53 protein-coding genes and 8 pseudogenes are annotated in these 57,671 nt (G+C 42.5%); 29 read left to right on the top strand and 32 right to left on the bottom strand.

Annotated elements, in window-relative coordinates; genetic code table 11:
* The first annotated feature begins 542 nt into the window (after positions 1 to 542).
* The gene (locus tag AC1DVJ_RS18460) at positions 543 to 728 is read left to right on the top strand and encodes a hypothetical protein (protein ID WP_477592696.1); all 186 of its coding nucleotides are present in this window, start codon (positions 543 to 545) and stop codon (positions 726 to 728) included.
* Between the two features lie 3 nt (positions 729 to 731).
* Positions 732 to 1,004, top strand: a complete 273-nt coding sequence (locus AC1DVJ_RS18455) for a DNA-3-methyladenine glycosylase (protein WP_477592695.1) — start codon at positions 732 to 734, stop codon at positions 1,002 to 1,004.
* Between the two features lie 139 nt (positions 1,005 to 1,143).
* On the opposite strand, the pseudogene AC1DVJ_RS18450 reads toward AC1DVJ_RS18455, so the two are convergent.
* Positions 1,144 to 1,565, bottom strand: a pseudogene (locus AC1DVJ_RS18450) (IS66 family transposase); the annotation flags it as partial.
* On the opposite strand from AC1DVJ_RS18450, the pseudogene AC1DVJ_RS18445 reads away from it, so the two are divergent.
* Together AC1DVJ_RS18445 and AC1DVJ_RS18440 are read left to right on the top strand one after the other, a co-directional pair.
* Positions 1,566 to 1,670, top strand: a pseudogene (locus AC1DVJ_RS18445) (IS66 family transposase zinc-finger binding domain-containing protein); the annotation flags it as partial.
* Positions 1,671 to 2,199: 529 nt separating this feature from the next.
* Positions 2,200 to 2,973 (top strand): DUF2935 domain-containing protein, encoded by a 774-nt coding sequence (locus tag AC1DVJ_RS18440; RefSeq protein WP_477592694.1) that lies wholly within the window; start codon positions 2,200 to 2,202, stop codon positions 2,971 to 2,973.
* A 947-nt stretch (positions 2,974 to 3,920) separates the two neighbouring features.
* Here the strand turns inward: AC1DVJ_RS18440 and AC1DVJ_RS18435 are convergent.
* Positions 3,921 to 4,342: pseudogene (locus AC1DVJ_RS18435) on the bottom strand (DNA-3-methyladenine glycosylase).
* A gap of 92 nt (positions 4,343 to 4,434) precedes the next feature.
* Positions 4,435 to 4,884, bottom strand: a complete 450-nt coding sequence (locus tag AC1DVJ_RS18430) for a hypothetical protein (RefSeq protein ID WP_477592693.1) — start codon at positions 4,882 to 4,884, stop codon at positions 4,435 to 4,437.
* A 349-nt stretch (positions 4,885 to 5,233) separates the two neighbouring features.
* On the opposite strand from AC1DVJ_RS18430, the gene AC1DVJ_RS18425 reads away from it, so the two are divergent.
* Positions 5,234 to 5,818: a hypothetical protein gene (locus AC1DVJ_RS18425; RefSeq protein WP_477592692.1), complete on the top strand. Its 585-nt coding sequence runs from the start codon at positions 5,234 to 5,236 to the stop codon at positions 5,816 to 5,818.
* A 99-nt stretch (positions 5,819 to 5,917) separates the two neighbouring features.
* Positions 5,918 to 6,145, top strand: a complete 228-nt coding sequence (locus AC1DVJ_RS18420) for a hypothetical protein (protein ID WP_477592691.1) — start codon at positions 5,918 to 5,920, stop codon at positions 6,143 to 6,145.
* A 660-nt stretch (positions 6,146 to 6,805) separates the two neighbouring features.
* On the opposite strand, the gene AC1DVJ_RS18415 is transcribed toward AC1DVJ_RS18420, so the two are convergent.
* A complete protein-coding gene (locus tag AC1DVJ_RS18415) occupies positions 6,806 to 7,363 on the bottom strand; it encodes a hypothetical protein (RefSeq protein WP_477592690.1) in 558 nt (185 codons plus the stop codon).
* 352 nt (positions 7,364 to 7,715) lie between these two features.
* Between AC1DVJ_RS18415 and AC1DVJ_RS18410 the strand changes: the two genes are divergently transcribed.
* A complete protein-coding gene (locus AC1DVJ_RS18410; protein WP_477592689.1) occupies positions 7,716 to 7,916 on the top strand; it encodes a hypothetical protein in 201 nt (66 codons plus the stop codon).
* 538 nt (positions 7,917 to 8,454) lie between these two features.
* Here the strand turns inward: AC1DVJ_RS18410 and AC1DVJ_RS18405 are convergent.
* On the bottom strand, positions 8,455 to 8,661 hold the full coding sequence (locus AC1DVJ_RS18405; RefSeq protein WP_477592688.1) for a hypothetical protein: 207 nt from the start codon (positions 8,659 to 8,661) through the stop codon (positions 8,455 to 8,457).
* A 558-nt stretch (positions 8,662 to 9,219) separates the two neighbouring features.
* Between AC1DVJ_RS18405 and AC1DVJ_RS18400 the strand changes: the two genes are divergently transcribed.
* The 6 genes and pseudogenes from AC1DVJ_RS18400 to AC1DVJ_RS18375 form a co-directional block, all read left to right on the top strand.
* A complete protein-coding gene (locus AC1DVJ_RS18400) occupies positions 9,220 to 9,399 on the top strand; it encodes a hypothetical protein (RefSeq protein ID WP_477592687.1) in 180 nt (59 codons plus the stop codon).
* A 714-nt stretch (positions 9,400 to 10,113) separates the two neighbouring features.
* A complete protein-coding gene (locus AC1DVJ_RS18395) occupies positions 10,114 to 11,517 on the top strand; it encodes a cation:proton antiporter (RefSeq protein ID WP_477592686.1) in 1,404 nt (467 codons plus the stop codon).
* A 255-nt stretch (positions 11,518 to 11,772) separates the two neighbouring features.
* Positions 11,773 to 12,054 carry a hypothetical protein gene (locus tag AC1DVJ_RS18390; RefSeq protein ID WP_477592685.1) on the top strand — a complete coding sequence of 94 codons (282 nt, stop codon included), beginning with the start codon at positions 11,773 to 11,775 and terminating at the stop codon, positions 12,052 to 12,054.
* 34 nt (positions 12,055 to 12,088) lie between these two features.
* Positions 12,089 to 12,253, top strand: coding sequence for a hypothetical protein (locus AC1DVJ_RS18385; RefSeq protein ID WP_477592684.1), 165 nt, complete (start codon positions 12,089 to 12,091; stop codon positions 12,251 to 12,253).
* A 27-nt stretch (positions 12,254 to 12,280) separates the two neighbouring features.
* The gene (locus tag AC1DVJ_RS18380; protein ID WP_477592683.1) at positions 12,281 to 12,436 is read left to right on the top strand and encodes a hypothetical protein; all 156 of its coding nucleotides are present in this window, start codon (positions 12,281 to 12,283) and stop codon (positions 12,434 to 12,436) included.
* A gap of 19 nt (positions 12,437 to 12,455) precedes the next feature.
* Positions 12,456 to 12,680, top strand: a pseudogene (locus AC1DVJ_RS18375) (transposase); the annotation flags it as partial.
* 89 nt (positions 12,681 to 12,769) lie between these two features.
* Here AC1DVJ_RS18375 and AC1DVJ_RS18370 read toward each other — a convergent pair.
* The 4 genes from AC1DVJ_RS18370 to AC1DVJ_RS18355 form a co-directional block, all read right to left on the bottom strand.
* Complete coding sequence (locus AC1DVJ_RS18370) at positions 12,770 to 12,958, bottom strand: hypothetical protein (protein ID WP_477592682.1); 189 nt, start codon at positions 12,956 to 12,958, stop codon at positions 12,770 to 12,772.
* Positions 12,959 to 13,334: 376 nt separating this feature from the next.
* Positions 13,335 to 13,928: an acetylglutamate kinase gene (locus AC1DVJ_RS18365; RefSeq protein ID WP_477592708.1), complete on the bottom strand. Its 594-nt coding sequence runs from the start codon at positions 13,926 to 13,928 to the stop codon at positions 13,335 to 13,337.
* Positions 13,929 to 14,780: 852 nt separating this feature from the next.
* Positions 14,781 to 15,269 (bottom strand): gluconate 2-dehydrogenase subunit 3 family protein, encoded by a 489-nt coding sequence (locus AC1DVJ_RS18360; RefSeq protein WP_477592681.1) that lies wholly within the window; start codon positions 15,267 to 15,269, stop codon positions 14,781 to 14,783.
* Positions 15,235 to 15,549, bottom strand: a complete 315-nt coding sequence (locus AC1DVJ_RS18355) for a hypothetical protein (protein ID WP_477592680.1) — start codon at positions 15,547 to 15,549, stop codon at positions 15,235 to 15,237. Before AC1DVJ_RS18355 ends, AC1DVJ_RS18360 begins: the two co-directional genes overlap by 35 nt.
* Before the next feature lie 222 nt (positions 15,550 to 15,771).
* On the opposite strand from AC1DVJ_RS18355, the gene AC1DVJ_RS18350 reads away from it, so the two are divergent.
* The 4 genes and pseudogenes from AC1DVJ_RS18350 to AC1DVJ_RS18335 all read left to right on the top strand — a co-directional run bounded on the left by AC1DVJ_RS18350 (position 15,772) and on the right by AC1DVJ_RS18335 (position 18,519).
* Positions 15,772 to 16,410 (top strand): DNA-3-methyladenine glycosylase, encoded by a 639-nt coding sequence (locus AC1DVJ_RS18350; RefSeq protein ID WP_477592679.1) that lies wholly within the window; start codon positions 15,772 to 15,774, stop codon positions 16,408 to 16,410.
* A 126-nt stretch (positions 16,411 to 16,536) separates the two neighbouring features.
* Complete coding sequence (locus AC1DVJ_RS18345) at positions 16,537 to 16,746, top strand: thiamine pyrophosphate-binding protein (protein WP_477592678.1); 210 nt, start codon at positions 16,537 to 16,539, stop codon at positions 16,744 to 16,746.
* 224 nt (positions 16,747 to 16,970) lie between these two features.
* Positions 16,971 to 17,276 (top strand): annotated as a pseudogene (locus AC1DVJ_RS18340) (SDR family NAD(P)-dependent oxidoreductase); the annotation flags it as partial.
* A gap of 117 nt (positions 17,277 to 17,393) precedes the next feature.
* A pseudogene (locus AC1DVJ_RS18335) lies at positions 17,394 to 18,519 on the top strand (mandelate racemase/muconate lactonizing enzyme family protein).
* Positions 18,520 to 19,144: 625 nt separating this feature from the next.
* Here the strand turns inward: AC1DVJ_RS18335 and AC1DVJ_RS18330 are convergent.
* Positions 19,145 to 19,480 (bottom strand): polysaccharide deacetylase family protein, encoded by a 336-nt coding sequence (locus AC1DVJ_RS18330; RefSeq protein WP_477592677.1) that lies wholly within the window; start codon positions 19,478 to 19,480, stop codon positions 19,145 to 19,147.
* A 152-nt stretch (positions 19,481 to 19,632) separates the two neighbouring features.
* On the opposite strand from AC1DVJ_RS18330, the gene AC1DVJ_RS18325 reads away from it, so the two are divergent.
* Together AC1DVJ_RS18325 and AC1DVJ_RS18320 are read left to right on the top strand one after the other, a co-directional pair.
* On the top strand, positions 19,633 to 19,848 hold the full coding sequence (locus AC1DVJ_RS18325; RefSeq protein ID WP_477592676.1) for a hypothetical protein: 216 nt from the start codon (positions 19,633 to 19,635) through the stop codon (positions 19,846 to 19,848).
* A 155-nt stretch (positions 19,849 to 20,003) separates the two neighbouring features.
* Positions 20,004 to 20,153, top strand: a complete 150-nt coding sequence (locus AC1DVJ_RS18320) for a hypothetical protein (protein WP_477592709.1) — start codon at positions 20,004 to 20,006, stop codon at positions 20,151 to 20,153.
* A gap of 18 nt (positions 20,154 to 20,171) precedes the next feature.
* On the opposite strand, the pseudogene AC1DVJ_RS18315 reads toward AC1DVJ_RS18320, so the two are convergent.
* The 3 genes and pseudogenes from AC1DVJ_RS18315 to AC1DVJ_RS18305 all read right to left on the bottom strand — a co-directional run.
* Positions 20,172 to 20,364 (bottom strand): annotated as a pseudogene (locus tag AC1DVJ_RS18315) (DNA-3-methyladenine glycosylase); the annotation flags it as partial.
* A complete protein-coding gene (locus AC1DVJ_RS18310) occupies positions 20,361 to 20,948 on the bottom strand; it encodes a uracil-DNA glycosylase (RefSeq protein WP_477592675.1) in 588 nt (195 codons plus the stop codon). The pseudogene AC1DVJ_RS18315 and the gene AC1DVJ_RS18310, both read right to left, overlap by 4 nt.
* 385 nt (positions 20,949 to 21,333) lie before the next feature.
* On the bottom strand, positions 21,334 to 21,621 hold the full coding sequence (locus AC1DVJ_RS18305) for a hypothetical protein (protein WP_477592674.1): 288 nt from the start codon (positions 21,619 to 21,621) through the stop codon (positions 21,334 to 21,336).
* Between the two features lie 164 nt (positions 21,622 to 21,785).
* Here AC1DVJ_RS18305 and AC1DVJ_RS18300 point away from each other — a divergent pair, with 164 nt between their 5' ends.
* On the top strand, positions 21,786 to 22,394 hold the full coding sequence (locus AC1DVJ_RS18300) for an acetylglutamate kinase (RefSeq protein ID WP_477592673.1): 609 nt from the start codon (positions 21,786 to 21,788) through the stop codon (positions 22,392 to 22,394).
* Positions 22,395 to 23,077: 683 nt separating this feature from the next.
* Here the strand turns inward: AC1DVJ_RS18300 and AC1DVJ_RS18295 are convergent.
* Positions 23,078 to 23,275 carry a hypothetical protein gene (locus tag AC1DVJ_RS18295; RefSeq protein ID WP_477592672.1) on the bottom strand — a complete coding sequence of 66 codons (198 nt, stop codon included), beginning with the start codon at positions 23,273 to 23,275 and terminating at the stop codon, positions 23,078 to 23,080.
* Between the two features lie 482 nt (positions 23,276 to 23,757).
* Here AC1DVJ_RS18295 and AC1DVJ_RS18290 point away from each other — a divergent pair, with 482 nt between their 5' ends.
* The 7 genes and pseudogenes from AC1DVJ_RS18290 to AC1DVJ_RS18260 form a co-directional block, all read left to right on the top strand.
* Positions 23,758 to 24,264, top strand: coding sequence for a reverse transcriptase domain-containing protein (locus AC1DVJ_RS18290; RefSeq protein WP_477592671.1), 507 nt, complete (start codon positions 23,758 to 23,760; stop codon positions 24,262 to 24,264).
* 509 nt (positions 24,265 to 24,773) lie between these two features.
* Complete coding sequence (locus AC1DVJ_RS18285) at positions 24,774 to 24,974, top strand: hypothetical protein (RefSeq protein ID WP_477592670.1); 201 nt, start codon at positions 24,774 to 24,776, stop codon at positions 24,972 to 24,974.
* A gap of 481 nt (positions 24,975 to 25,455) precedes the next feature.
* Positions 25,456 to 26,007 (top strand): cupin domain-containing protein, encoded by a 552-nt coding sequence (locus tag AC1DVJ_RS18280; protein WP_477592669.1) that lies wholly within the window; start codon positions 25,456 to 25,458, stop codon positions 26,005 to 26,007.
* Positions 26,008 to 26,587: 580 nt separating this feature from the next.
* Entirely contained in the window at positions 26,588 to 27,685 is a 1,098-nt protein-coding gene (locus tag AC1DVJ_RS18275) for a YheC/YheD family endospore coat-associated protein (protein ID WP_477592668.1), read from the top strand.
* A 119-nt stretch (positions 27,686 to 27,804) separates the two neighbouring features.
* Positions 27,805 to 28,038 carry a hypothetical protein gene (locus AC1DVJ_RS18270; protein ID WP_477592667.1) on the top strand — a complete coding sequence of 78 codons (234 nt, stop codon included), beginning with the start codon at positions 27,805 to 27,807 and terminating at the stop codon, positions 28,036 to 28,038.
* A 455-nt stretch (positions 28,039 to 28,493) separates the two neighbouring features.
* A complete protein-coding gene (locus AC1DVJ_RS18265) occupies positions 28,494 to 28,604 on the top strand; it encodes a YjcZ family sporulation protein (RefSeq protein ID WP_477592666.1) in 111 nt (36 codons plus the stop codon).
* Positions 28,605 to 29,210: 606 nt separating this feature from the next.
* Positions 29,211 to 29,267, top strand: a pseudogene (locus AC1DVJ_RS18260) (hypothetical protein); the annotation flags it as partial.
* A gap of 288 nt (positions 29,268 to 29,555) precedes the next feature.
* On the opposite strand, the gene AC1DVJ_RS18255 reads toward AC1DVJ_RS18260, so the two are convergent.
* Positions 29,556 to 29,789, bottom strand: a complete 234-nt coding sequence (locus AC1DVJ_RS18255; RefSeq protein ID WP_477592665.1) for a hypothetical protein — start codon at positions 29,787 to 29,789, stop codon at positions 29,556 to 29,558.
* Between the two features lie 231 nt (positions 29,790 to 30,020).
* Here AC1DVJ_RS18255 and xerS point away from each other — a divergent pair, with 231 nt between their 5' ends.
* Complete coding sequence (xerS, locus tag AC1DVJ_RS18250; RefSeq protein WP_477592664.1) at positions 30,021 to 31,088, top strand: tyrosine recombinase XerS; 1,068 nt, start codon at positions 30,021 to 30,023, stop codon at positions 31,086 to 31,088.
* Positions 31,089 to 31,607: 519 nt separating this feature from the next.
* On the opposite strand, the gene AC1DVJ_RS18245 is transcribed toward xerS, so the two are convergent.
* Together AC1DVJ_RS18245 and AC1DVJ_RS18240 are read right to left on the bottom strand one after the other, a co-directional pair.
* Positions 31,608 to 32,432 carry a helix-turn-helix transcriptional regulator gene (locus tag AC1DVJ_RS18245; RefSeq protein ID WP_477592663.1) on the bottom strand — a complete coding sequence of 275 codons (825 nt, stop codon included), beginning with the start codon at positions 32,430 to 32,432 and terminating at the stop codon, positions 31,608 to 31,610.
* A 245-nt stretch (positions 32,433 to 32,677) separates the two neighbouring features.
* Positions 32,678 to 33,511, bottom strand: a complete 834-nt coding sequence (locus tag AC1DVJ_RS18240; protein WP_477592662.1) for a helix-turn-helix domain-containing protein — start codon at positions 33,509 to 33,511, stop codon at positions 32,678 to 32,680.
* Between the two features lie 169 nt (positions 33,512 to 33,680).
* On the opposite strand from AC1DVJ_RS18240, the gene AC1DVJ_RS18235 reads away from it, so the two are divergent.
* Entirely contained in the window at positions 33,681 to 35,090 is a 1,410-nt protein-coding gene (locus tag AC1DVJ_RS18235) for a family 4 glycosyl hydrolase (RefSeq protein ID WP_477592661.1), read from the top strand.
* 431 nt (positions 35,091 to 35,521) lie between these two features.
* On the opposite strand, the gene AC1DVJ_RS18230 is transcribed toward AC1DVJ_RS18235, so the two are convergent.
* The 15 genes from AC1DVJ_RS18230 to AC1DVJ_RS18160 all read right to left on the bottom strand — a co-directional run.
* A complete protein-coding gene (locus tag AC1DVJ_RS18230; RefSeq protein WP_477592660.1) occupies positions 35,522 to 37,009 on the bottom strand; it encodes a DUF4832 domain-containing protein in 1,488 nt (495 codons plus the stop codon).
* 25 nt (positions 37,010 to 37,034) lie between these two features.
* Complete coding sequence (locus tag AC1DVJ_RS18225; RefSeq protein WP_477592659.1) at positions 37,035 to 37,919, bottom strand: carbohydrate ABC transporter permease; 885 nt, start codon at positions 37,917 to 37,919, stop codon at positions 37,035 to 37,037.
* 17 nt (positions 37,920 to 37,936) lie between these two features.
* Positions 37,937 to 38,848, bottom strand: a complete 912-nt coding sequence (locus AC1DVJ_RS18220; protein WP_477592658.1) for an ABC transporter permease — start codon at positions 38,846 to 38,848, stop codon at positions 37,937 to 37,939.
* Positions 38,849 to 38,916: 68 nt separating this feature from the next.
* Positions 38,917 to 40,605 (bottom strand): extracellular solute-binding protein, encoded by a 1,689-nt coding sequence (locus tag AC1DVJ_RS18215; protein WP_477592657.1) that lies wholly within the window; start codon positions 40,603 to 40,605, stop codon positions 38,917 to 38,919.
* A gap of 112 nt (positions 40,606 to 40,717) precedes the next feature.
* Positions 40,718 to 42,367: a response regulator gene (locus tag AC1DVJ_RS18210; RefSeq protein WP_477592656.1), complete on the bottom strand. Its 1,650-nt coding sequence runs from the start codon at positions 42,365 to 42,367 to the stop codon at positions 40,718 to 40,720.
* 16 nt (positions 42,368 to 42,383) lie between these two features.
* Positions 42,384 to 43,994 carry a sensor histidine kinase gene (locus AC1DVJ_RS18205; protein WP_477592655.1) on the bottom strand — a complete coding sequence of 537 codons (1,611 nt, stop codon included), beginning with the start codon at positions 43,992 to 43,994 and terminating at the stop codon, positions 42,384 to 42,386.
* 104 nt (positions 43,995 to 44,098) lie between these two features.
* A complete protein-coding gene (locus AC1DVJ_RS18200; protein ID WP_477592654.1) occupies positions 44,099 to 45,592 on the bottom strand; it encodes a cellulase family glycosylhydrolase in 1,494 nt (497 codons plus the stop codon).
* The gene (locus tag AC1DVJ_RS18195; RefSeq protein WP_477592653.1) at positions 45,589 to 47,277 is read right to left on the bottom strand and encodes a DUF4091 domain-containing protein; all 1,689 of its coding nucleotides are present in this window, start codon (positions 47,275 to 47,277) and stop codon (positions 45,589 to 45,591) included. Before AC1DVJ_RS18195 ends, AC1DVJ_RS18200 begins: the two co-directional genes overlap by 4 nt.
* Positions 47,278 to 47,850: 573 nt before the next feature.
* Complete coding sequence (locus AC1DVJ_RS18190; RefSeq protein ID WP_477592652.1) at positions 47,851 to 48,816, bottom strand: aldo/keto reductase family protein; 966 nt, start codon at positions 48,814 to 48,816, stop codon at positions 47,851 to 47,853.
* Between the two features lie 61 nt (positions 48,817 to 48,877).
* Positions 48,878 to 50,047, bottom strand: coding sequence for an MFS transporter (locus AC1DVJ_RS18185; protein WP_477592651.1), 1,170 nt, complete (start codon positions 50,045 to 50,047; stop codon positions 48,878 to 48,880).
* 102 nt (positions 50,048 to 50,149) lie between these two features.
* On the bottom strand, positions 50,150 to 51,613 hold the full coding sequence (locus AC1DVJ_RS18180; protein ID WP_477592650.1) for an arylsulfatase: 1,464 nt from the start codon (positions 51,611 to 51,613) through the stop codon (positions 50,150 to 50,152).
* A complete protein-coding gene (locus AC1DVJ_RS18175; protein ID WP_477592649.1) occupies positions 51,613 to 54,639 on the bottom strand; it encodes a glycoside hydrolase family 2 TIM barrel-domain containing protein in 3,027 nt (1,008 codons plus the stop codon). Before AC1DVJ_RS18175 ends, AC1DVJ_RS18180 begins: the two co-directional genes overlap by 1 nt.
* A 28-nt stretch (positions 54,640 to 54,667) precedes the next feature.
* Positions 54,668 to 55,555, bottom strand: coding sequence for a carbohydrate ABC transporter permease (locus AC1DVJ_RS18170; RefSeq protein ID WP_477592648.1), 888 nt, complete (start codon positions 55,553 to 55,555; stop codon positions 54,668 to 54,670).
* 14 nt (positions 55,556 to 55,569) lie between these two features.
* Complete coding sequence (locus AC1DVJ_RS18165) at positions 55,570 to 56,517, bottom strand: carbohydrate ABC transporter permease (RefSeq protein ID WP_477592647.1); 948 nt, start codon at positions 56,515 to 56,517, stop codon at positions 55,570 to 55,572.
* A 66-nt stretch (positions 56,518 to 56,583) separates the two neighbouring features.
* Positions 56,584 to 57,671, bottom strand: a 1,088-nt coding sequence (locus AC1DVJ_RS18160) for an ABC transporter substrate-binding protein (protein WP_477592646.1), incomplete at its 5' end; no start/stop codon positions are given.

Raw genomic sequence — 57,671 nt, 5'->3', positions numbered from 1 at the left:
TCTTTACCAAATGTCGATTTGTTTGATATCCAAGAATTCGAAAATTCCACCGTTGTTCAAGCCGAAGCAGGGTTATGGCTTCGATCTATTTTTGGCTTTGCGGATAGGACAACCGTTTTGTTGGAGTTCCAAAACGGTTATTTTCTACGAATTCCGATATCCCAAGTGCAAGTGAAGGATTTTGAGACGTTTTCTTAATGTTGGATCCTTCCTACCCGCCCGTACTATTTATTTATAATGAAAATTGGTACAAACGTTATCTCGTTTTTCTTATAATGTACTTCCCTTTTTGAAAAAGTTAGTTATATTTGGAAATAGCAAAATTTCATTTCCTGCAACCTACGAAAGCTCAATTGCTTCACAAATAACTAACTAATGGGGTAAATCCCAAAGGACACCAGTGGTAATAGGAGATAGAAAATACAAGGTCCTCGAACAAGATAAGCTTTGGGTGGCTGAACAATTGATTGGCTGCAAACCGAGAAAGGCATTATTCGTGTGCAAATTACCGAAACGGAAGCATACAAAGGTGGTGAAGATCCTTGCTTTGCGACATCGAGCGTTTCCTTCAAGCAAGCCATGCCTACCGCGGGATTACCCGCGGACCCAAATCATGTTTGGAGAGGTGGGTCAGTTATATGTTTATTTTATCTACGGTTGTATTCGTAGTAGCCCATCGGCCTGGAACTGTTGGGGCGGTGATGCTACGCGGTGCTAAACCAATGTAAGGTATGGAGTTGATCCGCGCCAATCGGCCAGGCAAACCTGATAATACGCTTTTAAATGGTCCAGCAAAGCTAACACAGGGGCTTAATATCACTAAAGACTTTTATGGATATGCCCTAATTAACGATCCAGATAATCATTTTGTACTGCTACAAAAGGATCAAACGCTATTAACCAAGAAAACACCACGTATCGGTATTTCCACGGGCACCGACTTGCTTTGGCGGTTCGTAGTCGTTGACCAAAATTCAAAATTGCTCCATCATACCGATACATAAAGGTTGTACAAGTTCAAATAAATTGTATATTTAATAAGCATGCACCTTTGGGGATTGTTCACTCATAGATTATGTTTTAAAAGTAAGCGTCAAACAGCCCCCACCACGCATTCATGTTGAGGACTGCCGTATACTGTAGCTATTGTTGTTTAAATACTCGGCAAGCAAGCGGTAGCAGCGGCGACCACGGAAGCAGCTTGTCTAGTGCTTCGGGATCATCATTTGGATCTGTCAGTTGAGGCAGTTGCTCGAAGAATATTGTAAATACTGAAATGGATTCAGTCCATTTTCCATTGCTGTTTCCATAACACTGTAGATCGTCGCGCTGCCTTTTGCTCCCCGAGTTGTATTGACGAATGCCAGTTCTTGCGTCGGATGACGAACGGCTTAATCGCACGCTCATGACGATTGTTATCAATTTCCAGCTACCCGTCCTACATAAACCCGATTAATTTGTCCCATTGGTTTAAGCAGTAAGATGGCTTCGCCAATTGCACTTTTGGGTAGCGTACGACCTCGCTATTGCTTAAGCCATGCCAAAAAAGCATCCAATACAGGACGATGAGTACCGAGACGCGTACTGAGCTTAAGTTCATTCCAGCGGAAGTCAAAGTTGTGCGGCATGTCAGGCAAGCCTATGGCTGCCGCCACTGTGAACGTGGAGAGCAGTTCATAATGGATCGTCTCCACTGGGAACTGCTCTAGTTTGGATTCACGGCTCGCAGACTTTTTGCGGCTGTATTTGACCGTATCCATTGTAGGTTCTTCCGATGTTGGCGTCGCCAGCACCTCGGCTTCATTAAACAGGTTTCGCCGTTAGTTCAGCAATCTGCGCGTCTTGCTTTGCAATTTTCGATTCATAATTTTCAGTTTGGGTTTGAATGTCCGCTCGATTTTCCATCCGAAACAACATCAATGTGCTAACCTATTATTCCTGCCGGCAGGTATGGCGAAACGGCGAACTTATATGACCGTTGTGGGACCTTGGTATGCCGGCTGCCGCTGGCTGAGCGACAGACCGAGCAGCCAGCGTAGTTCCCTCGAAGAAATGGCTGTGGTGCCCACACTGCCAGTCGGCCACTGAAATTGGATGGTATCTTTATGAACAGAGGGCGTAGGAATACAGACAAGTTAAAACCCATAACATATTGTTGAGTAGTTAATTTTCGAAAAATAACACGAACGAGGTGAGGTCATGTCTTATACGGATAATTATGAAAGGGATATCTATGGGATAATAGCCTTTTGGGTGCAGAATAATTATGATCACGGTCGATTTTTTGACAGAGAAATAAGCCATCATGAAATGGAACTAGCCCGAGCAAACCAGCATATGATTCTGCGCCTGGGAACAATATTTGAGAAAACAAAAACAAAAACAGCAGATCCCGGAACTTTGATTAGTGAAGCGCAGCATGCAACACATGAATTCCAAGGTTTACTCGTCTATACGCTGGATAAAGCTTTACGCTGTGAAACCATTATTTCAACTCCACAATCCCTTCTCGATCACATGATACGGGAAGCAGAAGAGACAGTATCGGTGTTTAAACTTTTACAATCTGGTGGGAAGGTTTTACCTGCGGACGCAATGATCCATGAAAATTATTTTTGGTTAAGACAAATGGCAGATCACCTTAGCTATATAAGACATTATTTAGACGCATCAAATTATGAACTTCATGATCAAGTAAGAAACATGACAAAAAAATTCGAGAATTTATTCCTTCAAGCCAATGCACTCCGAACAATGATACGCCCACCACGTAAAGAGGTATTACCAGCTTTAAACGGCTTCAGCCAAATGGTTATTAAAGAAGCCAAAGCCCTTGAAGCGTTTAAATTGGAACTAGATGATCTGATCAAACAATGCGCCGCAGTTACAACTTCACCACCAGATTTGTTGGAACATATCGCTAGGGAAGCACATCACTTGTGGAGAAATTTGGAGGATCGGGTTGTATTATAAGGTGCAAATTCATATTAGGGGTTTCAGTAACTACTTTAACTATTTTAACATGGTGTCGGAACCCATTAGATCTCTTGATGTTTCATTCATTCGACGATATAGCCTGCGGTGCGAGCGGCAAGCGCCATTACGGTATTGAACGGGTTTCCACCCCTGATGTCACAAAAAGGCTGGCAAATAATTAACTAGGTTGGGAATATCATGAATCTGCCCGAAACTGTTCGTCACTGAGGTTTCTGGGTTATTTCTCATGCTGCATCGCTGTATCATGGTAACAAATCAGGATTGCTTCCTACCGCTTGAATAATCTCCTTCATCTTGGAAACGACATGAGCAATTAACTGCCTGTTTGTCATTGGCTCTGTAAGAGAAGGAGACATGCGGGAGCGGCATTGCTATTCCTACGCCGTCTAAGCATAAAGAAACCATCGACCTTATGAGATCGATGGTTTCTTTATGCTTTAATTTTATTTTTTGAAAATGCCTTCAGCCGTAATTTACCCACAGAGGTTAGTAAGAAAAGAAATTATTATACGGTAACAACTATGGGGAACAACATTTGATTCTATTGCCGTGCAAACTTCCTCATAAATTAATTCCAGTGGGGTTTCTTCCGACGCAATATGCAAAAGGAGAAAGTGATACCAGAATCGGTTGAATGATACGTCTTTCACATCTCCTTCGCAAGATTTTTGGATCGTTATAAAACAATCCCACAATTTTGAACGGAATACTTCCAATTCATAAAATGGCTTCATGTTAGCGGTATCAGTACAAGCTGCGAAGTTATAATTTCGCTTTTTATCAGCTCGCACCATTCCCTTCACCAACTTTCGTAACCCGCAATAGGCTGCATGGTACAGGCTCCCCTTTTTTTTCTTAATCATAGTCTATGGGCGAACAAACCTTATTGGTGCATGGATATTTTAAAAAGTGATTTATTGGACTTAACTTGAACAACCATCTTTATGTATCGGTATGAAGGGGGTTTTTTGAACGTCAGTCGATGCCAAAGCAGGTCGGTGCCAGTGGAAATACCGGTTCGCGGTGTTTTCTTCGTTAGTAAAGTCTAATCCTTTTGTCGGGTGCGAAGTGGTTATCCGGATCGTTAATGAGGTCATATTAAGTCCCTGCGTTAGCTTTGCGGGACCATTTAACAGCATTCTATCAGGTTTTCCTGGCTGATTGGCGCGGATCAGCTTAATTCCTTTTATGGGTTTAGCACCACGTAGCAGCCCCCCCTCAACGGCTCCAGGGCGATGGGCTACCATGTTCATGCAAAAATAATACCAATGTATGCTTCCGTTTCGGTAATTTGTATACGAATAATGCCCTTCTCTGTTCGCCTAACGAGATAGCAGCCAATCAATTGTTCCAGCCACCCAAAGTGTATCTTATTCAAGAAGGAATGTTCTATTCATGGGTTCACTATTCTCCTTGCATTTGCTATCACTGAGCACTTTAATCGGTTGGTGGAAACGAAGACTTTACTGTTTCCCAAATACCTAACTCCTTCAAAAAGGGCCGTACGTCATGGGAAAAATGTACGAGATAACGTTTAGGCCAATCTTCATCAAAAATAAGAAGAACGGGTTTGTAGTTAGGATCCAACATTAAGAAAACGTCCCGAATCGACGCGTCAATCCATTTATTATTCACTTGCTTAGGGTATATCGGAATTCGAAGGCAATAACCATCTTGGAATTCCAGAATGTTTGTCCTATCCGCCAAGCCAGAGATAGATTGAAGCCATAACTTTACCTCGTCTTGTATCGCAGCGGAATTCTCAAAGTCAAGGATAGCCTTGCCTTCTTTAATCTCAAACAAATCAGCCTTAGGCAAAGCGGAAGCCTGAATATTACTAGCTGAGAGCAATCCAAACAACAATATGGTCATTAAGGCTTTCTTCATTCATGTTAGCCTCCCAAGCACTTCTTAATCTCCTTTATAATGGCGAGTTCCCACCACATATATTCAGTTTGAAAATAATAGATGATCTTAAAATCTGTATAATTTATTTGCAATAACACAATCTACACCATAGGAAAAACAAAATACGAAAACGTGGATTATGTTGCATCCGGGGCATTTCATTTTACAAATCTCTGTTGAGAGGGATGAGGGTTTATCCCGGAACGGGAAATGCCTTGCCAATAACTATCAATAAGCTTAGAAGGGATGAGGTCAAGATAATAACACTTGTGGAGTTTCTGGATATATTCTGGGGTATTTGGTTTCAACAGAAAGGACAAAGATCCACATGCAGTATTTGTTAATTAAGTACACAGCCATCTTACTCTGTTCTGCTCCCACCATTTGTGTCCATTCTCCTATTGCCTTCGCCGAAAATGGAATCGATTTAAATCAGCAGGTTGTGTTTTTGGCTTTTGAAAGTACGATCTTCGACCTTCTCGATTCCGGTATGGAACCATTGAATAGACTGCAAGGGGCCCCCCTGGATGAGGAATTGGATGCGAAAAGACTACATAATATTGTTGTATCAGCAAGGCAAACATTTGGCGAAGCTTCCCTAGCTTTCGTTAAACTAAAGGTGCCTGCCGCGCTGCCAGACGATATAAAAGAATCGTTGGGGCTAATCAAAGTAAACTTTTCTACAGGCTTCGGAGAGTTAGAGGATAGCATGAACTATTACAAGCGATACATGGATAGCCGTAGTCCCTTATTCTTTGAGAAATTCATTGAACAACGCGACAAGGGAGTCACCCAAATTGACGGTGCATTAACTTCGTTAAGTACGGTAAGAATGCAATTAAATCCTCCAAAACTAAAACATAATGCATGGACAGTGGCAAAAAAACATCTTTACGAATTTACAAAGCATTGACGCTTTTGAACTTGTAACACGTGTAGATTTTCGTGGTATTTAACTGGGCAAGGACTGTGTATTCAGCAACAATGAGCAAGGACTCAGAAAGCTTGTAACGTGTATGAAGGAGCTCTAATAATCTGGAAGAAGGATGTTAAACGCGGAGTTGGCATCAAGCGTGCTGAACAGCTTTTTGTTGCAGCAGAGATTTCAATAGGACTTAAAGAAGGTGTCGTCGCTGCGCTAGTTCAGCTTCGTATGTTGCTTCAAGAATACGATCTTTACACACAACAAGAAGAACAGATCGTGAATGACGTTTTAGAGATTTTAGGAAACAAGGCGTAGGAGTTGTTACCATTGCCGGTTTCTTCGCAGAAATTGGGGATATCCATAGTTACGATCGCGGATAAAATGAAGACGCATTGCAATATCTACGCCAACAACGACGTTTTTTCGGTAATTCTTGTAATACGTTGATTTTGTTTCTATTTCATCTTATGCTTCATAGTGAGTGCCTTGACATCACTTGGGGAGTAAATTGGAGGGTAGAGGCAAAAGACGGGTATAAGTAAGCGAGGACGTTCTCGTTTAAGAGCATTGCTGTTCCGCTGTATCTTACCGCTAGTGGCTAAAAAATAACAAGACGGAGATCCTTTTCGGTATCGAGCCTACTGGATACTACTGGTTTCCCCTCGCTGCTTGCTTAACGGGCTGTCCAAGAGGGAGTTATACGGAAATTAAGAAAGGAGCCATTCCTGTAATGAAGAACCGGAATCATTATATCTCTTGATGATGTTTCATTTCGGTACGCGACGGCAAGCACCATTAAGATGGTCTGCCCCCCGATGTCATGAAAAGGCTTTTGGGGAGGCCATTAAGGATTTGGTAGGGGGACAACGCTGTTTTCCGTTGTCCCCTGTTTAGTCTAAAGCTTCTTAAGCTGATAATGTGATAATAAAAGTCGCCCCTCAATAGTATTATTAAATGGGTGATTTTGATGTTTCGTTACATCGAATTTGCTATTTCCACTAATTCCTTCAACCTTTCTTGACCATCATTCCTCTCTGAATTTGAAATCCCTATTTGATAAGTTAAACCATCTTTTTGAAATCTAATAAAATCAACTGAGGCTAACTTTGAGTCACGTGCACGTACGTATATAGCTTTTGTACTATTATGTAGTTTTATATAAACAGGGTCCTTAATATTAACAAAGTCTTCTGTAGTAATCATTAAAGACATAAATTCATGTGAATTTACATTCAAATAGCCAACGCTAACAACCTTTTTTTGTTCATTAAAAAGGCCACCAGAATAGGTAGGTTCAAATGGAATGTATTTGGGCACAATTGGATTCTTGTTGAAACTTGTCCTGAATTGCTTTAACGCATCTTCTATTGAGAGGGTGGGTTCACTTTCTGCTGCGTTCTTTAAATCATTTGTCGGTATTTCTGTTTGAATTTGTGTTTCCATATCCTTTTGGGCAGTAACTACATTAGTAGTGTAGTTACCCAAAACAAGTAACACAATTAAGCTTGAAATCAATTTAGCTATTTCTTTCATTTAACTGTCCTCCAATCTCTTGTTACTTTGTAGTAATTACCTTATTGGATAAAGGTTATTCAAAAAGTGTAAAAACTTATCTTTAGCCGCGAGTAACAATTAATACTTAGATAATTTTATATTTGTAGCAAACAATGTGGAATCCCTTGCAACTTATAGTGAGCTCGAAGCCACTAAAGGCATCTTTCCTGCAGCAACAGCTTTGATCACGACTCTTCATGTCATACAATTGGAATATAAAATGTAGGATTCTATTTCAATCCCCAAAAAATGATTTTCTCCAAATGCCCCATGCAATAGGTCTTAACCGTCTTGACAATGTTTTTATAGCCATCGACAAATTTAAGATGAAATGATCGTATTTTTTGAATTGAACGATCGATATACGATTCTAAAAAGTAAAACCGACATTTTGTATCACATCTTGGAGGGTTTCTCAAATATAAGTCATTCCATCCGTGGGCTTTTCGTTGAATGGATTGTCGTGATTCTGATTGCGATTGAGGTAGCTTTGACGGTTTTGCAAATCGTGGGTTGGATTCCATCACATTAAGAAAACTTCGCTAGCTTCATGTAGACTAGCTAAGCAGGCACCCATTGGCGAACTGCTTTATTCAATTGCGTTATAGTTCAATCAAAAGAATAGAAAAAATGTCTAACAAATCATAATGAAGGTCGTTATATATCTATTGCGTCCATGGGAATGGATTAAATTTTATAGAAATCTGAGGCAAATAGACAAAACTGACAAAAGCTTTCAAAGAATTACCAATTGATTTGTGTGACGAAAATTTTGATGAATAAAAATTTTGGAAAAACCTAAATGAACAACTGCCAATGGGAAGTCGAAGGCTCAATATTTAAGACAAGACTTTGATGAACTGATTTCGACGGAACCATGTATTTCATTTTACATGAATGATCTGGATTAACAATTCGAAAGTACAACGATTAAAAACTGCCGGCAAGGCAAGTGTCCGGCAGCCTTTGTTGAATTAGAGTTTTTGCCTTTTATGTTATGTCTTATTTATAACGCTTTGAAATGTGTTTCTTCATTTTCGTTTACACGAATAACTGTCCTTTCAACCAAATTATTGTGAAGTAGTTTGCATTGTTGATTGACCCTGACTAATCATTGTTTGTGCTTGTGCTATTTCAGATGATGCTTGCTTTAGAGCTTCTTCACTAAGCGTAGGATTAGCGGCTGATTGTTCAATGGCTTGACCTATAAGACTTTTAGCAAGTGTTGTTGCAGCTTCTGCTTTCTTTAACTGGTTTGCATCAATTTGTTGTACCAATTTTTCGGACCTCCAAGAGAATGTATTTGTCATAAACAACTGTTATATATTTTTCGATTACTGATGATTTTATGTATTTAAGCAAGGACGATATTTGTATGATAATCTAGGGACACCCATTAAAAGTTGAGAAACTATACGAAATCCATATTGTTATTTGAATTTCAACTAACGTCTTAATTACGAGCTCCGTAATCATGAAGTGGCAATATGATTTGTTTGTTAGTCATACGCTACCCAGAGTATTTCTTTAGAGAAGATACCGGTTCGATAGTAGCCTCATTAGGTTAAACATTCCTCCCTCTGTATGAATGGTTTTTCTCACCAATGCTCGCTCATTCGCAGGATATCTGCCCCTTTCATAGTGGATACCGATTGAATTTCTGAGATAGTAACCAGACGTTCATAAACGGGGAAAAACAGACGTGTTATTAAACAGTTAAATAATCTGGTCTTGATGGTGGGTGTTGTTGTCGGGTCAAAAAGAGCATTAACCCATTTTGTAATTAGCGACTTATCGTATTATGTTTTGTTCTTCATCAGGAAGGAGTAGGTAGGATGAAGATTAAGAAAAATAATCAAGAATCAAAAACTGAAACGGGATCAATGAATAACAATAAAGAGGATTTCGATTTGATTCGCGAATATGCTCAAGAGCTCAATAGGGGAATAAAAGCACTTGATGAGGATTCGGAAGTTACAAGTCACCAATCAATTGATGAATTTAATCATATTTAAAGAGTTATTCCCAGCTGTTTTCGATTGAATATGGGACTGTTGACAAAGTCTTCAATAAAACGCCGATGATCCACTACAATATAGTGGATCATCGGCGTTTGTAATTCTATAGCGGTTTTTGCTGGGATAAGGTTCTTGTCAAAACCAAATCGTTATTATCGTCCCTGGCTGGAACGAGTTTACATTCTGATTGATTTTGAGTGGGTCTTTTTCGCCAAATCCATTAAGGAAAGAGATATCAATTGTTTTTCGCTTATCCGGCTCGAACCAAGCTGCTTAAGACTGATAAAGAACAGTGTATTGACTCATTCGCAGGATTGAAAAAAGAAAGCACGGAGGACCGAGTTTCTGCCCGGTAAGGGCTCAGACCCGTCAGCTAAACGTTATCGGTCTCCACGCCTTGATCAGGTGTAACGCAGGAATGTAAGGGCAAAGACACGTATAGTCATGGGATGGTGAACCCCAAGGTATGTGTGGAGTGAACGTGCAGAAGAACACTATTTGGAGAAATGTTCCAACACTTCTTCTGTTCCCGTATGTCCAAAATTGGGATAGCTACGACTGACGAGTGCTCTCCCTGAACAACATTTGCAAACCAAATCCTGCGAATGAGTAGGGTGYACTATCATCCGATTCTTACTTGTCGGATGACAAGAACATTGTCCGAATCGAGTTCGCGTAAACCGCGGCTTTTTTATTTATCAGCTTAAATTCTTGTCAATTGACAATGTCAAGAACTTGAGCCGATTGCCGATTTGTGACAAGAACATTGTCCGAATGTCGACAATTTATATTGAACCGCTCAAAGGACAGAATAGTCCAACTAATAAAGTGATTGATGGTATTGCCCTCGAAACAGCGAGATGGAATCGAATAGTTATATTTCCGAATCGGACTAGCATACTTTATAAGGAATGGGGGCTAACTATTATGGGGCATGGTGCTTTAATACCTCTTTTTTGGTTGTACATATGTATATTTGTCGTGCAATTGCTGCTTAACAGAATGAAAGCATTCCGGATTCCATCCGTTTTGGCGTATTTAATTTTGGGAATTCTGCTTTCCTATTACGGTAGAGGATTGTTTCATGAAGAGCAAATAAAATGGCTAGACGGATTAAGTGAATTTGGACTCTATTATTTAATGTTCTTGTCGGGAATGGAGGTCGATTTAAATTTCCTTAGAAGTGGTCAAGGGGCTAAGCTCTGGCAGAACCCTTTTATTATCGGATTTTTAGTATTTGTAGGGACCGCTTTGTTGGCGTTTGTTTTAGGAACAAGAATTCATCAAATTGATCCCTCAATACAGTCCTGGATGATTATGCTCATTCTTTTAACAACTTCACTCGGGATTGTGATGCCGGTACTTAAGGAAACAGGAATCATTCAAAGCCAGTACGGCCAGCTGCTTCTAACGTCCGCAATTCTCGCTGACCTAATAACAATGATCATGCTCTCCATTATTGGAGGATCTTATCATACTGGATTTACTTGGCGTCAAGCTTCCGTAGGTTTGCTTCTGCCTTTATCCGTCATTATCTATCAAACCATCATCAGACTAAGGAAAACCTCTTTATGGCAAAAAGAATTCCACAAAAATTCTGTCACCCGATTGCAGGGGCTCCTTGCTGTTCTTGGCCTTTACGGTATTATCACTGACATGACAGGTTCAGAGGCCATTCTAGGCAGTTTTTTGGCAGGGTTTCTGTTAGCGAGTTTTCGTCTTCATGATAACCATCCGTTCAAGGAACAGTTAGAAGGAATAGGCTACGGTTTGATTATTCCGATATTCTTCGTCATGGTCGGCTTTCGTTTTAATGTATCAGAATTCATTAGATCTCCCCAAGCGTTAGGTTGGGTTCCCCTTCTTCTTTCCACAGCCTATATCGTTAAAGTACTTCCAATGGCGTGTCTCGGACCGATCCTAGGTATGCGTAAGGCTCTAGCCGGGGGATTCTTACTGTCATCGCGGATGACGTTAATCGTTGTTGCGGCATCGATCGGCATGAGACTGGGAGTCATTAACAAAGGAATTCAAGATGCTGTCATTGTGGTTGCCATAATTTCATCCGTGTTATCACCAATGATCTTCTCAATGAGCATTAAGAAACCGGCCTAATCTTTACATAAAAGTGTCGCTGAGCTAAACATTCCTCCCTCTGAATAAAAGGTTTTTCTCGCCAATGCTCGCTCATTCGCAGGATATCTACCCCTTTTATGGTGGATACCGAATGAATTCTAAGAAAACGTGAGCATTTACGAGAAAAGTGATTCTCCGTAGAGGGAAGATAGTTATTTCCACATCCAAAAAAAGGTAATTGGTGATTGATGTTGAATTCTTCACCTGAACGAAAGTATTAATGAAGTGATAACAATGGCATGGAATATTGGGTTACTTTGTATAAAGGCGGATCCAACTGTCGTCGAAAATGAAACATATCTTGACATTCATTATAAATCGAAAGAAAGGCTTCATTTTGAAGAAATTACATCCGTTACTACGGGATCAGTTCTTGGAGTTGGTCATGAAGGCCATGCACGTTTAAGGAGCGCCATCTACACACCTGTTGCCGTTGGGGAGCGTCTGTATAATAAGTTTCTTGATTACATGAAGGTGAATGCAGTCATCTATTATGTGGCGTGTCGAACGGAATGATCTTGGGGAATGTTAAGGGCGAATCGTTAAGTGAATGGGTGTTCTCGTTTCGCCGATTCATGTAACAAATGGTTTCTGTACGCCTCCTTTCGTTCCGGGACACGGAATTGTTCTTGACGAGGATGCGCTCGAAATGATGGAGCGAATTGGCTCGTTCACGGTCGTCGTTGCTGCTGCGGCAAACGGAGAAGAAGCGTGAAAGCTGTTCGGAGTGTACTGCCCGGATATGGTTATTACGGATATTATCATGCCGGAGGGGGACGGGCTCTGGTTGGTCCGAACCATTCATGAGCATCAGCTGCTAAGCGGTTACGATAATTTTTTTCAGTATGGTATTCAAGAAGTCTACTGTGTCCAGCTTCTCATCGCTGCCCCATTTTAACCGTGTGTTCAAGCATTTCAAGAAGCAGATTGAATTCGAACTTAGTGATACGTTCAAGAAACGGATAAAGCGAAGACCGATCATTGAACATAAGAATGCTGAAATGAAAAGGTTCCACGGTATGGACCTAGCCAATTACCGAGGTCTGTTTCGTATGCGAATACAGGCATATCTCACCGCATTCGTTGTGAATGTGAAGCGAATGGTCAAGTTGATAAAGCAAAAGCAACCCGCCCTGAACTGACGAATGAACTGCTTTTTTTCTTTACCTGATGCTTTTTCCATTTCGAAGATCCAATTCAGACAAAAGTAAGGTTTTTGTAGTGGTCTCTATTAGGGCCCCATTTCTATATTCACGATTGCGTAGGAACCCCATTTAATAACCTGCGTCGTCGTTTGTATCATTGAATCTCTCGGTGTTTCATTTTTTCGATGATATAGTCGGCGGTACGCGCGGCAAACGCCATCACCGAATTGGTCGGATTCCCGCCCCCTGATGTCACGAAAAGACTTGCACTGCATCAAACAGATTTGGGAATATCATGGATCTGCCCGAATTTGTTCGTCACGGTGGTTTCCGGGTTTTTCCCCATGCGACACACGCCCATCATACGGGCTGAATCATTAGTCACAGATTCCGGAGTGCCCGCGATTCCGATCAGTTTCGTAAAAATCCTGCGTAATGATCAACACCGGTGTGATTTATACAGTCGGATTACTTACTTCCGGAAATTTGCCATAGGCATCATTGCTGCTGTGTATCATAATTGCTATTCCGATCCGACCGCTAGACTTAGCCAACCCGTTTGTAAACCGATCTCGCATTCTGTTTTAGACAACTGGAGTTTCGCAAACCATACCTTAAAGATGCGTGTTACATTACTTAGGAAACGAAATACTAGTGACTTGCGGTCATGAACATTTGCGGAAATTGTTTAATAATTGCAGTCATTATTTCATCAGCCATTTCCATCGCTTGTTCCTCGATTTCATCAAACACTTTGATAGATGCTTCAAAGTCTTTTTGGATCATTTGTACAGCCTCGTTTTTTGTTAATGCTAAATGCTTGTAAAACATTTTTCTGAATTCTTCTTTTTGGATATATGGATTGATACTGCTTAAAAAATTGGCGATTTCATCCGCATTGGTATGCCACTTTTTATCCAGGGATGCTACGGCCGCTTGATTGCCCGCAATTGCTGCCTTAACAAGTTCTGCGGCGATGAGGAGATGTTCTCTTATCAATTCTTCATATTTTTCACCGATTTGCTCTCCATAGAAAGGTTCTAGGGAATTCCCATTATCAATGGCATTTCGAAGTAGCCGAGCCAGTACAAATTCCACATCCGGTAAACCAAAAACTAAGCTAATGATCGCCATTCTTGTCCAAGTCACGTGCTGTTCCCATATCAAACGCATGTTGGTCATCAATTCAATTTCCGTCTTACTTATACAATGTGACGGTAATATTGGGTAAGTCAGGGTTTCCATACGGGAAACTCCTGGGATCGTAATCATTTGACCAATAAAAAGATTGTAGGGATTTACCGTAGGATTTGCAACGCAAATTTCTTCAACTGTCGTATGAAACCTTTGAGCCAAGTGCCACAAGCTGTCAAACGGTTCGATCGTATAGCGAAATCCTTTCACTGAAACACGATACATTTTGTAAACACGCTCCTTCTACCGCTCATTAGCAAGCATGCAACATAGTATTCATAACCAATCATTTGGGTGTATGTCCCAACCTATTACGTAGCTAGTGCGATGTTCCCGCGTAAATCCAGTGATATTGCCCATTTATAGTGAAGCAGGATCTTTGAAGCTCTACGTGGCGGTACTCTTATGTACGGGCATGGCTCATGTGTAGCAGCATCTCTCGTTCTGTTTCAGACAACTGGAGTTTTGAAGAATTCCGTACAAAAGTGGTAAAGCGTGGGAGATTCAAAGATTGTGTAGAATTTATGCCGAGCAAGTTCTGCTTGATAAGGTTAAAATCTACACTACCTGAACTCGAATGGCCAGGGATGGAACAGCACAGTCGTATGAACCTAACGCGGCGGTTGTAATGACGGCTACATAGGCGGACTTTAAATGTGCCGTCGGATCGTTTGTACTTAGCCAAAAGGGTAACCAAGTATGCGGGAGACCAGGAGAAGGAAGACAGGTGGTTACGAATCAAAGACTTGGAGGTATGCAGATACAAGAAGGTAAATAGCCATTGGTCACAGGGATTAAGCTCGGATTTAAGAAAGATGCTGTTATTGAGGATACATTAACGATAGGAAAGGTATACAGCATCAAGAGCCAACTCATTGATCGTCTTCGCCTCCCAGGGATCAGTTAATCCCAACTCCGAACGAACAAAAAACCACGCGGATAGGCTGGGCCAGCATTGCCGATTTCCGACCAAGTGAAAGGATGCGAATAATAAGCGGCTACCGCTTCGCTTAAAATTTTGTCCATAAAGCAGAAACAGGGACGCTTCTCGGATATCAATTCGTTGCAGACTTGATCAAGCAGGGCAAGCCCATCACGAATGAGAATGGGTTGCTTTGGTACGCCGATTTTGCGCTGAGATTCGCCTAAACTTGCTTTTAAGGTTGAATCGAAATGATGAACAACGAAGGCGACGATCGGATAACGCTTGTCGTCTAGCAAAACCGAACAGAGCTGAAATAGAGTATCCGCTTCTTGCGGGGTAAAAAACTGATAAGGGGTAAATGACTGGGTCTTCAAACGTTGATCGACGATTTCCCGTGTATGGGGATCCCATTTCTTTTCTTCGTGTAGAACATCAAAGTCTGGATAAAGCGTTTTGTATTCTGACATCTTCATCACCCCCCAATACAAATGCAATAAGCCTCAGCAGGCTTACGGCGGAAATCATAGCGGGCAAGGTAAGGGGGGGACCGACCATAAAGTTGCGCAATTCGTAGCCACCCACACGTTCTCCGACGCAGTGGACATGCATATAGGAACTGAAGGCACCAGCTGCGATTCCAATAGATAACAGTACGGTCAGCACATAAAGAAGCCATGTTGCATTGTAAAAGGCAAAGAAGACAAGACACAGGCCGAACACCGGTGTAGCGGTCACGGGAATCCACATGGACTAATGCCGGAAATTTTGGCGGTAATGAAATAACGTGACTTGCACAAAAATGACTAAAAATAATAGACCCATCGCGAAAATTAACACGCGTTCCAGCGACCATCCGTTCCAACCAAAGCAATAACCTTCCACTTCATTATTCCTAAAATTGGCGTTTTTATTCGTGAATAACGTAAAATCGGGAATGTCATACTATTCCGTAGGAAAAAAAAGGATTCAATGAAGTACACAAGTACACAAAATGGAAAAGAGGCAGTTACCGTGGAAATAAAACCAATTGATATCTCTTTCTTTCAAAGTTCCACGCTTGACTTGGCTCGATCTTTGCTGGGAATGCTGCTTGTCAATGAAACAGAACGGGGAACGGCCTCGGGGTGGATCGTTGAAACGGAAGCCTACATGGGGCCTGATGATCGCGCTGCGCATAGTTATGGGAATCGAAGGACGGCAAGGACGGAAGTGATGTTCGGTCCGCCCGGGTTTGCTTATACGCATGTGATGCATACGCATTGTTTGATCAATGTAGTAAGCGGCAGAATAGGCCATCCTGAATCCGTGCTCATCAGATCTATCGAACCCAATACTGGGATTGATTTAATGTTCGAACGCCGAGGAATTGATAAGAAAATATGGGAACTTGCCAATGGACCTGGTAAATTAACAAAATCCCTTGGAATTGTCAAGGAAGATTACGGCAGACCATTATTTGAACGTCCACTTTACATTTCAGAGGGAAAGAAAATTGAAAGAGTCTCGATGGGTCCGAGAATCGGTATTGAAAACAGTGGCGAAGCAAGGCATTACCCTTGGCGTTTTTGGGAAAAAGACAGCCCTTTTGTTCCCAAGCAAAGGACGTAATCGCGGGAAGGAAGATGATAGTATGCCAAATATGTTAACATTACAAAATGAATTAACCGGAATAAAGTTATCGAAACAAGCCCCCACGTATTCGATAGCGGAATTCATCCTAGTACAGCTTCGTTCATGGGGGTAAAACGGATATATGGCGTGGTAGGGGATGCTATTTTCGGTTTAATGGATGCCATAGCAAAACAAAACGCCATAAAGATCATTTCAGTTAAGCATGAATCCGTTGCTGCACTTATGGCCTCTGAGGAAGCAAAATATACGGGAAAGCTTGGGGTTTGTGTCGCACAAATGGGACCACCGGGTCTGGCTAACTGGCTAATTTAATTAATGGATTGGGCGACGCTTATTTGGATGGATTCCCCGTCTTAGCCATCACGGGACAGGCTCTTTTAAATAAAATTGGCACCAATTTTAAAAGCAGTATATTAACCAACAGGTATTATTCAGGCAATAGCGGGGTTCACTGAACTTGTCGTCCATCCCAATGCGGTTATGGACTCGTTGTTACAAGCAATCGATTGGAACAAACCGTGAAGGAATTCGGCAAATTGGACATCCTTGTCAACAATGCGGCTGAACAGTACGTACAAAATAACTTTGAAGACATCACTTCTGCGCAGTTGGAAAAACATTTCGAACTAATTTCTATTCCACCTTATATCTAACCAAAGCCGCGTTGCCCCATATGAAGCCTGGAAGTACCATTATCAATGCCGCCTCTCTAACTGCTTACGAAGACAACGAGCAATTTGATCGATTACTCCGCCACTAAGGGGGCTATTGTCGCTTTCATGCAATCTCTTTCCAAATCCCTGCACAGTCGGGGAATTCGGGTCAATGGGGTATGTCCGGGCAGGAAATTGCTCCAGTTTATGTATTCTTAGCTTCAGAGGATTAAATCCTATATGCCCGGTCAATTTTTGCACAAATAGCGGCGTGTTCATCAACGGATAGGAAAGGGGATAAGGTCTTTGAAGATCGAAAAAATTGAGTCGTTCCATTATTTTATCCGTTATCGCGATCATACGGCGACGCCAACGGCTATAAATGCTTTCGAAGCTGCTTTTTATTCAGGATCACCACCCAATCCAATTTGACGGGTTGGGAGGAGTGTATCGACTGGTTACCTACTTTAAAGAAGGGGTTCGAGGAACGAATTATTCCCTTTTTAATTGGTAAACCAGCTTTGAACCGGGTTCAACTTGTGCATCATATCAAAAAGTGGCATAGAAGGGCTGCGGTGGGTGTAAGTATGGCGCTTACTGAAATCGCAGCGAAGGTGCGGGCCTTTCGATATGCGTTTTATGGGGAGGTAGATGGAGAGACATCGTACACATCGTACCCGTTTATGCGTGTTTTCAGTCCTATACGGATCAAGCGGAATGGATCGAACATTCCGTGAATCTTGTACAACAAGCAACTGGTCAAGGTTTTGGGCAGATGAAGGTAAAGATCGGGGGGAGAACTTTCGAAGAAGATCAACAGCATATCTAGCAACTCCAAGACGTAATAATGGGAAGGGCTAAACTTATTGTCGACGCCAACCAAAGCTACGACCTGGCTCAGACTGCCGATGTGAACACCATTTTTCGGAGCGGCCCGATTTCCTCTGGTTTGAAGAGCCATTGCCAATGGAGTGAGTATCGGTTTATAAATGCCTTCGATCCAACTTAACCGTTGCGGTCGCTGGGGGTGAAAACCTGAAAAGAGCAATTGATTTTCTGACCCTTTTACACGAAAGGGCGGTGGATATCATTCAACTGAATGTTGCACCTGAGGATGGGCTCGATGGATACAGACACACCTTGCAGCTTTCTCGTAATTTTGGCCTTAGGGCATCTCTACACACGGTTTGATGGAGCATTATCCCGGTTATACGCCTTATTTGCCCAGGCAAGTTTGCCGCCTTGGAGCAAGATGAAAGGGGAAGATATTAAGCCCGTTGAATGGGATGTCATGGACAATCCGTTTACACTTATTGTGCCAATCAAACCTGTTGTGGGACAGGTTTTAATTCCAACGGGACCGGGAATCGGTGTTGAATTGGATCAAGAAGTTCTACGGAAATATCACTGGGATGGTTCGATGTATTCGTAGCAATAAAAGGGCGAAACATTTCTAAAGGTTGGTTGAAGGGAAAGAGGCGACGCCGACGATTCGTGCTGACATGTCCGCAATCGTATATTTCTCCCCTTACCTTTAGCGTTGTTCTAAAAAAGGAGTTCACTGTATCATTGCCCTCGGACCTTCCATAATAAGGTCGAAGTTCGAAATGGCGTTTTTTGGCTAATACCCAAGCATCCCTACCATGAAATATTTCCGGGAAAAGCYTCATTTTTTGCGTTGTTAGAGATGTAAGACCTCCATCAATCAAGGATACACCTTCTTTTAACTTTATCACAAATGAATCAAACGCTGCCGGATCGCGCTGATCCAAAAAATGTAATAAAAGAATTCATGCTTTGTTCCAATGCTTTGAACGCCCTGAAAAAGTATTAATTTACATCATTTAACGGATTTCTAATATTGGATGGCAATGTATCCGGAACACCAAGTTTGGAAAAAACGACCGAAGTAGTGCTAAATGTTTTTACTGCTTCCGTGATTATGGAAGTCAATGTTGCATTGACTTCCCCTGCATCGAGCAATGGCGTAAGTCCTTTTTCGATGAGATTGTAAAATTGGGCCTCGACGCGGTTGCCGACAACGAAAAAGGTTCCTTTTATGCCACTTTTACGCCTTCCTTTTTTAAAATATCTAGAACTTGGGGAGTAAAACGATCGTCCGGCGCGTCGTCAAAAGTTAGGGCGACCTCACGCTTTGTTGGAGGGCCACTCAGCAAAAAGGTGCTTTTATATTTCGCTCGTAAATCGGCAAGGGTTAATGGATGAGGGGCTCGAACGGAACCTTCTGGGCCGTCCAACAAATCCGGCATGCGGGAAGTCTGAATGGCATAGTTTCTAATTTCCTCCTTTGGAGAGACTTGATTTGATTTATGGGCGCAGCCAAAACAAATAATTACAGCAAATATTAAGAGAATAGCCCAAATAGCTTTCATTGTGATTAAACCCCTTCACAAATTCGATTGTATTTCGACATATATCCTTTATCGCCTTTCCCTAGGATATACTTTACTCCCCCATCCACATTTAGGATGGGTTTATAAAAGTAAGATTTGTAGCACATTAAACGCATCTTAACTAAAAAAAGATGGCTATAGTGTATGGTTATAAAAAGGGTCAGGTCATGTTTCTGGCGTTGCTGTTATTTGTTGGTCTTCTTCCCACTGCGAAAGCCGTGCAAGAAATAAGTAAAGTTGATTTATTCGAAATTGAGAGAGGCAAGGGTGTTTGGGAAACGAATAAAACAGAGGCTATACAAGACGAAGCAAAAAAGTGGATTGATTCCATTGAAGGGTTTTACTAAGAAAGTAACTTATTGGATCTTGGAAGAATGGCTATTGTCTAAGGATTCCAATTGATCCTATCCGGGTATAGAACGGTATCATAGAAGATACAACCATTCGAGATGTTTTTCTTTACCTGGGGAAGGAACATAAACCTCTTTTTCTATTGTCTGATATGAGATGGCCAGCAAGATATTTAGTTCATTTCACGGCGGATGTGCGCCCCTTTCTAAAAGAATTGGGAGTATGGAAATTTGTAAACGATAAGAAGTATGCGATCAACGTAAGCGACGAATCGAACCCACCTTCAACCTACACGGCATAACTGGCGCCGAATATAATTTTCCGTTCGTTCCGTTCTCCGAGTTCCATAGCTGTGAGCAGCTCGATCCTCTGCTAGGCCTCTTTTTCAACAATCCTTCCTGATGCCGTGCCTTGTTTCGTTTCTTTCACAAGCATCTTCCCGAGAAAGGAAATTGCCAATTCGAGTTGGGCGTTGAAAAAAAGGATTGACTTATGGGCTGACCATCCTTCACACCTCTTCTTCTTGAAGTTCATTTAGTCTTTGTACGACAAGTCGGAAATCTTCCATAAAATATTTCATAAGTACGGGCCGTCGCCGCACAGCTAAAGGGTGGTAAGAGAACGTCGTTTGAATGCCCTGAAACGCATGCCATTTTCCGCGAAAGCTTTTCACATCTGCTTCCCAGTCTGGAAAAAAAGATTGTACCACGGTATTTCCGAGCCCAAACAGGAGTCGGGGTTTCTTCTGTGCCAATTGCGACTCCAGATGAGAAAAGCAGGCACTTCGGGCAAGCGGCTTGTCGTAAGAGCGAATCGGGCGGCATTTCAGCAAGTACGTAATATACGCCCGATCGAGTCCTAGCCCAGACTCCTTGAAGCCGTATTGCAGCGTTTGGCGAGTGCCACAAACAAAAGGATGGCCTTCGTTGTCCTCTCGCAACCCCGGATTATCCAGAAGAATAAGAAGAGGAGCTTCACGGTTACCTTCAGCCCAAACTACCCGTTTGCGTTGTTTGGATAATTCGCACTTTTGGCAATTAACGGCATGGCATGGTGCTGCTTCTTCCTGCAATATTTCCGGGGTAAAGTCGCTCATTCTTTTCTCCCTTAATTTATGGCTTGGTTGATTTAGTATGGTGATACGTACTTCCTATTATTCCTTAAGCGATCTTGGGTATAGTCAATTTTCGCATTCGTACAAGCAGGCTTTGCGTTTGTTCCTCTTTCGCACAAATAACCGCCGCATGATCTAGCGGCGGTGAAAAAGGGGGCTAATTAACAAGGCGGGTGAGCCTGATAAAGTCGGCGGTGCGTGCGGCAATCGCAAACGAAGTCACATCCGAGGCGTATCTAATACAGCTTTTAATGCTTCTTGTATAACACATCTTTAAGCTCTTTCAGCGTAGCTTGAATAGGAATGTGTATGGTCCATTCAACTTTTTCATACAGCTTGTAGGTTACAAACCTTATTTTACACACCTCTATGTTTTCCAATAGTCAATCAAGTACTCGACTTGTTTTTCGTCCACTATGTTTACAGCAAAATAAACAATATCCTTATATTTCATTTTTCTAATTGGACTTTTTACAACATTATGTATTTCCTTGAAAACCATTATATCCGGTATTGTAAAAGCAACTAAAATAATAACTCTCTTACCATTAATACCCCAGGCACCCCTTGTGCCTATAATTAGGGGTAACGGGCTTTTCTTGCCTTGTAAATAATTGTAAACCAACTCTTGTTCACTTAAGTTTTTTTCATTCATACAGATAGTCTCACCCCTATTTGAACGGTTATTCAATAGATATCTGCGCTTGGCCTTCCGGCCTCTCACTTGACAGTAGCGAGTTTTACTTCATTACTTTTGGGTACCTTTTTTGCTTCGGCTGAATAAAGATAAAACAGTGAATGTTAGGGAGGGGGATATGATTGAACACTTATTCGGGAAATGTTTATTATTATCCAATGCAGCCTTATCGATATCGGGCATCTTGTCTAAGTAAAGCAATGATAAATTTAAAAAGCCAAATGCAGCGCCTTTGGGGTGAACATGTAGCTTGGATACGGATGACGATTAGTAGTCTTGTTTTAGATTTACCGGATGCCTCCTTTGTTGTGGCCCGTCTTTTAAAAACGGCAACGGATATGGGCGATTCATTGCGACCTTTTTACGGAAACCAGGTGGGTGATGCATACGGTCAACTACTAAAGGAACATATAACGCTTGCAGGGGATTTAATAAAGGCATCAAAAGAAGGAAGTAAAGAAAAGGCAGCAAAGATTGAAAGATCATGGTATCGAAATGGCGATGAAATTTCAATGTTTCTGAATGACATCAATCCCTATATATCCCTACCGGAGTTTAGAAAAATGTTTCATGAGCATTTAGACATGTCAAAACATGAGGTAGTCAGTATGATGAGCAAAGACTTTGCTGCTGATGTGGCGGTATCCGATATGATGTTAACGGAAGGCCTGAAGATGGCCGACGTAATATCTGGTGCAATAATACAACAGTATCCTTGGGTCTTTATATAAAATGAAAATAATAGCCTGGCCTGAGCTTCCCTAAACATTGTACACTATATATTCTCGGCTATTGAATATTAAAGTTTACCCCAAAATAAGGACTGACCTTCAATAATAAACAGCCATCAAAGGATGTCTTTTTCTAAGAACATTTTGATGCCTGTTTATTATTTATTATTCTCTTTAGGATCGGTAGTTACAACTTCGCCTAAATTAACGTGCTTTTCACTCATAAGTTCGCTAACGGTACCAAGTTTGTATCCTTTTACTTTAATATCCGTTATCATGACCTCTATCCCTTCGGCCGTAGGTTTCGTTTGATGAATCCATTTTCTACCTTCGACACAACCCTTCTAACCATTTCCGAAGTTGCAGGCTTTCTCCAGTCGACCGTGTCGACTGTCCACAGTATGGTTTTTATATTAAGTCGGTTCGCAACTTGAATCGTTACCATATAAACCTTCCACTTGGCGGGGCAAACCACTTTGGTGTTATACCAAGGGTTTCATGAATGATATCATTTGTCTTTTCCAACTCGGCTGTAAGGGACTTGGAAAACAAGGGACGTTGCTACAAGGGCTGTTACCCGAAACGGTTGCAATAAGGCACTTGCCGAAATGAATTTATCATTGTGAGGGTAGGGGCACGACCGAAGAATCCTCTGTAATGAGGGTGGAGGAACAGCCCCAAGTCTAATTGAGAAGAACGATCATTTTCCAGGCGTGAATTGCACCGATCAGGTAGGAATGTGGGGACATCGCTTCATTTAGGAGGGGTGCCACAGTGGAGCGACCAAGCTTAGGTTGAACGAGCTTAGCAGGTGAGAACCCTGCTTGGAAAGGCGTTAGCCACGCCACCAATAACGAGTCTTGGTGCGAAGATGGCAACATGTTCGTTTAAGCGTAGACAGATAGGGTACAGGCCCGAAAGTTATTGAGCCTCGAAATGCAAGCATCGGGAAGGTCGACAGTCTCACTGTTACTGGAAGACAGCATCCCCCGCAAGCGATACAGGCAAGCTTGCGAGAGATTTCCCCGGGGTCGAAGAGCCAGGCATGTTCACCAATGGCCGTTCAGCAACTTGGCAGGCCCTGACGGCTCTCCCGCAAGACTAATACTATTTAGGAACATCTGCGGGAGTATAGCGGGCAAGCATTAAAGACGTGAGAAAGCCAAATGGAAATCAGGGAGTCGGATCGCCGCGTAGTACCAATGAAACCGGGTAATGCCTGCGGAGGAAAGGCGTGCGAAACGGATATTGATCTTATTAAGGATACATTTTCTGCACACAGGAGCGGAACCGAAATGGAAACGAAATTAATAAGAATAGCAAAGATAGCCAAGGCCAAGAACATTTCATCTCTATAGGGCACTTGATCAACGCGGAAGCATTGAAGCAGTGCCACGGGGGGATGGCCACAGGCAAGGCAACAGGGATAGACGGCGTAACGAAAGAGATGTATGGGCGGAACTTAGAAGACAATGTGGGAAATCTAGTAGAAGGGTTAAAGAAGAAGAGTTACCGTCCGCTACCCTCCAGAAGAACCTACATTCCGAAGGATGAGAAAAGCATGCGTCCGCTTGGGATTCCGGCATACGGGGACAAGCTAGTGCAAAAGGCGCTGAAGAACCTGCTTGAGGCGATTTATGAACAAGACTTTCTAGATTTCTCCTATGGGTTCAGACCAGGACGAAGCATGCACCATGCGTTAAAGAGGCTAAACCGAGTCATTGAGGACGGAAAGACAAGATATGTAGTGGATGCCGACAAACTGGGGTTCTTCGACAACGTCAACCATACCTTGCTCATTAAGCAACTTTGGAATATGGGCATTCGGGATAAAAAGGTTCTAGCCTRCATTTCTAAAATGCAATACTAAAAGCTGAAATCGAGGGGGAAGGAATACCTTCAAAAGGGGTACTTCAAGGGGGATTGCTGTTAACACTACTCTCGAATATTGTACTGAATGACCTCGATCATGGGTGGCTGGTCAATGGGAACTCTTTCTGCTGACACAACCTTTTAACAGCTTATTGCCACAGCTAAGCAAAGTATTGGGGATACAACCGCTCTACTCGAAGCAAAACAGGATCTCAAGTGGTTATTAGAAGAGTTTGATCGGGTTGTAGAAGTACTAGATACAATTGAAAAGGATATCGAAATATTGCTTAGCGGCATTCCAATGGCCAACCAATTACGTTCGATCGGCCTAGGGTCTATCTGTATTGCAGTAATTCTTTCAGGTGCTTATGATCCCAGACAGTATGCCCACGGACGCCAGCTATTACGTAGAGCAGGACTAAACCTAGCTCGAAGTACCTCTGGAAGCGGAAAGGTCAGATCGTAATTTCTAAGAGAGGGGATGCAATCCTACTTAAATATTTGTACTTGACTACGATGCAGCTCATTGGAAATAATCCAGTGTTCCGGCAACTTCACGAGTATAATGTTCAAATTAAGCAAATGAAGAAGCAACAGTCTCTGTTTAAATTGCTTGGAAAACTAGCTCGAATCATCATTGGTACAGTTGGACGAGGAGAGGTCTTCTATCCAGAAAGAGTTGTTCCTCCTTATAACCAAGCTGCTTAAGACTGATAAAGAACAGTGTATTGACTCATTTGCAGGATTGAAAAAGAAAGCACGTAGGACCGAGTTTCTGCCCGATAAGGGCTCAGACCCGTCAGCTAAACATTATCGGTCTTCACGCCTTGGTCAGGTGTAACGCAGGAATGTAAGGGCAAAGACCCGTAGAGTCATGGGATGGTGAACCCCAAGGTATGTGTGGAGTGAACATGCAGAAGAACACCCTTCGGAGAAATGTTCCAACACTTCTTCTGTTCCCGTATGCCCAAAATTGGGATAGCTACGTCTGATGAGCGCTCTCCTGAACAACATCTGCAATCCAAGGTGTCAAAATCCTGCGAATGAGTGAGTATATATGAGATAAACCCTTAAAACCGGGGGACGGGCAGAAGATTACTATATAGGCTCTTGCTCATTTTCCAATCCTTTAATTAGGCAACTGCATAGGATAAAAGGTAAACAAGAAAATCATTGGGGGAAAATGAATATGAACCGTAATTCATACTATCAGTATCAATGGCATAATCCTATGCATTGCAACTGGAATAACCTAAAATGGAACTATAATTGGTATCCTCATTATTACAGGAACAATACCAACTGGAATCCTTATAATGAAAACATTAAATTAACAGATTATGGACCAAGACCTTTTGTAGTGAATATTGACCAAGCTACTAAGCAAAACGATAATTACAGAACCACTTTATGGACAGGGAAACACTATCAAGTGACCCTAATGAGTATTAATATTGGAGATAGCATTGGTTTAGAAGTTCATCCCACAACGGATCAATTCATACGTATTGAAGAAGGTCAGGGCCTTGTTCAAATGGGTGATAGTAAAGATAATTTGGATTTTCAAGAAATGGCCTTTGATGATTATGCAATTATGATACCTGCTGGAAAATGGCACAATGTTACTAATACAGGTAATAAACCACTTAAAATTTACGTTATATATGCACCACCTCAGCATCCATATGGTACGGTTCATGAAACCAAAGCAATTGCAATGGGTTCTGAAATAAACCAATAAATGTTTCTCACGGTGATAAATCCTTTGTAGACGACCATAGGACGGATCAAAATTTGCTTCCTGAGCGAGTAGTCAGAATAGTGGAGTGAAGGGCTACCACGCTACGGGCAGTTTTGCGCAACAGATGAAAAAAAGCGAATGCGGAAATAGTAGCTGTAGGAGTGAATCAAGTCTACAGTATTAAATATGTTGATTGTTGATTTAGATGTTTGAAGGACTTTTCTTTGAATGTTCGATTTGATGTTGAATTTGGGTGATATTCTGCATATGTTCATCTCGAAACTGGGTAAACAATTGCCTAACTTCTGGATTCGTTATCTGAAACATGTATTTGTTATAAAGAATTTGATCCTCCACTTCTATTTCCAATATGTGTCGGGTGACAAGAACAATGTCCCATTAAAAGTCGCATAAATCGCGGCTATTTTTTTTTATGGATCAAGTTCTTGTCAATTGGCAATGTCAAGAACTTGATCTGATTCCCTGATTTGTGACATATTTATATTTCAGAAGCATCCACAGAGTTTTTGGTGAGCATTATCAACTGTATAACATTGCATCCTTCGTAGGAGGCTTTCCAATGAGTAAATCGATAATTGGTATATTAACTCATCGAAATGGAAATAAGTTTTCTGAGTCTGAATTTTTTCGTGATATGGTCAGAGAAGGTCGGAGTCTGGGCGCGGAAGTGTTCTTGTTTTCTCATTGTGATCTCATGCCCGAAGCAAAACAAATTCGAGGTTATGTGCCATCTGCGATAGGAGGATGGAAAGAAGGAATCTTCCGTTGGCCTGATGTGGTCATCGATCGCTGTCGCAAGTTAGATAAACCGTATCAGGAAATGAGACGGAAAGATTGGTTTCCGTACACAAGTCATAAATTTACTTACAAGTCAAAGGCGACAAAGTTGTTTAGCAGTACGTCTTCGCTTACGAAATACATTCCCAAGACTGTGATGTTTTCCACAGAGAAACTCAGGCTGATGATAGAAAAATTTCCTGAATTATATATTAAACCGAGTAATGGAACCGGTGGATGCAGCATTTTGAAGGTTGCGCGTAATAAAAAAAATTTCACATTAACTGGTCGGAATAGAGCAGGCTGTTTAGTGAGAACCAAACTAAATTCCAAAGCTACAGCCATTCGTTGGATTAAGAATTGGGTGGTTTCCGAGCGAATAAGATCAGGAACATTTATGATTCAACAGGGTCTTTGCTTGGAATTGATGCCGAATCGGGTGATGGATGCAAGGATGATGATACAAAAAAATGCCCACGGCGAGTGGAGCATCACTGGTATCGGTCTAAGATTAGGAGGAAAACACAGTCCGACATCCAATATCACTTGGAAAGGAGGCAAAGCAATTCGATTCGATGAATTCATGATTCTTCGTTTTGGACGGGAGAAGGCGGAGAGCATTCAGCAGAATTGCAAAAAGATGGCCCAACTTGTCGTGGAGACAATTGAATTGAAGTTCGGTTCCATGATGGAGTTTGGGCTTGATATTGGGATTGATATATAYGGAAAARTTTGGYTAATAGAAGTRAATCCTAAGCCGAGCAGAAAAATCTTTTTAAAGACGGGTCAAWTGGAGCTTTATWWAGAATCGGTACGGCGACCGYTGCAATACGCTATATTTTTGRTYAACCAACAAAAAACATCTGAAAACATTATTTAAATGCTCTAGTAAAATTTTCAAAGTTTTAACCAAAAAAGTCAAGAGTTATTCGTGACTTTTTTTGGTTTTGGTCGGAAATCGATCAGTGGGGAATGGGATCAAGTTCTCGACATCCGACAATGTCGGCTGGCAAGAACTTGATCCCATTCCCGATTTTGACAAGAACTTTATCTCATTCCCGACGGGAATATTGCGACGGCACCCAGCCAGTGGAATTTGCTAGTGCTTATGTTAATGCAGAATTTATCGCGACGTTTAATAGTTACCAAAAAGCAATATTGTACGAAGGTATTGAAGTCCCTGAAACATCAAACTGCACTGTTGTTAATATTTCATTTATGCCTAAAACATGACGAAGTACTCAGAAGAATGGTACTTGATTCACTACATTACATAAATAGATATCTAGACTCAATTAGATCCTATGCTGGTCTAGATTATGCATACAATATTACAATAGCAGACCTACCTATGTTTTAAATATTGATAAAAATAGGGATTCAACATTATATGCTACTCGACCAAATGAAATAATGCGTCAAGATATAATATTAAGTACTGATGACATGATACAAGTTGGGAGAACAATTTACTCTTGGGATATGTATCCCGAAGTTCTTTCCGATGCCAACCCAAATTTGCGCTTTGGAAGTAACCGTTCCCCCTTGTTTAGCCACTGAAGAGAAATTGATAAGCGTGCTGATCTGCCTTTGCCTACACCAACCATTGAAGAGGCTAAAGTCCAATCAAGGGTTGAAAAAAGACATATAATTAAGAGTAAATCAATACAAAACAGGAGAGTGTGCATATGAGTGCAGCTGGGGCAGGAGTAAGTTATGGAGAGGGTTATGCAAGTTCTACTGTAATTCTTGTGCTTTTTATTCTTTTAGTTATTGTATCTATGGATTTCACTTTGTAATGTTGTAATAAAGCGAAAATATTTGCAAAAAAAACATTCATGATCTATACTTCACGCAAACCTAGCAGTAAAGTTTTCTGCATGTTTAGGCACCCTTGCAGGCACCCAAGTCTGCTAGAAACATGGTGAAACAATACGTTACTGTGAAGGTATGGATGTTCATCAAAAAACTATCGTTGTTTATGCGCTCACAACGGACCCTGATGGGGAATGTTCAGAGTGAAGTACGACTAGATACTTTAGTAAAGAAACATACGCCCTGAACCCCGCATTTATGTGAATATCTATGGAAAACGCAAGGCTAAGGCACATTTAGGATGGGTTTATAAAATAAAAGTAAGATTTGTGGCATATTAAACGCATCTTATCTAAAAAAGGATGGCTATAGTGTATGGTGATAAAAGGGTCATTTTTCTGGCGTTGCTGTTATTTGTTGGTCTGCTTCCCACGCGGAAGCCATGCCAGAAATAAGTAAAGTTAATTTATTCGAAATTTAGCGAGGCAAGGTTGTTGTTTGGGAAACAAAAAAAACAGAGGCTATCCAATTGATCCTATGGCAACTTTTTTGTTACTGGACATTTTAAAAACGACCAGCCAGATTTAGTCAAGCAAATGGTGAACGAGGACCGTCTGATAGGTAATCATTCGTGGAGCCATCCATAAATGACCCAAATTCAAATGAACGAATTAAGGAAGAATTGGGTAAGATAGGGATAGAAGTTGCGAGGTTAACAAATAAAAAGGAAATGCATTTCTCACGCCCCCGAGAGGGATCTTTAGCGGGGATCAAGTTCTTGTCATTTATGACATCAAGTTCTTGTCAATGATGATTGTCGCGTTTTTGCGAGTGTCAAACCTTGTTGCATTTACGAACTAAATTCATATTTTGTGAGTTTAGATATACGGGAACGGGTGTTTGTGGTAAAATTATATAAGTAGTAAGACAAAACATTAAACAAAATCCACCGACAACAACCTTGCAAGACCGTGGTCTTGGATAATACGGACCTTCTCTTCATAATTATCAGGTTCAGAAACATTCAAGATAGAAAACATGATCTTCCAGAACTGATTTTTTGGGTGAGCATAATATTGGCCGGCAGCAAGCGACTCTTCACCTGACATTGTTCCGAGAATAAGTATCTGGGCTCGATAGTCAATAATGGGATCAAAAGAAGTAAGCATATTAGCACGTCCTGTCTTTTCAAGTCTTTGTATTAAGAGCCTTTAATTTAAATCACAGCTTCTTGTTGAAGGTCCTTTCCATAATACAGGCTAATAATATATGACTTCTCAAGCATTGTTGTTCTATTAGTACCATTCTTAATGGCATTGATTTATTGTAATATCATTATGAATTTAGAACATACGTTCTAAAACTATTTTTTGTTCGTAATATTTAACGGGGTGAAATATATGGATGTTATTAAAGAAAAGGATATGGCTGATTTGCAATCCCGGTTATCCCTCTTCCCTTGGTACGTTGAAAAATTTTTCTCTAATAAAATGCCAGACCTATCACCCTCCTCTCTACTCGGCTACTCCTATGATTTTGAGAGCTTTTTCTCCTTCATTATTAATGAAGGTCTATCTCAGGAGAAAGAAATAAAGAAAATTCCACTTGTTGACCTTGAGCAACTTCATATTGATGATATAACAACTTACCGTAATATCTTAATGACCAACGAGAAAAACGCCAAAACCACACGCGATCGGAAAATTGCAGCGCTTAAGTCCCTTTTTCACTATTTGAGTCAGATTGCTGAGGATGAAAAATTTTATCCACTCCTCAAGAGGAATGTGATGGCAAAAGTGAAAATAAGTCGGAGCAAAAATAAAACAGAAGTTCCAAAGAGCAAACTTTTCATCGATGATGAGATCGGTGGTTTTATTGATTTTGTAAATCAAGGTTATCTTGGCCTAATTCAAGACAATAAACAAGCGATTCATTATTATGAAATGAACCGAACACGTGACTCCGCTATCATCTGTTTGATTCTTCATTCTGGGTTACGTGTATCTGAGGTTGTTAATTTAAATTTGGATGATGTTTATATCAGTGATAAAGAAAAAGTTGTTTACGTTCTTGGAAAAGGTAGTAAAGATGATAATGACAAAACAAAGGTTGCGTTTGATGATCAAGCACGTTCTTATCTCGAGGCATATTTAGAGATTAGAGACCTACGATATAACCCAGTAAAAAATGAAAGATCACTTTTTCTCTCGTTTCGTATGGGGCAAGTAAATGGGAAACGGATGTTAAAACGTGCTATCCAAGATATGGTGTCGAAATATGCTCTTGCATTCGGAAAAAAAACTACTGTGCATAAACTCAGGCATTCATATGCAACTGCGTTTAACAAAAAATACGATATTTATTCTACGAAGAAACAACTTAGACATTCCTCAATTGATACCACCGAGAGATATGCACAAATTTCAAGTGAAGATATTGCTAGAAAAGTTGAGGGACTATTTAAATAAAATCTACATGGAGCGGTTAAGTAAAGAACTTAATTTTTTTTGCAAACTCCGATACACCTTCATCTATTTTTTATTAATTTCTTCAGGTGTTGTTGGTCTCCAGTTTTTATGTACATAAGAAAATGATACTGATTAATAAGAGCTTTTTGCTTTAAACGTGCCATATTAACACCTCCCTATGAAAATAGATTCCCCGAATCTATCACTTTTATACTAGATTCATTAGATTCTCACTATGAAAGATGCCATTCCGCCGCCGCTTATTCCTGGTTACAATGMCACATCTAGCTGTTTTTGCACCACAGTTCATTGTTTAATGAAATTGAGCTATTAGCTAGCACTCATATTCCTCCAATTCTTTATCCCTAACCCCACCGATACCGCGACGATACGAAAAAAATTGGCGAGTGGGTACAATAATTTCACTGTTCAACAGTACGAATACTCGTTCCCAGCTTCAGCAACTCTCCAACGCAGACAATCGTTGTTTTGGTTGATCATATCGCTTATCCTCCACTATTAATGTTTCCCTGAATCTCGATACACCGACGGGGCACTCCCCGTCACAGACTTAAACATTTTGCTAAAATGAAACTCGTCTCCGTAACCGCAAGCCATAGCAATGTCACGCATCGACATGTCCGTAAACACCAGCAGTTGTTTGGCATGTCCGACTCGAATCGACTGAAGAAATTTCTTCGGTGTTTGCTTAAGCTGTCTCAGGAACATCTTACGCGAATAGGATTCCGATATTCCGAATCGTTCGGCAAGCTCGCTTAGCTTGATATTGGCTGAATAATGGGTCTCCAGATATTTTTTCATTTGTGCAAAAGCTTCTTTAGCTGGGCGATCTTCCGTTTCCTCTCCTTTGGCCTCTTGTAGGAACAGAATTAGCTCGAGCAGCTTCACCTGATCCAGCAGCGTACCGCCTTGATCTCCAGGTATCCAGCCTTCAATCAGACCTTGAAAAATTTTGTCCACGTGCTCCGCCTGTTCGCTTGTGAACGTCCTCAAGAATGGAAAAGGCAGCTCAACTAGCGGTTCTACGTTCCCCCACGCTCTCCATTGATATGGCAAATAGCCAATATCCGTTAATATCATGAGTATCCTTAACGGATTTTCTGCATCCGTCTTCATATGGAGGCGAAAGCCTGGTTTCAAATAGGCCAGATACCCTTTTCGAACCCAATAGGACTCCCCTTCTTCATCTTCAAAAGTCCCCTCTCCACCTGCAATCCAGTAAAACGTATGCACATCCGTCATTTGTCGGATATCCGTCCAACCTGGAGTTGTACATTTGTCGTACACCCATAACACGCGCAGTGCTAGGTTGTTTGTTGTCATGCCTTCCATCAATTACATCCCTCGCACTCCCTATTCAGTTTTCTCAATTGTAGCATATTTAGGGGCGTTTTTTATAAATGAAAATGACTGATTCAGCTATTCCGTTGGTATTACAATAGCTGTTACATTTAGAAAAGAGCATCCTGGGATGGCAAAGTTGTTACCACATGAAGTTGACCAACTGAACATCGATTGCGTTTCTGAATTCATAACGGAGCTTCGAATATAATGTGGCGAGTTACTGTTTACACGAATTTGCTTGGAGACACTTTGTAGTGTTTCTTAAATGCTTTCGAGAAGGAATAAGGGTCAGGGTAACCTAAGAGGGATGCGATTTGTTGCATCGTGTAACGATGTGTGTAGATCAAGTCTCTCGCTCGGTTCATCCTTAGCTGGAATATATACTGGCCTGGCGTAACGCCCAATGCTTGTTTGAAATACCGTATAAAATATTTCTCCGACATGCCAGCCACCTCTGCCACCTCTGTAATACGAATAGGCCGATGCAAGTTGTCCTGAATATAACGGATGGTGGATTGTAAAAAGACCAAATTACCGGCATGCTCATGCCTGAATAAATCGATCAGGAATTCTCCCTTGTAGGTTCCAACTCCATAGCATTCCAGAATGCGGGCGATCATAATCAGTAAAATGCCCTTTAACCGCATTCCTGACATGCCAACTGCGTATAGGTTCTCCATAAAAATTTTCCGCAAATCTTCTGCTTCTTCTTCAATAAGGCATCCGGCGATAACACCGCTCAAAGGGAAGGACTCCAGAATGCGTTGCTGCTCCCCTAAACCAAAATCAAAATGAAGATAAATAAAACGGCAGGCTTTCGTGCCGTTCATTGCTGTGTAAGGGATTCCCGGGTAAAACAACACCAAATCGCCAGCGGTTGCTGTATGGATTCTCTTTCCTGCCTTAATCTCGACTTGTCCTTCTTGAATAAGCCACAGATCATAATTATGATGGGATTTGCTTTCCACCCAACCGGCGTTATGGAGAATCGTATTATAGGAAGTAATGCGTAGCGAGACATGCTCCGACAAATCGTTAAACAGATCCGTGCTGTTCATAGCCTCATCCCCTTACTTTTTGACGTAAATTTCGTAAAGCCATATTTTTCACCATCATTCCTCGCGTCGATAATAATACTATTTGACATCTATAAGGAACTATCCTGCATTTCCTCTCTGACCTATTCTCCTTATAATTAAGGCATACCCTGAAATGGAGGAAATTATCATGTCTAATACGCAGATTCAGAAACCCAAGGTTGTCGTAATCGGAGCAGGAAGTTTGTTTTTCGGTCGCCAGTCCATCTGGCAAATGGTGCATTCAGAATACTTGAACAAAGGCACGCTTGCTTTAGTGGATACGGATGAGAAACGATTGAACAAGATGGTGACTCTAGCCAGAATGGTCGCTGCAGAGAATCAAGTGGAATTAGTGATTGAAGGTTCTACCGACCGGAGAGACGTGTTGCCTGGTGCGGATTTCGTCGTGCTCAGCTTCGCTGAAGATACGGTCAAATATAGAGGTATCGACTGTGCCATATCCGAAAAATACGGCATTCGCATGTGCTCCGGCGATACAATTGGTCCAGGTGGTATCTTCCGGGCCATGCGGGAGCTTCCTGTCATTATGGAATGCGCTCGAGACATTGAAGAATTATGTCCTGATGCTTGGGTGATTAATTACATTAATCCGTCCGCTATTCACGGGATCGCCTTGAGTCGTTACGCACCGAAGCTGAAGAGCTTCGCTTTATGCGATGGACATCACATGCCAGGGAAGAAAATCAACTATGCTTGGCGCGCGGGAATAGTAGCAGATCCAAGCGAATATACGGCGGATATGGATAGTCGCTTCGATCTGAGAATTGCTGGCGTCAATCATTTTACATGGATGCTCCAGGCTGATTATGATGGCGTAAATGTCATGCCTCACATTGCCGCTTCCATGAAGCAATCCGCTGAAACGGAAACCGCTGGCGGGGACACTGGCGCGAAAGCGAAGGACAATAATGCCATAAGTTATCAATTGTATGACATTTATGGCTACGTCCCGACATGCACGCCACATACGAAGGAATATTTGCGATTCTGGCAAGGACTCGGTCGTACACCGGATGCCATTCCTCCACTATCCATATGGGAAACAGAAGCACGTTACCTCCGACATGATGCTATGTGGAAGCAAGTCGACGACTTCATCGAGGGAAGAATCCCTATTCAGACGTATATGGACACCTTCGGACCAGACCACGCTACGGATATTATCGAGAATATGGTCGGGGGATTGGGCAAACCTTTCTATATCAACACCACAAATCAAGGTGCAGTACCCAATATGAATGACGACGCATTCTTAGAGTTGTTATGTGAAGTATCCATGGACGGAATCAAACCTTTACCAGTTGGCGATATGCCTCGAGGACTTAGAGGCTTACAGGAGCTCGTCCTGGATGCGCATGAACTGACAGCGGAAGCCGTTGTTGAAGGCAATCGCGAGAAACTGAGACGGGCTATGTTGACCGATCCGTTGGTTAATTCCATCTCAGACGCCGATCATATCATCGACGAGCTGCTGGAACTGGAACGCGATGTCATTCCGAGCAGTTGGTATGCGACGGTAGGTGCTTGCCAAAGTTAAAATGGAAAGATCCCTAAAGTACAAAAAGGCACCCGATCGGGTGCCTTTTGCGTTCGCAGTATAGGTGATTTGGTGAACTGTTTTATAAAGACAAGCGGAATGGAGTGCCTATTTTCAACTTTTATAAAATGAAGTTCGGGCTGTTAGAGCGTGGTTGTCATCACGCTCTGCTGCCCGTTAGCTGAAAGGGCTGCCGTTCTATGCTTGTCGGCAGCCTTCTTCTAATGTCTATAGTACTATATTATTGCGTTAGTTAAGTGAGAAGAGCATGCATCCAAAGTTTCCCTCGCTCAACTGTCTTTCCCGTTATAATCCCAATCATAAGTTTTGTGACCAGCGCGCTGACCGCTCAACGGAAGGTTACACCGGGGGAGTGGTAATGAACGGATAAAGAGAACCCCTTTCACCCATCATAGATTATATCTCCCAACTCATGGGAGATTAGTGATTATATCATTAATGTTATTTTTTTGTAGCGATAGGAACTTTGCACGTGCGTCAGACATATCGGCATTACCGATGCGTATTTCCACGTTGCCTAATAAGTACCAAAGCCGGTCCGTACGTTCATTGCCGATAGCTAGCTTAATCTCTGGCTCGCAATTGTTTGCTGTATTGACGATCGCTATCGCGAAATGATAGGTGCCAGGTGGGACAACACGAGGACAAAGAAGAGATTCATACGTATATTCAAAATTCTTCAGCCAATCCGATGGCTCTGCCCTATCGAGCATCTGATAAACGGGATTACCCGTATCTGGGTTCAATAAAGCAAATGAAACCTTATATTTGTATCCCCAGTTTTTTAAACTATTTGGTAATTTCCCTACTCCTGTGTTCTTCCAAGAATGGTGAATCACATATTCCTTACCCTCTTTCATTTTTTTGGGAAAGGCTATTTGATTCAGTACGAAACGGTATCCACCGCGAATAGCGAAGTCACGAACAAGATCAGGTGCAACTTGCATCCATTGCGCCGCATCTTCGGGGATTCTGAGATCAAGAGTATTAGCATGCAACTCCTTGGCATCCAGGACTACCCGCTCCATCATTTCCCGTAGTGTAGCGAATCCGTCTCCCTTATACCACTCCGGTCGATCAACAAAAGTATGGTAACAATTCTCTGCAAAAACCGGAACGGAGGGCCAATGTCCCTCTATTCTCTCCTTATCCTTTGGACTTAGCCAAGTGGGACTACCGAAGCTATCGCGTCTAATGGCGTAGCCTTTCTCCCTTAAGGCCCAGTCCTGCATGGCATAACTGAATGTACCTTTTCCATACTGTTCACCAAGCAATACATTTTGGAAGCTGCTACTATATAAATGAATGATCCACTTGAACACTTGTTTCTTCTGAGGATGAAGCCATAAGTAGTTCATATTGTGCATTTCGCCCCACCATCCCAACCCTTGGGCATCGATGAAATCTACAATCGCCGGATTATCATATTCATTTGCAAAGGCACGTACGAATCGGGAGAACTTATTTTGAAACACCCTGTCGTAAACATAGGGTGTCTGGAACGGTCGTCCCTTATTCTCGTTTACATACCCCCGTGCACCTGCATCAAATACGAACTGTGGCGTGGCCTGACGGTAAGCGTCCTTGCTATCTATATAAACTCGGAAGGACAGCTTAAGCCCCCGCTCCAACGCCATTTGAATAAGCCTTCTATAGTTTACATCCTCCACCCATGCGTAACACCCTTCATCAGGCTCCAGTTCGGACCACGGTACACGGATATACAGAATACTCGCCAACCCGATGTTTGGATCCTGCAATCTCCAATACACTTCAGCTTGGGGAAATGGCTTCTCAAATGCATCAATATAAATTGCCCACCCCATCCCAGGATTGCGCAAGAAGCTTTCGGTATCCTCCACTGGTGAAACAATCACTCTGTGCTGCTGTTCTTCCATCAGTACCCCTCAAATCTGTCTTTCATTATTCTTTTACACTACCAACAACGATACCCTTGACAAAATATTTCTGCAAAAATGGATAAACGAGCATGATTGGAAGTGCACCCATGAAAATTTGTGCAGTACGAAGCGTCCTCTCACCTACGTTCTGTAAGAGAGACAGACTATCTACAGATATAACTTCCAGATTAATTGCCGTAACCAGCGTAGACAGATAAGACTGCAGCGGGTAATTGGCTGGCGAATTCATATATAAGATACCGTCAAACCATGAATTCCAATGCCCAACCATTGTAAATAGCATAATTGTGGCAATGGCTGGAATAGAGACTGGCAAATACAATCGCAAGATTAGCGTCCAGTGACCTGCTCCATCAATAACAGCAGCCTCTTCCATACTCTTTGGCACAGTTCGGAAGAAGTTCAGTAACATAACCGTATACCAAACATTCAAAGCTCCTGGTAAGACAAGCGCCCAGATCGTGTTTAGTAGCCCCGTTTCTTTGACAACAATATAAGTTGGAATCAGTCCGCCGCCAAAGAACATCGTAATCGCGAAAAACCAAACATAGACTGTCCGTAAACGGAATTGGTCGTTCTCTTTCGATAGCGGATATGCCGTCATGATAACCAGCAGCATGTTAATGGCAGTTCCTAAGAACACCCTTTGTACGGATACCCAAAGTGATCTGAAGAACTCTACATTTTGCCCAAGATATCTGTAGGCATCCACCGTAAATCCTTTGGGTAAGAACGTCACCTCACCAGCAGATGCGAATGTATTAGAGCTAAGAGATACAGCCAGCAGATGGATAAATGGCAGAAAGCCAAGTAGCGTGATTACTGCTAAAAATATCACGTTGGCGATTTGAAAGGCTCTACTGTATAACGATTCCCTATAATGCATGTTAGTCCTCCCAGACCTTAGAAGATTCTGTATCTACTGAAACGGTAGGCCATATAGTAAGAAGCAGAGACGAGAATCAGCGATACTACTGATTTGAACAAACCAATTGCCGCTGCCGGCCCGTATTGCCCGTCAATTAACCCAAGACGGTATACAAATGTATCGATTACATCTGAGCCTTCATAGACGATTGGATTATAAAGAAGTAAGATTTGTTCAAAACCTGCATTTAAGACATTGCCTATGCTTAGCGTACACAACAAGATAATGATAGGTGTCATCCCGGGCATTGTAATATGAAGCATCTGTTTCCATCTACCCGCCCCATCAATTCCGGCTGATTCGTATAGATTTGGATTAATCCCTATAATCGAGGCCAGGAAAATGATCATGTTGTAGCCCATGCCCTTCCAGACGTCAGAACCGACAAGTATCCCTCTAAACCAGCTATTGCTTCCAAAAAACATAATCTTATCTAATCCAATCGCACTCATTAACCCATTAATCGGACCATCCAACGAAAAAACCTCAAACAATACACCACCGAGCACGGCCCAGGATAGGAAGAAGGGGAGAAATACACTCGATTGAATGATCCGCTGAAACCATAATTTACGAACTTCGTTCAGCAGTAGGGCCAGCAACAGAGGCACGGCTAAACCAAATATTATTTTTAAAGTAGAAATTACAAATGTATTCATGAGTATCTGCCTGAAGCCAGGGAGATCGAACACGTACTCGAAGTTTCTGAGTCCGATCCACTTGGAGCCGAAGAACCCCAGAATGGGTTGGAACTTCTGGAAAGCCATTATGATGCCTAATGTCGGTACGTAATGATAAAGCAGCGTGAAGAGTACGCCTGGAATAAGCAGTATATGAAGCGGCATCTCTTTCTTCAACCAATGGGTTGATCTATTCTGCAACGTCATGTCCCCCTTCCATAAGATAAAGGGAGAAAACTAGCGCAGTTCTCTCCCTTTATTACGTTTATTATTAATTATTTACGTGATGCATACCAATCATTAACTTCTTTAATAATGTCATCCCCGCCAAGTTTCTTCCAGCTGGCTACATACTTCTCGAATTCATCAATGCCTGTTGACCCCATGATGATCTTCAAGAACGTCTCATCCGTCAACTTGTCAAGGGAACTCCCCCTCTCTACTTGGGTAGGCGTTGGTGTGCCTGAGAATTCGTTATATACGAACTTCTTCTCTTCATTAATCTTGCGTGTCATTCCCCAACCTCCATCTTCTGCAACTCTACTATTGTAGGAGCCCCAGTTCGCCGGATCCTTGTCTCCTGACAAGAACAGTTTCGCCTTCTTAAAGAGCGGTGGTGCCTCTGGATTATCTGATGCAATCGTTTCCTTGTTTGCTTTTACTGCGGCATTCACCTGCGTATACAGATCGTCAATGTTTAGGGGGTTATAAATTCTAGGCTCATACCAATTGTATACAAATCCGTTCTCCGGTTTATTTATATCCGCGTATTTGGGTAAAGCCATTTCATGATAGAAGTTCGCCATCTTAATGAGGGCTTCCGGATGTTTAAAGTTTTTGTTAGCAATCGCCACATTAGTCAACCGAAGACCAGGAACGAGTGATAACCCTGGTTTACCGTTAAATGAAGGCAATGGAAATGACTTCCATTCAGCCTTTGAATCCTTACCCTTGTTCAAATTAAGGGGCCATTCTGGGTACCACCATTCTCCGAATGCAATGCCCACTTTGCCTGCCACGACGTCCTCGACAGCTTTATTAATATCCTTAAAAGCAAACTCCTTGTCCAGAATACCTTTCTTATACCATGAACTTAACTTCTCCAATGCAGCCTTTGTTTCCGGCTGAATCTCTCCCGCTTTGAGTTTGCCGTCGCTTCCCTTGGTCCAAGCTTTGGGATATGTCCCCATTGTGTTGAACAAACCTCTAGCGTCAAATCCCCAAGTGACCAAATCTTTATTCATGGCAATACCAAACGTATCGTCTATCTTATTCCCATCGGGATCATTATTGGAGAACGCCTCAGCCACTTTCTCCAACTCTTCCAATGTTGTAGGCACTTTAAGCCCCAAATTAGTCAGCCAATCCGTTCGAATCCACATCAATTGAGTCGACATGAACGGATCTTCGTAACTCGGCAGTCCAAGCAGTTTGCCCTCATACGTAAACATCTTCAGTGCTCTTCCACCATCGGATTCCATGTACTTTTTTAATGTTGGAGACGCATATTTCTGATAAGCATCGGTTAGATCAGCTAGTTGTCCTTGCTGTCTGAAATTCTCGAAGTTGAGTAATTTTACTTGCATAACGTCAGGCAATTCACCTGATGAAACAGACAATGCGAATTTCTGGTCGAACTGATCCGTCGGCACCGTCCACAAGTATTTCAGATTAATATTGAGCTTCTCCTTCAATTGTGTTACATAGCCATTCTTATCCGGAGTAAGACCTTTCGGTGTCTTATCGTCCTGCGGAGGATTGTAACCCAGAACCTCAGTTACCGTGATCGGTTCCTCAAATTTCCCCAATGGATCTAGGCTTTTAGATCCAACAGCAACCGTGCTGCTTGTAGATGGTGATGCGGCTTCTTCCGTATTCTTATTCTCGTTATTGCTGGTGCAAGCTGTAGCCAGAACGGTTGTAGCCAACACGACTGTCACTAGATTTAAACTTTTTCTTCCCATGTGTACCCCCCATTGATTATAAGATTTGCAGAAGAATCTGCTTTTACAATTTAATTATATGAGCCATGGTAAGTGCTTACAATTCCAATTCCTTTACATCGTTTCACTTTGTTTACTTCCTTCTGTGATCGGAAAGTTCCTCTCTGAACTCCTGGGGCGTTCTCCCTGTCATCTTGCGAAAGTAGGTCGAGAAATAAGAAGGAGAGCTGAATCCAAGCTTCTCCGCAATATCGTTCGCCTTCAAGCTCGCATTCTCCAGCATACGTTTAGCTATGTCCAATCTGGTGGCATGAATATAATCGGATAGATTACTTCCCGTATGTCGCTTATACAAGCGGGACAAATATGACGGGTTAAAGAACATGGCATCCGCTATGCGGACAAGAGAGAGATCGCTGTGGATGTTTTCCCGAATATAACTTTGCACACGATAGATCAGCATATCTCCGTCTTGTTGTTGACGTTGCCGTCTATCTGCGAAAATTTGTTTCCCCAACTGGATAAATGCATCAACGGCAGTTCCCCAATCCGTCGGAATGTCCAAAATGGATACATGTTCGGCATGTATCGTATTCATATCGTTCAGGAACGCAAGCAGAAACAAATAGTATTTCTCAACGCCTGTCAAGTGATGAATGCTTAATTGCTGCCGAATATCGTCCATCGTCTCCCGGCATATTTGTTCGAACTGTGCTACACTATCTCCCTCAAGACTTTTTTCTAGATGGTTGATTTTTCTCTTGAATTCAAACAGGCTTGTAGATGGTGTATCGGAGCCTCTTGTCCAAATTCCGTCAGGGGCCCCAAGGTCAACTATGGCCATTTCTTGGCTCAAGAGAAGGCGCCTCTTAACGAACGATCGGATGGTATCAAAGGCATGTTGAACATCATCCCATACGACAGCTTCCTTAGCTAAGATAAACGACAACCCGCCATCCACCCAGCTTCCGCAGGTATTCTGAGTAGATTCCAATACACCTGTCAAATAAATGGACAAGCCACGCCAATCAATTTCTCCTTCAGAGAGAAATCTAGCTACAGCTGGATCAGGCTGTATGAACCATACGATCCACTCGTGCTCGAATATCAGAGACTCATATAGCACGGCATGAGCTAGCCGTTCTTCAACCACATGCTGAATCGAATAGTACACCTGCAATTTGTGCCCGAATGTGGCGTCCTCACGCCAGCGGTCAACACGGCACGCGAACAGAAGAACAGGGCGATGCTGGTCCAATTTCGTCGTTCCCTGTACGACTAGTTCTTCTACCAGGATGTCCGACAATCTCTCCCCATAGAGCAGTGCCTCCAGCCATTGCTTCCGGAACATCGGCCCCATAAGCGCTACCTGATCCCTGGCGGCTTGGTCCATGATAACCCGTTGGTTTTCATCGTCAAGCTGGTCCACGCATTGCTTGACGGCGTTAATTAGAACGAGATCATCTTCCGTTTTTAAGATGTAATGTGAGGCATTCTTCCGAATGGCCGAATACACATAATCAAACTCATCATGTCCCGTTAGGAAGATCACTTTACAGGATGGCCAGAAATACATCAATTCATCAATTAACTGCAGTCCATTCTTCCCCGGCATTCTAATGTCGCTGATCACGATATCCGTTTTCGTTCTTTTGATCCATTCCATAGCCTCGACTGCCGAATAGGCTTTGTATACATCCAGATCTAGGTCTGTCTCCCTGAAAAGCTGCGCAAGTCCATCTACAATAACAGGCTCATCATCCACGATTAACAATCGATACATGCCTCTGCCCCTTTCCCTACCCTACGATGATGATCTCCGCTTTCATTCCGCCCAGATCACTTCTGGATACGAACACACCACTGGATTCCCCATATTTTAGACGAATACGTCGGCAAACATTAATAAGTCCCGTTTTCTCCAGTTCTACAGATGGCTGATGAAGCTTCTTTTGCAACTCGGAGAGCGACTCGTCGGACAAACTCTCACCGTCGTCTTCTATGCGAATTGTTAGCGTACCCTCACTGCATTCTACAGATATATATATACGTCCCTGTTGTGCAGAGTTTTCGAAGGCATGCTCGAAAGCATTCTCAACAACAGGTTGAATAATTAACCTCGGCACCATGAGCTGTCTACATGCTTTTGGTACTTCCGACGTCTCTATGCTAATTCGATTGGAGAAACGGATCCCCTGAATGTCACAATAATCCATTGCATGCCGATATTCTTTATCCAGCGGTACCTCGTCCGTCCCACTCCGGGTGATAACTTGATAATAACTAGCCAGATTTTGAGTTAACACGGCGACATCGTCGTAATTTCCAATCTTGCACAAACGATAAATATTATAAAAGCTATTGTACAAAAAGTGTGGATTGATCTGTGATTGAAGTTGCTTTAATTCTGATTTCTGAAGTGTCAGTTGGTGTTCATAGTTTTCTCGAACAGATTTATTTAATCGCTCCACCATATTGTCAAAACCGTGATATAAGTAATCAAACTCATTGGCTTTATTCCATTTCGAAGGAACACGGGAATGATCCATCTCTATCATGTTGAAAGCGCGTATCAACTTGTACAACGGCCGATGAATCATACGATTAACAGAAAGGGAAAAGATCAGAATGACAATCACGGATACCAGTGACAGCGCAATAAACCAAATGTTGTATCTCCTGAGTGTGCCTGTGATCTCATTTTTATCTACATACGTATAGATGCTCCATTCCAAAGCGGGAATCCGATTCAAGCTGATGCGATAGCTGATGCCCTCCTCCCTCAAGATCCAACTACCATTTTCAATATTGCTATTTTTTGATTCCAAGTCATTGCGGATCGCTTGGACAAGCCTTTCATCATAATGTTCAGAGATAATTTGGGTAAAGTATTTGTTCGTCAACACCACGCCAGAGCTCGGGTAGGGCGCGAGTCGGTTTAACGTATGCTGTAGCTTCGGAATTGATATTTCCACATAAGAAATGATACTTGCATTATTCGAGTATTCCAGAAAGAACAATCTACCGTACCCATAATGGATCAAGGGCTTGGGGTTCTGACCAGAGATATTCTCGATCATCTCCCATTCCTCATTAGGGACAGTAGATATGCCCTGACGGGTTGAAATGGTCCTGTTGTACGAATTAAGTTGCACACCGGCGTTGATCACATATTCGCTGGAGTTTCGTATCGTCGCCAACCTTCCACTGACACTATTGACTAGACGAAGTTCTTCATAAGGTTCCAACATACCCACTCTGAAAGCGAGCTTCTGCAGATCTGAATCCAGTGAAAATTGTTGCTGCAAGTTTCGAATGAAATGTAGTTGATCGTCCAATTGGTTCGAATAAAACTTTAAGTTGTATGTGCTCGATTCCTCATCCTTCTGTTTGATATAATTCAATCCCATTGTATTCATCCACAGATTAACAAGATAGACGGGAATTATTAGGACAGTAAATATGATGATGACTTTCATATAAAGTTTGATCGAGCACACCTCCATGCTGATTATTAATGAGCGATTTTGAGGTGTCGGTGGCCACCAATTCCGCCTGGAATGTAAAGGAAGCCTGCATTTGTATTTTCCATCCTCACTATGCGATAACTGCTTCCGACTGGCATTAATTGAATTGATGCCTCTGGTAAATCGACTATATTCGGTAAATACACAACGGTTGGAGCATCAACTCGAACGTCTTCTTCCCATTCCATCGCATACAAGCAATCCACAGTTTGATATTGATAGCGTACTATCCCCCCCGCCACTGCCATCGGATAACCCCTACAGATACTTTGGAAATAAGAGTAGTTCTCAATATGAGGGCCTTCGTAACACCAATATGTGTCACTACACAACATCTGTTCGAACAGACGTTGTATGAAGACGGATGCTTCTCCAGCTTGAACCGCTTCATAGTATGCCCCCCACTCCCCGATCAACATCGGCATGTCCAACCGCTCTTGTGTCTGTGCATGGCTGTTAAATAGAAAGCTTACTCGTCGATCATCTGCCAAATGAACGAGGTCCGTATCTGTAACTAGATCATAACCATGAGGCGCATATACCTGTTGTGCATCTCGCTTGCCCTCCAGGGTTTCGATCGGTTCAATTGCGCTCGGTACACCCATATTGGATAAATAGCCTGTTTCCAGAAAAATCATCCCATCTGGATCTATTGCCCGAATCGCATGAGTTAGAGCCGTATAGAATTGCATTAGCTCGGAAGATTCGAATTCACGATGAATTGGGGTCATACTGTCCACAAACGACGGGAATACATTAGGATCAAGGAAAAATTGCATCGCTTCCATCTTCGCATTCTCATCCAGTTCTTCTATTGACTCGCCCACTCCCCATCCTATATGGCCTTCTTGTTCAGCTGTGAGACGTACATATATCGTGATAACCTGCTCTAGAATTGCCAGCATCCGACTTCCGATGAAAGGTTCATTCATCAAATCATACCCAATCACATTGGGTTCGTTTCCTAACGCATCAACAACATGTTCCCATGCCATTCGATAATGATCCTGCAGGCCAATGCCATCAGGCCCAGGGCTGTTATTCCAGAAGTGGTCAAATGATTTCTGAACCGCACCTTTGTATAAATATGCATCACTCCATAGTGGAGTCGCCTCGAACTTCTCCCCATCGGTTATGGTCGCCCAAACGGGCGCGCCGTCGGCATGTGAGGAGCTGTATAAATCCTGATGCATGTCTAAAAATACATATAGTCCATACTCGTACGCTTTACGGATGATCTCCCTCATTTTTTCTAAATATGCCAGATCGAATTCACCAGGCTGCGGCTCTACCCCATCCCAGATGATACCCAGTCGAATGATGTTAAACCCCCACATCTTCATCCTGTTGAAATCGTCGTCATTCCAATCTCCGATATAACCTCTTTCTTTGTCCTTACTAACCATGTTAATTCCGTGCAGAATGATCTCCCTGCCCTCACGATCAACAAACCTCCTACCTTGTGCATAAATTTCTTTCATCCGATACACCATCCTTCCACTTCCATTTTAATCTGATTATTGACCCACTCACGTTTCTTCAATAACCAAGCCTCGTCTCGGGGATAATTGCTGAACGTTATAGGGTGTTTGGTATCCTCTTCCAACGCCTTTAACACATATTCTCTTCCTTTCAAACACTCCAATTGCTGCAATGCTCTCAAATCTTGAAGTGCCTGCTGAAGAACTTCAAGACGTATCGATTCAATGGGTCCAACTCCCTCTTCACCAGGGTAAACGAGAAATGCATCACCAGAAGGGAAAGAATGCCCTGCATCCGTGCATTGGAATGGATTGAGCTGTTGTAGTGAATACTGAGAATACCAAAAGTTAAATCCCCAATGAAGGAATCCAGTTATTTGATACTTGTACAACTGAATGCCTAATATGCGATTACGCGCTGAAGACATATTGAAAAATCGGTTTGCTACTTCCTTATATTGAACGCAGCAATAGTAAGTCCACAGATTTTCCACCTTATTTTTGAGAAACGGCTCGATATGATCGCTCGCAGGAACTGGATTTTTGACTAGACCCCTTTCATAGAAATCATAGTCGGATAACGCATCGATTATCGGAAATTCTGCTAGTTGCTCCTGGACCATGCGGCTTGCTTTCTCATAAGTGGCCAATTGATCAAGGGTTGGTTCATCGGAAATATGGAAGTAACAGCAGGAGTCCAGCCCGTGATCCTTAATCCACAAGATTAATGCAGTCAGAAATTGCTTCAGAAATTCCCGGTAGTCCTTTCCTGAGGCATCCGTCTCCMAACCAAATATGCGCTTGTATTCCTCTTTTTCCACAGCGAATATTTTGGGCGCATGCTCTGCACCCCATTGGGTGAAAAGGTGGGAAAACTCGAAGTATTCTATACCGCGATTTCTGCATAAATCTACCCAACGCATCAAACGATCAAATCGAAATTGGTAAGATTGTGACCTCATAATCTCGACATCAACTAGTTGTACCGTTGGACGCTCACCGCCCACCAATGTGTCAAGAGGAGGGGTAAACAAAGGAGTTAGAATCATGTTGATCCCGTGCTTAACCGCAGATTGTACGTACAAATCAATGATCTGCCAATGGCGCTCACTGAATACTTCCACTTGATACTGTGTTGCCAAACAATCAACATGTAACCATTCCGTATGGATAAGTTTTTGCTTAGGAAGTTTCACGGATATGATTTCCAACTCAAATATCTCCTCTGCCCACAATTCACCTAAGTTATGCTCGAATGTGAAGCGAATTTCATACGATCCTGATTTGATCTGATCCTCCACATCAACAGACACCCAAATGGACCGCCATTGCATCGGAAGCACAGTCAATCCTTCCGTTTCATTAATCGGAACCAATGTGTCTGGATAGAGTCCTGGGGTGGTTCGCAGAACATCCTCGTCATGATCGTGATAAGCCGGTAGCATCGAAGGCACCAATCCGACCGTCCGTATTGTCAGCCTCTCCCCAAAATCCGATACAACTTTAACCTTCACACCCTTCTGAAGTCGATTTCCTCTGTAAGCAATTTGGAAAGCATACGTTTCATTCCATAATGCTGAACCGTTGCGATGGTGCGTACCTTTTAACTCCTCATCGGGAAACACTTTTGAAAGTGAGCTAATCAACCTAGTTTCAAGCACGAATGTATCAGACCCTTGCACCATACTAACCCCCCTACTGTCACATTTATATCTTTCTACTCCAATTATATAGTTCGATTTTCTGCAATCCTATTTGGAAATGTTTACTTCCTTTTGCTTTCTTTACTTTAAAAATGGCTTTGTTATCGTTAAATGTTGATTTTCGAACATAGGAAAACCACCTCTTGATGTGGAAGTGAATTGAACTAATGTTATTTCATCTTCTTTAGCTTGATTCTTAAGTATATTATGCCTACGGTCATTATGACGGGTATACTACATATCCCAAATACAATCCATTTACCCGTTATCATGCTTAAACCCCCAGTTTTTTATATCTCATTTTCGCAATTAACATTAGGTAAAAATAAAAGAACGCTAGCTTAACAAGTAAAGTCAACATTAAGCGTTAACAGAGCCTTAAAAATAAATATCTTTACGTTGCGTCAAACAGCCCCCACCATGCAAGTCATGTTGAGGGCTGTCTTATACTGTAGCTAGTATTTTTTAATATCCTAGAAAACGATTGGTCGCAGTTGGCGAATAGCCATGACTTTCACCTATTCGTGCTTAATCGCACGCTCGCTTGTTTAAACCCTACGCAATCGGCCCAGCCAATATGCCTTCAATTTCAGCCACATCCATCTCAGACAACTTGATACCAGATGCAGCCACATTCTGCTCAACTTGCTCAGGTCGGGTTGCTCCAATGATGCAACTGGCCACATTCGGCAACCTCAGGTTCCATGCGAGTGCAAGCTGTGACATACTAATGTCATTACGCTTGGCGATCACTTCAAGTTGAGACACCTGATCTAGTCTAGGATCCGACAGAAGATTCTGACTCTTAATCCAATGGTTATACTCCGGATTAGCCGCTCGCGTCCCTTCTACAGGGACCTCCCCTTTGCGGTACTTTCCAGTCAACACACCATGTGCCAGCGGAGAGAAAACAACTTGCCCGATACCCTTCTGCTCACAGAGGGGTACAATACTAGGCTCAATCCGTCGTGTGAACATATTATACTCGGATTGATTCACCACTATAGGATCGAGATTTAGTTGCTTCGTCATGCCAACAGCCTCAGCGATTTGTTCAGGCTTCCATTCACTGACACCAAAGTAGAGGACCTTCCCCTGAGTGATCAGATCATCCATAGCTCTTAAAGTTTCATCCAGCGGTGTGCTCTCATCAAACCGGTGGCAATAATAGAGGTCAACATAATCAACACCAAGTCTGCGAAGACTTGCCTCACATTGTTCCATGATATGCTTTCTCGACAATCCGCGGTCGTTGGGTCCATCACCCATATCGTAATATACCTTTGTGCCTAGAACATAGGTATGTCTGTCATAAGAAGCCAGAACACGTCCCAGAATCCGTTCTGCTTCACCATGAGAATACATATTTGCTGTATCGAAATAATTGATACCCATATCAAAGGCCTTGTGTATAACCGTTTCTGCAGAGTCTGCCTCCACTGAGCCTCCATAGGTCAACCAACTGCCTAAGGAAATTTCACTAACTTTCAATCCACTATTACCTAATCGCCGATATTGCATATGATAAATACCTCCTAATGTATCCCTACAACTGTTTTCAACGATCTCTTCGTTCTTCCAYCTATATGGAATTCTTACTAGAAGCTGTCTCTCCCTTACGTATTCGATTCCGCTCCATCATCATGACCCCCATGCACAAGAGTAAACCGATGATAACGAAGAGAAAGGGGATTCCTGGACGCATACCGTAGAACCAACCTCCCAGTAGCCCCGCAGGAGAAGTAAATAGCATAATGCATAAGGAGAAAATAGCATAAAATCTGGCCCGGTCATTATCGCTAACTACGCTAGATAGAAAGGATTCCAGAAAGGGAACAATCAACAATGTTCCGAGTGCATTCAAAATGGATAATACGATCAACATCGTTAAGTTTTGGGTTGGAGATACAAGAAGCAGCACATAAGATAAGGCCGTAACCCCAAGACCAATTGTAATGTAAACAAACATCTTATTATGTTTCAGCCGAGGAATGACCCAAACCAGCGCAGCCAGCATTGAAATCGAAGATATGGCTGGGAACCAGGCGATTGCAGCGGTATCAAATTTCAAAGAATCCAGCATATAGAGTGACAAAAAGGTGTTCTTAATAATAATCTGAAGATTAAAGAACACATATACGAACATGATCGGGAGAACTGATCGATTGCGAAACAGCACCCCCGCCGAAGACAAATACTGCTTTGCGATCGTACGTATATTTTCCTTGCTGGATTCCTCCATCCTCGTCAGGCTTGTCTCCGTGTCATACAAAAGAAAATGCCTAATAAAAATCATTGCCGTTGTACTGATGAAAAAAAATCCATACATGAGTCGAATCGATGTTACAAGCTCGTAATGAGCAATTAAAATAACAGCGAGAGGAGCGAATACTCCTCCAGCTGCACCAGTAAATTGTAGGATGGAAAACACTTTAGAGCGCACTTTAACCGGTGTGTCTTCAATTAACAAGCAATAGAAAGAAGTAGCAGAAACTTTAACTAGACTATTAATAATAGCCGCAAGAATGAAGTACCATAGGTTGTCGGCCACGAGCCAAATGAGCGCAGGAATGCTCCAACATATCAAATCAGCTAACAATAATGCTTTCTTTCTTCCCAATCGATCCGTCAGGAACCCACTCAGCAGCGATGTAAACACTTGTAGAATTGAGCTAATCGTAGCGATCAGGCCGATTTGCGAATTGCTCAGACCAAATTCAAGCATATACACAGAGGCATAGGTTATAACCATATTGTACGGAATGAGAAACATCGGCTCTAATAGTAAACAATATCGAGCGTTTCCTTTGATCTGCCCAAACACATGAACACCTTCATTTCATTGAAAACAGTATTAGGTTGTACCTAAGATATGTTTGAGACACGTTTGAGGCTGCCTGCCTAGAACTAGACATCCCTTATCGACATATCCTTCCTCACGGCCATCCAATTCTTTCACAAGTAGGCTCCGCCAATAGGTCATTCGCTGCTCATAGGCATCATTAGCGGACAGATCAATCATTTCCAACGGATCCACAAGAAGATTAAACAATTGCTCTCGTCCACTTTGTGAATACCAGATATACTTTTCCTTTCCGTCCGTTACATAATGGTTCGATAGTTGCCCCAAAGCATGCTCACCATGAATGTATGTGCGCCATTCTGTGCTTTCCTCTTTGCAAAGCGGCAATACACTGTGCCCCTCTACCGTATTGGGAATAGGAACGCCTGCTGCTTCAAGTATCGTCGGCATAATGTCTCTCAGCTCGATGACCTCCCGAACTTCGCTTCCGCCCTTCAATCCTAACTTTCCTCCGGGATCACAGACAATAAAGGGAACCTTCGCGCTTCCTTCATAGGGTAATCCCTTACGGAAATAATGATGATCTCCCATCAGTTCACCGTGGTCAGAAGTAAATACGATAATCGTATTCTGGTAAATACCATTCTCCTGAAGGGCATTCAACAATCGACCAATCTGGTCGTCTATGTGCGTGATTAAGGCGTAATAACCTGCCTTTGCACGGTCAACCCTTCGTTTAGATAATTTACCGAATAGCATCGTCGGGTCATTTCCACTCTGCTCAGCCGCAGTCTCATCTACCCAGCTTCCAATCGGACATTCGGGCATTTCCATATCCTTATACAGATCAAAATAGGCCTGTGGCGGATCGAGCGGTGAATGCGGTCGAACGAACGAAGTCCACAGGAAGAATGGCTTGCTGGGATCCCTTCTGCGCAGAAAATCAATCGATTGCGTCACTGCCCAATTGGTAGGATGCAAATGCTCCTCCAAATGCCAAGGACGTGTAACCGTTGAAGCGTTGCAGTCCAACCCATTATCGGTCAAATCCGTCTGCGATCCAGCCATCTGTCTGAGCCATGGCAAGTAATCGTCACACTGGTCTAAATGGGATGCTGCCGTGGTCGTGTCTCGCCTGCGATTATGATGCAGGTAACCGTCATGTAAGACCACATTGTGAAATCCACATAAATTTCTTGTCGGGTACACATGCATTTTACCAACACATTGGGTATGATAATTCGCACTGGCCAGTTCGCCTGCTAAGGTGTGCGCATAGTTCCAAGGTACGCGATCCTGATACCCAACTCTGCCGTGTGAGCGCTGACTCATTCCTGTCATAATTGCCGCTCGGGCCGGAATACAGATTGGAGTCGCAGAGTAGGCGCTGCGGAATAAGACACCTTTATTGGCTAAAGCATCTAGATTAGGCGTCTCTACGACGGGATGTCCCATGACTCCAAGACAGTCCCATCGCATTTGATCCACCGTAATGAATAATATATTCGGCTTCATTAGCGTTCACCTTCATCCTCTTTAAACACAGGCTTGATAAACAACTCGAATTTGAATTCCTTTTCATCCAAACGATACGGTTCTAGGAGCTCTGGTCCACATGAATTGGAACCAACACCGCTCATTTTGTAATCGAGATGGACAATCGTTTCTTTCCGTTTAACAAGCTCATGCTGATGATCCGCTTGCGTAAGGTCCTCCGGCTTATAATGAGCAGCGTTAAATGAGATAGGTTCCTGTCCATGAAATGAAAGTCCCATTCCCAGCTTGTTGGACACGACAGCCCACTCCGTTCCGTATCTCGAACCATTCTCTTGCGGCATGATATAAGGAACATACATCTCATCCACGCTGAGTACATATTTGCCCTTACGTACACTTTGACGCTTATCCACATAACTCTCGTGCGGACCGAAGCCCAAATATTCGACTTCTTCCATTCCTTGTGGCATAGTGACTTGTAGGCCAAAGCGTGGCAAGAAAATCAACTCTTCTCTTACCTTTACATTCACTTGAAGCGAAATTATCCCCGCCCCATCTAACCGCCATACAGCTGTACCGTGAAGAATAGGAAGCTTGATATAACCCCCCATTGAGAACTGTACAGTCCACTCCATCAACTGTTCCGTTTGTTGTGTCAGTTCCACGTTGTACACTTTGGTAACAGCTCGGTCATAGCCTTCATTGGACCAGGTTTGCTTGATGTAGCGATCGTTATCTGTCGGTGCTCTCCAAATGTTGAACTTAAGCGGTTGTTCAATCATAGGAACACCATTCTTGGATATGTGAACAAAGGTCCCTTTCTCCACATCGAACACATGCCGGAAATCGAATCCGGATATCGTACATAATTGCCCGTCAACGTCCGAACGAAGACTACGACCCGTTCGGGATGTTTGGACAAGTGGAGCCGCCGCCATTGGTGCTTCTAATTCAAATTGCTCAAACGTAACTTCGTGACCTACGGCTGCCCACCTTGTCATTTCCTTTAAGTTACAACTGAAGGTTAGGAGACATGGACCTTTAACGGATTGTGGCCATTCGTACGGTACTGAAATTAGGACAGTTTCATGAGGTGCAGCATCGATCGATGTGATCTGCCCTTGGGCAATCAATAGTCCCTCTGCTTCGAGCTTCCATGAAATCGCAATATGACTTAAGTCACGGAAGTCATACAGATTTGAGACCTCAAAGGTCCCAAGCTTCAAATCGTTACTCTTAATTTTGATCGGTGCGATGACCTTTTTCAATTCCAGCAAGCCTGCATGGGGCTTACGATCAGGTGATACAAGTCCGTCAATACAGAAATTTTTATCATTAGGAGCATCCCCAAAGTCACCGCCATAAGCGAAAAACGGGACCCCCTCTGCAGTCGTCGTCAGAACGCCATGATCGCACCATTCCCACACACAACCACCCATTAATTTCGGGTATTTGTAAATAACATCCCAATAATTTTTCAAATCCCCAGGACCATTGCCCATCGCATGGCTATATTCACATAAGAATAAAGGCTTATGATTGTTCTCATCAGAACCATATTGCTCAACGTACTCTACGGTAGCGTACATTTCGCTTTCCATATCAAGGAAATCTGTATCGGTATGACCCTTATATCTGCGCGCAGCACCTTCGTAATGGACAGGTCTTGATGCATCTCGTTCTCGTGTCCATCGTGCCATTGCCATGTGATTGCGATCATAACCGGACTCGTTACCCATCGACCATATCACAATCGAAGCGTGGTTCTTATCTCGTTCCACCAAACGAATAGCTCTCTCGACAAACGCTTTCTCCCAAGCGGGAATTTTGGTAAGCATGTGATAGTCGCCTGCAAGCAATACGCCATGACATTCCAAGTCCGCTTCGTCGATCACATAGAAGCCATATTCATCGCACAACGCTAGAAAGCGTGGATCATTGGGATAATGGGACGTACGAATCGTATTCACATTATGCTGCTTCATAAGTTTAAGGTCTGCAATCATATGTTGAATAGGAACAGTTTGCCCTAATTCGGGGTGAGAGTCGTGACGATTCACGCCCTTCAGCTTAACAGCCTTTCCATTGATCATGAATACGCCGTCTCGAATTTCAACGGATCGAAAGCCAATTGGGAAACGCAATACTTCACTCCCGCTATACACGTACAAATTGTATAAATACGGTTCTTCTGCATGCCAAAGCTTCGGTTCTTCGACCAGTATCTCCATAGTCACGGTTCCATCAACATGACTGCTACATGTTCCAATAACAACACCCGCTGCATCTTTTAGCTCAGCCCTAACTTCGATAAGACCGTGACTCTCAACCTCACAACGCAAAGTAGCATCACGATAGTTTGATGACAATTCTGGTTTACAGAACACATCACGAATATGATGGGAATCACGAGCAAGCATATACACATCCCTGAATATGCCAGAGAACCGCCAAACATCCTGATCTTCGATATAAGTGCCATCGCACCACTTCAATACCATTACAGCCATACGATTGTTCCCCTGTTTAAGGTAAGGGGATAGATTGAACTCAGCGGGCATTCTGCTACCTTGGCTGTAGCCAACAAATTGACCATTGACCCATAAGTAGAAACAAGAATTTACGCCTTCAAATACAACAACCTTCTCCTTGTCGTTCCACTCTTCTGATACTTGAAACTCCCGCACATAGAGTCCTGCTGGGTTGTCGTTCGGCACAAAAGGAGGATCACACGGAAACGGATATTTAATATTTGTATAATGCAATTGATCATAACCGTTCGTTTGCCAGCAAGAAGGAACGATCAAATCATCCCAACCAGCGGCATCGAAAGATTCGCTGTAGAACTCCTCTTTTACATTCGTTACACTGGTATGATATTGAAATTTCCAACTGCCATTTAATGTTTGGTAAAAGGGGGAACGACCACGTTTGCCAGCTTCTGCTGAGTCAATATCTGCATATGGCATAAACGAAGCTCTCGGTGCCTCTCGATTGACTTGCAGAACATTCAAATCTTCCCAGTATTTCTCGATCTTGATCATATGATTTGTCTCCAATTCTCTTTAAGTATTAGCCCTTTACTGCACCCGCGATGCCTTCCACGAAGTACCTTTGGAATATGATAAACACGACAATTATAGGTATAAAAGATATCGTAACGCCTGCTGCCATGCCTGCAAGATCACTGCCATTATCATGGACAAAGGAATAGATGCCGACCCCAAGCGTACGTAGGTCTGGTCGATGGACGGTGAACACAAGCGGTATAAAAAAACTATTCCATGTGTGAATCATTTGCAAAATAGCCGTAGTAGCCATGACCGGTTTCGCAAGCGGTAACATGACCACTGTGAAGGTTCGAATAAACCCTGCGCCGTCAATTACAGAAGCCTCCTCCAATTCTTTGGGGATTCCTGCGAAATATGTCATAAACAGTAGGATATACAACACATGATTCCCACCGGATTCGGCTAATACCAGCCCCCAGATCGACTTGGAAAGTCCCAGAAAATTAATCAACTGCCAGATGGGAATAATCGTGTAACCACTCGGAATAAACATCGTAGCCGTAATGAAACCGATGAACACATACTTACCTGGAAACGAATATCTTCCAAGTACATAACCTGTTAGCATACAAAGAAAAAGAATAAGCACGACTACCAGCGTTGTAAACACAAATGTGTTGATGAAATACTTTTGGAAATCAGCAATATACCAAGCTTTAGAGTAATTACTAAAATGAAAGGCCTCAATCAGCTGGTCCCACTTACCAGGCAGAAAGAAACTCAGCTGTAACTGCTCTGGCCAAGGCTTGATATTGCCAGAATACATTTCTCTTGTCGTTTTCACCGATGAAGTTACTGCCCATATGACAGGATATACCCATATCAAAGCGATACATAAAAATGAAATGTGCAACAAATAACTACGTATAGACTTCCATCGTATGCTCATTTTTACCCCTCCCCCTAATGGCCCGCTCTGCGTCCGCTGAATTTTTTAACAAGAATACCCAGCAATATGGAAATAATCATCGTTGCAAATCCATATAGGATACCCGCGGCAGATGCGAATCCCATTCTTGGAAGTGATCCCCCCTCGAACGCATACCGATAAATGTATAATGGCACTACATCTGTAGCGAACATCGGTCCGCCATTCGTAAAGGTTCTAACAAGATCAAATACATTTAACGACCAAACCGTTTGGAAAAACGTGATAATTACAAAGAATGGAATCAAGAGTGGCACCGTAATATAGCGGAATTCCTGAAATAGATTAGCTCCGTCAATTTTGGCCGCTTCATATACATCTGCTGGCAAGGTTTGCAGACCTGCAAGCCAATAGATGACTTTAATCCCAAATCCCTTCCAAATGCCCACGAAAATAAGACTTATCATCGCAAGTTTAGGATTCGTCAACCACGGAACTGCCTTGTCAATGATACCAAAATCAAGTAAAACCTTGTTCGCAAACCCATCGGTGGAAAAAATGACATTCATAATAACCCCAATAATGGACATCGTTAACACGACTGGCACAAAAAACATTGTTCGAAAAAACACCTTGAACTTTAATCGTTTACTGTTCAATATTAAGGCTAAAATCAATGAAGAAGGCACAACAATCACCACAAGAAAGAACGTATAAACGAATGAGTTTTTGAAAGCATTCCAGAAATAGCTATCCTTTGCAACCTCTATATAATTGGCTAGACCGATACTTTCAGTTGGCCATCCAATGCCGTCCCACTTGAAAAAGGAAAAATAATACGACGCAAGGATCGGCCAAAGTGTAAACACCAGATACATAACCGTCTGTGGGAGCAGAAACAAGTAGATCCAATAGAGTTGAATCTTGCGTTGTCTCCTTTGTGATGAAATTCCTTTTACATGAGATATTTTCGCTGTATCCATATGTCTATTCCTTTCTTTAAATGTCTGTCTCCTATGTTTGACAAGGGAGACAGACGTTTAATGTCCTCAGTTTTTAAAATCTTTCAACCCATCAAACTGTGGAGCTGCGAAATCTTCTCTCGATACCTTTAACCCCTTGTCCTGAGCTTGTTTAATGGCATCATCAAGACGTTTGTTCATATTTGCGGTATACTTCTGTAATTCTACCTTGACGTCCCCTTTACCCAATAGAGCGGCTTGCATCACTTCCCACCAAGCTGGCTTAGGCTTAGCGATCGCAGCCTCTAGTTTCCTYACTTCGGTAACTTCACTCTTCTTCTCTGGAATTGGTTTCTCAATCACCRTACKGGTGTACGAGTCTGCCAAGTCCTTTAATTCAGGCTTAGGGAAATTCGCCGCAACCTTCGTTACGTCCGGAATAGGTGCAATTAAATAGTCTTCCTTCATTTGGCGCGTGTAATAGTCTTTGGAGCTCAGCCAATCGATCAGCATGGCCGCTTCCTTCGGATGCTTGGTTGTTGATGAAATATAAGCATTCTGATCCGCACTGCTTCCAAGCTGTGTGAACTTCATTCCTGCTTCAGGAGCTGGTACATCCGCAACACCGAAATCCTTCACCTTATCTAATTCAAACTCGAGAACTCGAACAATCCAATGTTGATTGATTGTAAATGCCGCCTGTTTATTGGCGAACACCCCTTGGGCGTCTGTCAATCCCAGTGTCGTTGAATTCGGATGGAGTAATCCTTCCTTATTCATCTTGTTAATAAATTCATATGTTTTAATAACTGCTGGCGAATCATACGCATATCGCCCTTCCTTCAAGTCGAAGCCTTGATCCAACGTGGGTTGATACGGAGTCGCCATAGCCAGCATATCTGTGAAACCATCCGACTCTTTCAACGGCATTACCAAACCGGCAATACCTGTTTTTTCTTTGATCTGCTTGGACATTTGATAAAGCTCATCCCACGTTTTCGGTGGTTTCTCTGGGTCAAGCCCTGCCTTTTTCATAACATCTTTGTTATAGACAAGCTCTCGTCCTTTCTTGGCGACAATGCGTGGGAACGTGTATATTTTGCCATCATTCATATTCGTTCCTTGCAGAAATGTCCCTTCACCAAACCTACTTTTGAAATCAGCTGGGACTAGCC

The sequence above is a fragment of the Paenibacillus sp. P4_A9 genome (assembly GCF_056402415.1).
The sequence above is the reverse complement of the archived record's forward strand: the minus strand, read 5'-3'. Positions and strand labels throughout refer to the sequence as shown.

Excerpts from the sequence above, each read along its gene's own strand:
- AC1DVJ_RS18165 (WP_477592647.1), bottom strand. The coding sequence starts at position 56,517 with ATGGATACAGCGAAAATATCTCATGTAAAAGGAATTTCATCACAAAGG.
- AC1DVJ_RS18205 (WP_477592655.1), bottom strand. The coding sequence starts at position 43,994 with ATGGGATTGAATTATATCAAACAGAAGGATGAGGAATCGAGCACATAC.
- AC1DVJ_RS18355 (WP_477592680.1), bottom strand. The coding sequence starts at position 15,549 with ATGTGGATTCCCGTGACCGCTACACCGGTGTTCGGCCTGTGTCTTGTC.
- AC1DVJ_RS18305 (WP_477592674.1), bottom strand. The coding sequence starts at position 21,621 with ATGAATGAAAAAAACTTAAGTGAACAAGAGTTGGTTTACAATTATTTA.
- AC1DVJ_RS18190 (WP_477592652.1), bottom strand. The coding sequence starts at position 48,816 with ATGCAATATCGGCGATTAGGTAATAGTGGATTGAAAGTTAGTGAAATT.
- AC1DVJ_RS18310 (WP_477592675.1), bottom strand. The coding sequence starts at position 20,948 with ATGAGCGACTTTACCCCGGAAATATTGCAGGAAGAAGCAGCACCATGC.
- AC1DVJ_RS18345 (WP_477592678.1), top strand. The coding sequence starts at position 16,537 with ATGGGGGTAAAACGGATATATGGCGTGGTAGGGGATGCTATTTTCGGT.
- AC1DVJ_RS18350 (WP_477592679.1), top strand. The coding sequence starts at position 15,772 with ATGAAGTACACAAGTACACAAAATGGAAAAGAGGCAGTTACCGTGGAA.
- AC1DVJ_RS18430 (WP_477592693.1), bottom strand. The coding sequence starts at position 4,884 with ATGAAGAAAGCCTTAATGACCATATTGTTGTTTGGATTGCTCTCAGCT.
- AC1DVJ_RS18425 (WP_477592692.1), top strand. The coding sequence starts at position 5,234 with ATGCAGTATTTGTTAATTAAGTACACAGCCATCTTACTCTGTTCTGCT.
- AC1DVJ_RS18295 (WP_477592672.1), bottom strand. The coding sequence starts at position 23,275 with ATGTTGCCATCTTCGCACCAAGACTCGTTATTGGTGGCGTGGCTAACG.
- AC1DVJ_RS18410 (WP_477592689.1), top strand. The coding sequence starts at position 7,716 with ATGATCGTATTTTTTGAATTGAACGATCGATATACGATTCTAAAAAGT.
- AC1DVJ_RS18240 (WP_477592662.1), bottom strand. The coding sequence starts at position 33,511 with ATGAACAGCACGGATCTGTTTAACGATTTGTCGGAGCATGTCTCGCTA.
- AC1DVJ_RS18185 (WP_477592651.1), bottom strand. The coding sequence starts at position 50,047 with ATGGTTATAACCTATGCCTCTGTGTATATGCTTGAATTTGGTCTGAGC.
- AC1DVJ_RS18280 (WP_477592669.1), top strand. The coding sequence starts at position 25,456 with ATGAACCGTAATTCATACTATCAGTATCAATGGCATAATCCTATGCAT.
- AC1DVJ_RS18390 (WP_477592685.1), top strand. The coding sequence starts at position 11,773 with ATGGCATGGAATATTGGGTTACTTTGTATAAAGGCGGATCCAACTGTC.
- AC1DVJ_RS18360 (WP_477592681.1), bottom strand. The coding sequence starts at position 15,269 with ATGTCAGAATACAAAACGCTTTATCCAGACTTTGATGTTCTACACGAA.
- AC1DVJ_RS18370 (WP_477592682.1), bottom strand. The coding sequence starts at position 12,958 with ATGCAGTGCAAGTCTTTTCGTGACATCAGGGGGCGGGAATCCGACCAA.
- AC1DVJ_RS18235 (WP_477592661.1), top strand. The coding sequence starts at position 33,681 with ATGTCTAATACGCAGATTCAGAAACCCAAGGTTGTCGTAATCGGAGCA.
- AC1DVJ_RS18380 (WP_477592683.1), top strand. The coding sequence starts at position 12,281 with ATGGTTATTACGGATATTATCATGCCGGAGGGGGACGGGCTCTGGTTG.
- xerS (WP_477592664.1), top strand. The coding sequence starts at position 30,021 with ATGGATGTTATTAAAGAAAAGGATATGGCTGATTTGCAATCCCGGTTA.
- AC1DVJ_RS18320 (WP_477592709.1), top strand. The coding sequence starts at position 20,004 with ATGAGATGGCCAGCAAGATATTTAGTTCATTTCACGGCGGATGTGCGC.
- AC1DVJ_RS18200 (WP_477592654.1), bottom strand. The coding sequence starts at position 45,592 with ATGAAAGAAATTTATGCACAAGGTAGGAGGTTTGTTGATCGTGAGGGC.
- AC1DVJ_RS18330 (WP_477592677.1), bottom strand. The coding sequence starts at position 19,480 with ATGAAAGCTATTTGGGCTATTCTCTTAATATTTGCTGTAATTATTTGT.
- AC1DVJ_RS18365 (WP_477592708.1), bottom strand. The coding sequence starts at position 13,928 with ATGGAAACCCTGACTTACCCAATATTACCGTCACATTGTATAAGTAAG.
- AC1DVJ_RS18255 (WP_477592665.1), bottom strand. The coding sequence starts at position 29,789 with ATGCTTACTTCTTTTGATCCCATTATTGACTATCGAGCCCAGATACTT.
- AC1DVJ_RS18455 (WP_477592695.1), top strand. The coding sequence starts at position 732 with ATGGAGTTGATCCGCGCCAATCGGCCAGGCAAACCTGATAATACGCTT.
- AC1DVJ_RS18415 (WP_477592690.1), bottom strand. The coding sequence starts at position 7,363 with ATGAAAGAAATAGCTAAATTGATTTCAAGCTTAATTGTGTTACTTGTT.
- AC1DVJ_RS18245 (WP_477592663.1), bottom strand. The coding sequence starts at position 32,432 with ATGACAACAAACAACCTAGCACTGCGCGTGTTATGGGTGTACGACAAA.
- AC1DVJ_RS18225 (WP_477592659.1), bottom strand. The coding sequence starts at position 37,919 with ATGCATTATAGGGAATCGTTATACAGTAGAGCCTTTCAAATCGCCAAC.
- AC1DVJ_RS18400 (WP_477592687.1), top strand. The coding sequence starts at position 9,220 with ATGAAGATTAAGAAAAATAATCAAGAATCAAAAACTGAAACGGGATCA.
- AC1DVJ_RS18265 (WP_477592666.1), top strand. The coding sequence starts at position 28,494 with ATGAGTGCAGCTGGGGCAGGAGTAAGTTATGGAGAGGGTTATGCAAGT.
- AC1DVJ_RS18230 (WP_477592660.1), bottom strand. The coding sequence starts at position 37,009 with ATGGAAGAACAGCAGCACAGAGTGATTGTTTCACCAGTGGAGGATACC.
- AC1DVJ_RS18325 (WP_477592676.1), top strand. The coding sequence starts at position 19,633 with ATGGCTATAGTGTATGGTTATAAAAAGGGTCAGGTCATGTTTCTGGCG.
- AC1DVJ_RS18180 (WP_477592650.1), bottom strand. The coding sequence starts at position 51,613 with ATGAAGCCGAATATATTATTCATTACGGTGGATCAAATGCGATGGGAC.
- AC1DVJ_RS18210 (WP_477592656.1), bottom strand. The coding sequence starts at position 42,367 with ATGTATCGATTGTTAATCGTGGATGATGAGCCTGTTATTGTAGATGGA.
- AC1DVJ_RS18220 (WP_477592658.1), bottom strand. The coding sequence starts at position 38,848 with ATGACGTTGCAGAATAGATCAACCCATTGGTTGAAGAAAGAGATGCCG.
- AC1DVJ_RS18215 (WP_477592657.1), bottom strand. The coding sequence starts at position 40,605 with ATGGGAAGAAAAAGTTTAAATCTAGTGACAGTCGTGTTGGCTACAACC.
- AC1DVJ_RS18440 (WP_477592694.1), top strand. The coding sequence starts at position 2,200 with ATGTCTTATACGGATAATTATGAAAGGGATATCTATGGGATAATAGCC.
- AC1DVJ_RS18270 (WP_477592667.1), top strand. The coding sequence starts at position 27,805 with ATGTCGGCTGGCAAGAACTTGATCCCATTCCCGATTTTGACAAGAACT.
- AC1DVJ_RS18175 (WP_477592649.1), bottom strand. The coding sequence starts at position 54,639 with ATGATCAAGATCGAGAAATACTGGGAAGATTTGAATGTTCTGCAAGTC.
- AC1DVJ_RS18170 (WP_477592648.1), bottom strand. The coding sequence starts at position 55,555 with ATGAGCATACGATGGAAGTCTATACGTAGTTATTTGTTGCACATTTCA.
- AC1DVJ_RS18385 (WP_477592684.1), top strand. The coding sequence starts at position 12,089 with ATGGGTGTTCTCGTTTCGCCGATTCATGTAACAAATGGTTTCTGTACG.